This window comes from Neoluteolibacter marinus, assembly GCF_014904755.1.
In the GTDB taxonomy this organism is placed as follows: domain Bacteria; phylum Verrucomicrobiota; class Verrucomicrobiia; order Verrucomicrobiales; family Akkermansiaceae; genus Haloferula; species Haloferula marina.
This window is the reverse complement of sequence record NZ_JACZFQ010000009.1, coordinates 1-57,671: the sequence shown is the minus strand read 5'-3', so window position 1 is coordinate 57,671 and position 57,671 is coordinate 1. Positions and strand designations below refer to the sequence as shown.

43 protein-coding genes are annotated in these 57,671 nt (G+C 64.8%); 17 read left to right on the top strand and 26 right to left on the bottom strand.

What is annotated here, in order from left to right:
- Positions 1-19: 19 nt before the first annotated feature.
- The 7 genes from IG178_RS02370 to IG178_RS02340 form a co-directional block, all read right to left on the bottom strand.
- Positions 20-1,900, bottom strand: coding sequence for a formylglycine-generating enzyme family protein (locus tag IG178_RS02370; RefSeq protein ID WP_193210893.1), 1,881 nt, complete (start codon positions 1,898-1,900; stop codon positions 20-22).
- Positions 1,901-2,172: 272 nt separating this feature from the next.
- Entirely contained in the window at positions 2,173-3,534 is a 1,362-nt protein-coding gene (locus IG178_RS02365; RefSeq protein WP_193210892.1) for an efflux transporter outer membrane subunit, read from the bottom strand.
- Between the two features lie 95 nt (positions 3,535-3,629).
- Complete coding sequence (locus IG178_RS02360; protein WP_193210891.1) at positions 3,630-7,001, bottom strand: efflux RND transporter permease subunit; 3,372 nt, start codon at positions 6,999-7,001, stop codon at positions 3,630-3,632.
- Between the two features lie 4 nt (positions 7,002-7,005).
- Entirely contained in the window at positions 7,006-8,238 is a 1,233-nt protein-coding gene (locus IG178_RS02355; protein ID WP_193210890.1) for an efflux RND transporter periplasmic adaptor subunit, read from the bottom strand.
- A 45-nt stretch (positions 8,239-8,283) separates the two neighbouring features.
- Entirely contained in the window at positions 8,284-8,916 is a 633-nt protein-coding gene (locus IG178_RS02350) for a TetR/AcrR family transcriptional regulator (protein ID WP_193210889.1), read from the bottom strand.
- A 183-nt stretch (positions 8,917-9,099) separates the two neighbouring features.
- A complete protein-coding gene (locus IG178_RS02345) occupies positions 9,100-9,879 on the bottom strand; it encodes a hypothetical protein (RefSeq protein WP_193210888.1) in 780 nt (259 codons plus the stop codon).
- A 7-nt stretch (positions 9,880-9,886) separates the two neighbouring features.
- Positions 9,887-13,498: a hypothetical protein gene (locus tag IG178_RS02340; RefSeq protein ID WP_193210887.1), complete on the bottom strand. Its 3,612-nt coding sequence runs from the start codon at positions 13,496-13,498 to the stop codon at positions 9,887-9,889.
- 250 nt (positions 13,499-13,748) lie between these two features.
- On the opposite strand from IG178_RS02340, the gene IG178_RS26090 reads away from it, so the two are divergent.
- The 3 genes from IG178_RS26090 to IG178_RS02325 all read left to right on the top strand — a co-directional run bounded on the left by IG178_RS26090 (position 13,749) and on the right by IG178_RS02325 (position 18,776).
- Entirely contained in the window at positions 13,749-14,813 is a 1,065-nt protein-coding gene (locus tag IG178_RS26090) for a substrate-binding domain-containing protein (protein ID WP_193210886.1), read from the top strand.
- A 483-nt stretch (positions 14,814-15,296) separates the two neighbouring features.
- Positions 15,297-18,155: a site-2 protease family protein gene (locus tag IG178_RS02330; protein WP_193210885.1), complete on the top strand. Its 2,859-nt coding sequence runs from the start codon at positions 15,297-15,299 to the stop codon at positions 18,153-18,155.
- Between the two features lie 150 nt (positions 18,156-18,305).
- Positions 18,306-18,776, top strand: a complete 471-nt coding sequence (locus tag IG178_RS02325) for a hypothetical protein (RefSeq protein WP_193210884.1) — start codon at positions 18,306-18,308, stop codon at positions 18,774-18,776.
- 39 nt (positions 18,777-18,815) lie between these two features.
- On the opposite strand, the gene IG178_RS02320 is transcribed toward IG178_RS02325, so the two are convergent.
- From IG178_RS02320 to IG178_RS26085, 4 genes are read right to left on the bottom strand one after another with little or no spacing between them, the layout of a single operon-like run.
- Positions 18,816-20,036, bottom strand: a complete 1,221-nt coding sequence (locus tag IG178_RS02320; RefSeq protein ID WP_193210883.1) for a glutamate ligase domain-containing protein — start codon at positions 20,034-20,036, stop codon at positions 18,816-18,818.
- 16 nt (positions 20,037-20,052) lie between these two features.
- Positions 20,053-20,880: an acetyl-CoA carboxylase, carboxyltransferase subunit beta gene (gene accD, locus IG178_RS02315; RefSeq protein WP_193210919.1), complete on the bottom strand. Its 828-nt coding sequence runs from the start codon at positions 20,878-20,880 to the stop codon at positions 20,053-20,055.
- A gap of 31 nt (positions 20,881-20,911) precedes the next feature.
- A complete protein-coding gene (locus IG178_RS02310) occupies positions 20,912-21,670 on the bottom strand; it encodes a ComF family protein (RefSeq protein WP_193210882.1) in 759 nt (252 codons plus the stop codon).
- Positions 21,671-21,675: 5 nt separating this feature from the next.
- Complete coding sequence (locus IG178_RS26085; protein WP_193210881.1) at positions 21,676-22,761, bottom strand: CPBP family glutamic-type intramembrane protease; 1,086 nt, start codon at positions 22,759-22,761, stop codon at positions 21,676-21,678.
- Between the two features lie 96 nt (positions 22,762-22,857).
- Between IG178_RS26085 and IG178_RS02300 the strand changes: the two genes are divergently transcribed.
- Positions 22,858-23,106 carry a hypothetical protein gene (locus tag IG178_RS02300; protein ID WP_193210880.1) on the top strand — a complete coding sequence of 83 codons (249 nt, stop codon included), beginning with the start codon at positions 22,858-22,860 and terminating at the stop codon, positions 23,104-23,106.
- Positions 23,107-23,139: 33 nt separating this feature from the next.
- Here IG178_RS02300 and IG178_RS02295 read toward each other — a convergent pair whose 3' ends face one another.
- Positions 23,140-23,964 carry a patatin-like phospholipase family protein gene (locus IG178_RS02295; RefSeq protein ID WP_193210879.1) on the bottom strand — a complete coding sequence of 275 codons (825 nt, stop codon included), beginning with the start codon at positions 23,962-23,964 and terminating at the stop codon, positions 23,140-23,142.
- Between the two features lie 90 nt (positions 23,965-24,054).
- On the opposite strand from IG178_RS02295, the gene IG178_RS02290 reads away from it, so the two are divergent.
- The 6 genes from IG178_RS02290 (at position 24,055) to IG178_RS02265 (ending at position 28,477) form a co-directional block, all read left to right on the top strand.
- Positions 24,055-24,417, top strand: a complete 363-nt coding sequence (locus tag IG178_RS02290; RefSeq protein ID WP_193210918.1) for a HesB/IscA family protein — start codon at positions 24,055-24,057, stop codon at positions 24,415-24,417.
- A 3-nt stretch (positions 24,418-24,420) separates the two neighbouring features.
- Positions 24,421-24,954 carry a J domain-containing protein gene (locus IG178_RS02285; protein ID WP_193210878.1) on the top strand — a complete coding sequence of 178 codons (534 nt, stop codon included), beginning with the start codon at positions 24,421-24,423 and terminating at the stop codon, positions 24,952-24,954.
- Positions 24,955-25,049: 95 nt separating this feature from the next.
- The gene (gene rpmB / locus IG178_RS02280) at positions 25,050-25,313 is read left to right on the top strand and encodes a 50S ribosomal protein L28 (RefSeq protein ID WP_193210877.1); all 264 of its coding nucleotides are present in this window, start codon (positions 25,050-25,052) and stop codon (positions 25,311-25,313) included.
- Between the two features lie 174 nt (positions 25,314-25,487).
- Positions 25,488-25,835: an aspartate 1-decarboxylase gene (locus tag IG178_RS02275; protein ID WP_193210917.1), complete on the top strand. Its 348-nt coding sequence runs from the start codon at positions 25,488-25,490 to the stop codon at positions 25,833-25,835.
- Between the two features lie 167 nt (positions 25,836-26,002).
- Positions 26,003-26,311, top strand: coding sequence for a helix-turn-helix domain-containing protein (locus IG178_RS02270; RefSeq protein ID WP_193210876.1), 309 nt, complete (start codon positions 26,003-26,005; stop codon positions 26,309-26,311).
- 162 nt (positions 26,312-26,473) lie between these two features.
- Positions 26,474-28,477 carry a hypothetical protein gene (locus IG178_RS02265; protein ID WP_193210875.1) on the top strand — a complete coding sequence of 668 codons (2,004 nt, stop codon included), beginning with the start codon at positions 26,474-26,476 and terminating at the stop codon, positions 28,475-28,477.
- Here the strand turns inward: IG178_RS02265 and IG178_RS02260 are convergent.
- Genes IG178_RS02260 through rpe form a run of 3 tightly spaced genes read right to left on the bottom strand, consistent with a single transcriptional unit; the run spans position 28,474 to position 30,974 of the window.
- Positions 28,474-29,316, bottom strand: coding sequence for a peptidylprolyl isomerase (locus tag IG178_RS02260; protein ID WP_193210874.1), 843 nt, complete (start codon positions 29,314-29,316; stop codon positions 28,474-28,476). The genes IG178_RS02265 and IG178_RS02260 overlap by 4 nt on opposite strands.
- A 1-nt stretch (position 29,317) precedes the next feature.
- The gene (locus tag IG178_RS02255) at positions 29,318-30,259 is read right to left on the bottom strand and encodes a hypothetical protein (RefSeq protein WP_193210873.1); all 942 of its coding nucleotides are present in this window, start codon (positions 30,257-30,259) and stop codon (positions 29,318-29,320) included.
- Between the two features lie 46 nt (positions 30,260-30,305).
- Positions 30,306-30,974 (bottom strand): ribulose-phosphate 3-epimerase, encoded by a 669-nt coding sequence (gene rpe, locus IG178_RS02250; protein ID WP_343225914.1) that lies wholly within the window; start codon positions 30,972-30,974, stop codon positions 30,306-30,308.
- A gap of 22 nt (positions 30,975-30,996) precedes the next feature.
- Here rpe and IG178_RS26080 point away from each other — a divergent pair, with 22 nt between their 5' ends.
- Together IG178_RS26080 and tadA are read left to right on the top strand one after the other, a co-directional pair.
- Positions 30,997-31,449, top strand: coding sequence for a hypothetical protein (locus tag IG178_RS26080; RefSeq protein WP_226894645.1), 453 nt, complete (start codon positions 30,997-30,999; stop codon positions 31,447-31,449).
- A 75-nt stretch (positions 31,450-31,524) separates the two neighbouring features.
- Positions 31,525-32,046 carry a tRNA adenosine(34) deaminase TadA gene (tadA, locus tag IG178_RS02240; RefSeq protein WP_343225913.1) on the top strand — a complete coding sequence of 174 codons (522 nt, stop codon included), beginning with the start codon at positions 31,525-31,527 and terminating at the stop codon, positions 32,044-32,046.
- Between the two features lie 32 nt (positions 32,047-32,078).
- On the opposite strand, the gene IG178_RS02235 is transcribed toward tadA, so the two are convergent.
- The 4 genes from IG178_RS02235 to IG178_RS02220 are packed head-to-tail and all read right to left on the bottom strand — an operon-like array spanning position 32,079 to position 37,883.
- Complete coding sequence (locus IG178_RS02235) at positions 32,079-34,043, bottom strand: hypothetical protein (RefSeq protein WP_193210870.1); 1,965 nt, start codon at positions 34,041-34,043, stop codon at positions 32,079-32,081.
- Entirely contained in the window at positions 34,040-36,592 is a 2,553-nt protein-coding gene (locus IG178_RS02230; protein WP_193210869.1) for a hypothetical protein, read from the bottom strand. Before IG178_RS02230 ends, IG178_RS02235 begins: the two co-directional genes overlap by 4 nt.
- Positions 36,593-36,597: 5 nt before the next feature.
- Positions 36,598-37,512 (bottom strand): ABC transporter ATP-binding protein, encoded by a 915-nt coding sequence (locus IG178_RS02225; RefSeq protein WP_193210868.1) that lies wholly within the window; start codon positions 37,510-37,512, stop codon positions 36,598-36,600.
- Positions 37,509-37,883 (bottom strand): GntR family transcriptional regulator, encoded by a 375-nt coding sequence (locus IG178_RS02220; protein WP_193210867.1) that lies wholly within the window; start codon positions 37,881-37,883, stop codon positions 37,509-37,511. The genes IG178_RS02225 and IG178_RS02220 overlap by 4 nt, the downstream gene beginning before the upstream one ends.
- A gap of 161 nt (positions 37,884-38,044) precedes the next feature.
- Between IG178_RS02220 and holA the strand changes: the two genes are divergently transcribed.
- Positions 38,045-39,148, top strand: coding sequence for a DNA polymerase III subunit delta (gene holA / locus IG178_RS02215; protein ID WP_193210866.1), 1,104 nt, complete (start codon positions 38,045-38,047; stop codon positions 39,146-39,148).
- Between the two features lie 81 nt (positions 39,149-39,229).
- Here the strand turns inward: holA and gloA2 are convergent, their stop codons facing one another.
- The 4 genes from gloA2 to IG178_RS02195 all read right to left on the bottom strand — a co-directional run bounded on the left by gloA2 (position 39,230) and on the right by IG178_RS02195 (position 43,763).
- The gene (gloA2, locus tag IG178_RS02210; protein ID WP_193210865.1) at positions 39,230-39,634 is read right to left on the bottom strand and encodes an SMU1112c/YaeR family gloxylase I-like metalloprotein; all 405 of its coding nucleotides are present in this window, start codon (positions 39,632-39,634) and stop codon (positions 39,230-39,232) included.
- Complete coding sequence (locus IG178_RS02205) at positions 39,631-41,106, bottom strand: hypothetical protein (protein ID WP_193210864.1); 1,476 nt, start codon at positions 41,104-41,106, stop codon at positions 39,631-39,633. Before IG178_RS02205 ends, gloA2 begins: the two co-directional genes overlap by 4 nt.
- A gap of 162 nt (positions 41,107-41,268) precedes the next feature.
- Entirely contained in the window at positions 41,269-41,655 is a 387-nt protein-coding gene (locus IG178_RS02200) for a hypothetical protein (protein WP_193210863.1), read from the bottom strand.
- Positions 41,656-41,765: 110 nt separating this feature from the next.
- A complete protein-coding gene (locus IG178_RS02195) occupies positions 41,766-43,763 on the bottom strand; it encodes a hypothetical protein (protein ID WP_193210862.1) in 1,998 nt (665 codons plus the stop codon).
- Positions 43,764-44,102: 339 nt separating this feature from the next.
- Here IG178_RS02195 and dnaE point away from each other — a divergent pair, with 339 nt between their 5' ends.
- Positions 44,103-47,570: a DNA polymerase III subunit alpha gene (dnaE, locus tag IG178_RS02190; RefSeq protein WP_193210861.1), complete on the top strand. Its 3,468-nt coding sequence runs from the start codon at positions 44,103-44,105 to the stop codon at positions 47,568-47,570.
- A 100-nt stretch (positions 47,571-47,670) separates the two neighbouring features.
- Here dnaE and IG178_RS02185 read toward each other — a convergent pair whose 3' ends face one another.
- The gene (locus tag IG178_RS02185) at positions 47,671-50,691 is read right to left on the bottom strand and encodes a DUF7133 domain-containing protein (RefSeq protein WP_193210860.1); all 3,021 of its coding nucleotides are present in this window, start codon (positions 50,689-50,691) and stop codon (positions 47,671-47,673) included.
- A gap of 116 nt (positions 50,692-50,807) precedes the next feature.
- Here IG178_RS02185 and IG178_RS02180 point away from each other — a divergent pair, with 116 nt between their 5' ends.
- The 3 genes from IG178_RS02180 to IG178_RS02170 are packed head-to-tail and all read left to right on the top strand — an operon-like array spanning position 50,808 to position 54,261.
- Complete coding sequence (locus IG178_RS02180) at positions 50,808-51,722, top strand: sugar phosphate nucleotidyltransferase (RefSeq protein WP_193210859.1); 915 nt, start codon at positions 50,808-50,810, stop codon at positions 51,720-51,722.
- Between the two features lie 48 nt (positions 51,723-51,770).
- Complete coding sequence (locus IG178_RS02175; RefSeq protein WP_193210858.1) at positions 51,771-52,997, top strand: hypothetical protein; 1,227 nt, start codon at positions 51,771-51,773, stop codon at positions 52,995-52,997.
- On the top strand, positions 52,984-54,261 hold the full coding sequence (locus IG178_RS02170; RefSeq protein WP_193210857.1) for a hypothetical protein: 1,278 nt from the start codon (positions 52,984-52,986) through the stop codon (positions 54,259-54,261). The genes IG178_RS02175 and IG178_RS02170 overlap by 14 nt, the downstream gene beginning before the upstream one ends.
- A gap of 37 nt (positions 54,262-54,298) precedes the next feature.
- Here IG178_RS02170 and IG178_RS02165 read toward each other — a convergent pair whose 3' ends face one another.
- Both IG178_RS02165 and IG178_RS02160 read right to left on the bottom strand, forming a co-directional pair.
- Positions 54,299-57,202: an FG-GAP repeat domain-containing protein gene (locus IG178_RS02165; protein WP_193210856.1), complete on the bottom strand. Its 2,904-nt coding sequence runs from the start codon at positions 57,200-57,202 to the stop codon at positions 54,299-54,301.
- Positions 57,199-57,597, bottom strand: a complete 399-nt coding sequence (locus tag IG178_RS02160; protein WP_193210855.1) for a hypothetical protein — start codon at positions 57,595-57,597, stop codon at positions 57,199-57,201. Before IG178_RS02160 ends, IG178_RS02165 begins: the two co-directional genes overlap by 4 nt.
- Between the last annotated feature and the right edge of the window lie 74 nt (positions 57,598-57,671).

Here is a 57,671-nt window from a genome sequence, read left to right as displayed (position 1 = left end):
GAAGTGGTGGGATGGCGGCCTACTCGGCGGCAGTGCGGGCGATGCGGAAGCCGAAATCATAGCCCCCCTGTAGGAATGGCACATAGCGCTCCCGGGTCCCCGAGCGCAACCACCTGCCGGTATTCAACCACGAGCCGCCGCGAATCGCGCGATAAGTGCCCCGCGGGTGTCCGCGAGGATCCACCAAAAGGTCGCCGGTGAACTGGGTGATCAAGTCGGCGTTGAAAGGGTCCCAGCACCATTCGGCGACGTTGCCGTGCATGTCGTGCAGGCCGAAGGCGTTGGCGAGCTTTTGCCCGACCGGCCGGGTGGCGGCCCCGTTGCGCCAGTACCACGCGACCTCATTCACGTTCGGATCGAGGGGATTTGCATTGGGGTCGTCGAAGTTCTTGTCGTAGACGAAGGAAAGGTTCTTGCCGTTGTTGAGGGCCGTCACCGTGCCAGCCCGGCAGGCGAATTCCCATTCGGCCTCGGTCGGCAGGCGGTAACCGTCGGCTTCCCAGTCGCAGATGATCGCCGAAATATCGTTGTCGAGGTCTTCCAACTCTTGTTCTCGGAATACTTGCACCGCAAAGCCGTTGGCCTCGTTGAGCCGGACACGATAGCAGGGTTCCAAGCCATCCATCTCGCTCTTGGCATTGAGCCAGCGGATGGTGTGGTACCAACTCACCCCGGAGACCGGTTGGGACCCGACCGGCTGGCCGTCTCCTCCCGGTTCCGACGGTGCCTGGTCGCTGGCACTTCCACCCTCTTCAACCGGAAGGTAGCGGCCGCCGCATTGCCCCATCTCCACCTGGGTCGGCACCTCGTCGATCGTGATCGTCTTGTAGCCCAGCGTCGGATACCCGTTCACCCGTGCCCAGTCGCGGACGGCGTTCCATTCCGCATAGGTGGTCTCGAACTGCTTGATGAAAAAGCCCCGGGTCAGGATCACCTCGTGGCGCTTGTCCTCGAGTCCGGAGTGCCCCAGCTCGTTGAGCGGACTACCTTGGGTGAAGATCGCTGCAGGTATGTAGGAGTAGCCCGCCGGCGGGGTGACCTGCGCGGGATAGGAGGCGAGAAAAAAGCCCTTGTCCTTTGCCGGCAGGAAGTAGTCCACCTCGACCGAGTTCGAATCGAGGCTACCGGGCACCACTTGCGAGCGGAACCCCCGTCCGTTCCAGCGGATGAGATCAACGCTGTTCTGGACGGCGAATAGATTCGGAACGCCGAGATTGTGGCGGACCCGGAACCGCGTCTCACCGCCCTCCATGACCGGAACGAGAAGACCCGCCGGCACCGGATCGAGCGGCGAGATTCCCATCATCCAGCAGGTGTCGAGCCGTTGCCCGTTGGGAGCCATGGTCCCATCTCCGGTGATGCCGTAGGCGGACTTGAAAGCGTCGAACGACTGCGCCGCGGCGGCGAGCGGCTGGAAGTGAACCTCCGCGACCCGGCCGGCATCCTCGCCATCGTAAGCGGCCGTGGTTTTCTGGTAAGTCCAGCGGACCCTGTGCTCGCCGTGAGGGATGACCACCTCCATCGGGATCCAAACTTCACCCGTGCCGGAGATCCCGCCGACATTCACCGTGGCACCGATCTGGGTGACGTCGCAGGTCAACCATCCGTCGTTTTCCAACGAGGAAATGAACCACTGGAAAGTCAAGATCCCCGGTCCGTTCAAGGTCAGCTCCGCGGTCGAGGTCGCACCGGCCACGAAGGGGGAACCGCTCAGGATGCAGTTCGCACCGTCCGGACCTTCCTCGTCGAGAGGATACCAGGGGTCGGTCGGAGTGATGGTCTCGCTCTCGATCGGTCCGGCGGTGCCGGCGAAGTCCCCGAGCTCGTTGGCCCGGAGGATGCCAACTGCCAGCAGGGAGAAAAGCAGGACGGCGGGACGTGATGGGAAACTGAAATGCATGGGGATCGTTCGGGATTCGAAGGAGCGCCGTGACGGGGGAAATCCGGCCTATAGCCCGTACAGCCTTCGATCGCGAACTGAATCCGAGGGACTTAAGTAGATGTCCGCAATCGCCGCTGCCGGTCGCGGAAGGAACGATCCACGACTCGCGTCGGGGCACGTCCACTTCCCGCCCGGAACATAGCGGCGGGCGTGCCGGTGTCATCCCCACCCGGCCGGCAAAATCTGTCCATGCGCCCTGCGCAGATCCCGGAACAATCGCCCCAGGAACCTCACCGCTGCCAGCCACCGCCCAGCGCCTGGATCAGGCGGGTCGCCGCCAGCGCGCGGGACAGGTTGATGGCGAGCTCCGCACGCTCCTCGGCCAGCGCGGTCCGTTCGGCATCGACCACCTCGAAGTAGTCGGTCACCCCGGCGGTGTAGCGCTTGCGGGTCAGGCGGGCGGTGGTCGCCGCCGCTTTCGCCCCGCGGCTGCGCGATCCCGCCGCAGCCGCCAGCTGACGGCTGTCGACCAGCGAATCCTCGGTCTCGCGGATCGCTTCCAGAAGCTTGCCCCGGTAGATCCCGAGCGCCTCGCGGTAGGCCGCCTCGGCACGCTTCTTGTCGGAGAAACCGCGCCCGCCCTGGAACAAGGGCAACGACAGTTCCGGTCCCAGCGTCCACAGCTTGGAACCCGAATCGAAGAGATCGGAAGTGCTCAGCGAGCGGAATCCCCCGCTGCCGGTGAGGCTGAGCTTCGGCAGGTAGGAAGCGATCGCCAGGCCGATCGTTTCGCTGGCCGCCGCCAGCTGGCGCTCGGCGGCCGCCAGGTCGGGCCGGCGCCGGAGCAGGTCGGAAGGCACCGCCGGCGGCGCGGCGGGGATGGCCGGCAAGGCCCCGTTGGCACTGACGCGGAATCCGGAGGCACTGCGGCCGGTGAGCACCGCCAGGGCGTTCTCGAACTTGCCGCGGCGGGCCCGCAGATCGGCGAGCTCGGCTTGCACCGACTCGTCCTCGGTGACCGACCTCTCGTAGTCGATCCGGCTGCTGGCACCGCGATCGAAGCGCGTTTTCATCAGCCGCCGGGCCTCGGACCGCAGCTCGCCGGTGCGGGTCAGCAGCGCGATCTCGGCATCGGCAAAGCGCAGCGAGACATAAGCCCGGGCGATCTCGCCGTGTACCGACAGGATCACGCCCTGATACTCGTAGCCGGCCGCCTCCATGCGCGCGCTCGCCGCGCCATAGTTGCGCCGGACCCGGCCCCACAAGTCGATCTCCCACGACAGGTTCAGCGCCGTACGGTAGTCCTCGTAGGCCCCGGCGGAAAAGTTCGTGTTGCCGCTGTCCTGCTGGCGGCGCGCGTAGGCGTCACCGGTCACCGCGGGATAGGCATCGGCCGCGGCCAGCCCGAGGGCGGCGCGGGCCTCGTCGTAGCGGGCCAGCGCGCTGCGCACCCCCTGCCCCTTGGTGTCGGCATCGCGGATCAGGCGGTTCAGTTCCGGCTCGTTGAAAAGCGTCCACCACGACCCCTCCGGCGGCGGCGCGGTGAAGCCCGCGTTCTTGAACGAGACCTCGAGTTCCTCCGCCGGCATCTCGTAGTCGGGACCAACCGCACAGCCTGCGAGCAACAGGGTCGCGAGACCGCAGGGCAACATTGCCTTCAGGCTCCGGAAGATTCTCGTTGGATCAGGGCGACGGGCCATCGTGGATTCGGAAGGTCGGGAACGCATGGTCGGAAGGGAGCTGACGATCACGCCGTGACCGGCTCGGCGGCTGGCTCGGCATCGGGATTCTTGAGCGCGAAGATCACGCTCAGCACCGCGGGGACAAGAAATACGGTGAACACCGTACTGACGGAGAGACCGCCGACCACGACCGCACCAAGACCGCGATACAGCTCGGAGCCCGCGCCGGGCATCAGCACCAGCGGCAGCATCCCGCCGACCGAGGTCAGGGTCGACATGAGGATCGGACGCACCCGGCTGCGGACGCTTTCCACCACCGCTTGCAGGGGATCCATCTTCTCCTCATTCATGAAATTCAGCGCCTGGTGTACGATCAGGATCGCGTTGTTCACCACCACCCCGGCGAGGATCACGAAACCGAGGATGGTCAGCATGTCGAGGTTCTGCACCGGCATGTGGCGGTCCAGCTGGCTCCACTTGTGGACCATCGCCAGACCGAGGAAGCCGCCGAAGGTCGCCAGCGGCACGCTGAGCATGATGACCAGCGGGTAGCTCCAGCTTTGGAAAAGCACCACCATCAGCAGGTAGATCACCACGAAGGCGAGGAACAGGCTGCTGCCGACGGTGCCGACCAGCGTGCCGTCGCCCAACAGCGAGTCCTTGATCTCCGCCAGCTTGCCGGCGGAGCCCGACAGGCTGACATCGACCCCCGGAGGAATCGCGCCACTGGCCTTCATCCCCTCGACCAGTCCGTTGACGTTCTCGATCACGGTCTCGAGCGGCTCGCCCGGCGGCGGGGTGAGTTCCAGCGTCACCGCGCGCTGGCGGTCGACGTGACGGATCTGGTCGGGACCCTGGACGCGATCGAGGCGGGCGATCGAGCGCAGGTCGACGATCTCCCCGCCCGGCGTCGCAACCGGCAGGTCGAGCAGCTTGTCGAGCGGCTGCTGGCCCTCCTCGCCCTTGGTCAGGATCTTGATGTCCTTGAGTTCGCCATTCTGCTCGTAGTCGCGGAACAGCACGATGCCATCGCCGCCGGCCTGCACCGCGAGCCCGAGGTCGGAGCGGGTCATGTCGAGTTCGCGCAACCGCGTGTCGTCCGGGACGATCCGCATTTCATCGAGCGGAGATGAAAAATTCGGCGGTGCCGGCGTGATGTTCGCCTGGGGTCCGGGCATGCCCATCAGTGCCCCCATCATCGCGCCCGCCGCTCCGGAGACGGCGTCGAGATCCCGCCCGCGGAAATCGATCTGCACGGCGGAACCGGTCGCCCCGCCGACCCGGAACAGCGGCATCTGGAAGGCCATCGCGAAGGTGTCCGGGGTGGCGGCACCGGAGGTCGCCGCGTTGAACGCCGGGATCAGGTCGGCGACCCTCGACTTGTCCGCCGAGATCCCGCCGTGGAAGACCCGCCCTTCGAAGGAGACCAGGAAGTAGTTCTCCAGCGACGGCGGCACCACCGACTCTCCCGAACCGTCGCCAAGCGGCACCGGCTGACGCTTGTCCTCCACCACCATCTCGCCGCCGGAGAGCCGCGTTTCGATGCCATACTTGTCCGGGGTCGCCTCCCACAGCGGCTCGATGTTTTCCTCGATCCGTTCGCCCATCTTCGACAGCGACTCGAGATTGTAGCCCGGCGGGGGAAAGAGCAGGCCGAAGACGAGGTTGCGGTTGCCCTTTGGCAGGTAGTCCAGCGGAGGCAGCAGCACCCGGGTGCCGATGATGGTCACAGCGGTGAACACCCCGATCACCGTGAGCCGCCGCGGCCAGGTCGCGGTCAGGAAACTCACCGCGTTCGCCGCCAGGTCGGGCAACTTCACGAACAGGATCGCGAACGGCTTGAATGGCCAGCCGAGGATCTTGAAGAAGGCCGAGCCGAAGACCTTGTCGAACAACGAGGGCTCGTCGCTGGTCTTGTGGGCGGTCAGCCATTTCCCCGAGGCCACCGGGATCACGGTGAGGCTGACCAGGAACGACAGGCTCACCGCCGCCATCAGCGCCAGCGCGATGTCGCGGAACAGCTGCCCCGCCTGCTCCTCGATCAGCAGGATCGGCGCGAAAACGACAACCGTCGTGAGCGTCGAGGCGAGCACCGCGCCGCCGACCTCGACCGTTCCGTCGCGGGCCGCTTGCACCGGCTTCTTGCCCATCTCGAGGTGGCGGAAGATGTTCTCGATCACTACGATCGCGTTGTCGACCACCATGCCAACGGCGAAGGCCAGGCCTGCCAGCGAGATGATGTTGATCGATCGTCCCAGCATCACCAGCACCGAGAAGGAGGCGATGGTCGAAACCGGGATCGCGATCGCGATGATCCCCACGGCCCGGAGACTGCGCAGGAAGAACAGCAACGTGATGGTCGCGAGGATGCCGCCGAGGACGAGGTTCGAGCGGACCAGCTGGAACGCGTCCTCGACGTAGGTGGACGCGTCGTAGGTCTGGACCAGCTCGAGGGTGCCATCGAGCCCGAGCTGGCGTGCCTTCTCGTCGAGCAAGCCTCCCGGCTTGTTGAGTTCGGCGATCTCGGCCTTCAGCAGGCTCATCGTTTCCAGCAGGTTGGCACCGCGCTGGAGCTGGAAGTTGAAGAAGGCGGCGCGGTGCCCGCGCGAGCGAACCCAGGACGTCGGTTCCTTCCAGTCGTTGCGGATCTCCGCGACATCGCGCAGATAGACCGGCCCCGCCTCGTCGCGGAAGATGATCATCTCGCCCGCCGACTCGGGCGTGTCGAAGCGGCCCGTCGCACGGATCCGGAAGTCGCGTTTGCCCTGCTCGATCTTGCCGCCCGAGAAGTTGGCGTTGGCGGCGTTGATGCCTTCACGCAGCTGCGAGTAGGTGACCCCGCGCTGGGCCAGCGCCACCGGGTCCACGATGATCTGCAGTTCCGACGCCGTCGCGCCGCGCACCCCGACCTCGCTCATTCCCGGGATCCGTTCGAACCGCGGCTTGATGCTCCGGTCCATGAAGTCGAACAGCCGGCTCGGGTCGTAAGCCGGGTCGGTCGAGAACAAACCCGTCCATGAGATGTAGTCCGCCGATTCCGGGTCGATGTCCTCGACCACCGGCCGCAGCACGCCGTCGGGATAGCCCGGCACCTCGTCCAGCTTCTGCAGCACGTCCTCCTTCGCCTTGGCGATGTCGGTGCCGGTCTCGAACTCCAGCCGGATCGTTCCCTGGCCGGCGGCGCTGGTGCTGATCATTGACTTCAGGCCGGTGACCTCGCCGAGCACCTTCTCCTGTTCCTCGACGATGTCGGACTCGATTTCGTCCGAAGAAGCGTTCTCCCAGTTGGTGACGACGGCGATGACCACCGACGAGACCTCCGGCGTCATCTGCACCGGCACCCGGGTGATCGCGAGGATGCCGACAAATACGGCAAGCATCGTACCGACCGCGATGGTGATCGGCTGGCGGAGCAGGGATTCGATGATTCCTTTCATGGTCTCAGCGGGAGCCTGCGGTTTCGGGGCTGGATTCGGCCCGGGTCTCCTCCCAGGGCCGCGGGTCGAGAGGCGTGCCCGGGAACAGACGCTCGTTGCCCTCGACGATCACCTGGTCACCTGCCTCCAGTTCCCCGGCCGCGAGCACGGACTCACCGTCGCGCTCAAACAAAACCTCGACAGTCACCCGCTTTGCCATCGGCGGACCTTCCGGTGCGGGGGCTGGAACGAACACAAAGGTCCCCGAAAAGCTGCTCAGGACCGCGTCGGCGGATACGACCAGATGTTCGGTCGGTTTACCCAGCGGGACGCGCGCTTCGACCGACGATCCCGGGGTCAGCTGGTTGTCCGGGTCGGGAATGTGGGCGATCAGGTTGAACAGGCGCGAGCGGCCCTCGACGTCGGGCACCAGCGACAACTTGTCGGCCCGGATCGGTTCGGCCCGCCCGGGCAGCCGCAGTTCGACGGCATCCGGCGCCGCCGCTTTCAGCCCCGCGATGTGGCGTTCGGGAATCTGCAGCCAGGCCTCGATTTCACCGGTGGAAAGCAGGGTGACCACCGCGGCGCCCTCGGTGACCCACTCGCCGACTTCGGTGTGGCGGGCCACCACCCTGCCGGCAAACGGCGCCTTCACCTCGAGATCGGCGCGCCGGACCTCGATCAGGTCGAAGCGCTTCTGCGCCGCCTCGATCGCCTCGCGCGCCGCATTCTCACGGGCCGCGGCGACCTTGAGTTCGCGATCGCTGTCGAGGAACTCGCGTTCCGAAACCGCCCGCTCCTCCCACAGGCCGCGCATCATCTCCTCGTCCTTGATCGCCCGGTCGTGTTCGGCCTCCCGCTGTGCCAATTCCGCCCTCGCCGCGGTCAACGACGCCTGCGCCTCCTGCAGTTGTGCCTCGAGCCGTCGCCCGTCGAGTTTCGCAAGGACGGCGCCTTCCTCGACGCGATCCCCTTCGTCGACCAGCAGACTCTCGACCGCGGCCGCCTCGCGGGCGGCGACATCCGCGCGGCGGACCGCACGCAGGGTGCCGGTCACCGACAACGACTCGACGGTCTCCTTCCGGACCGCGGGTTTCACGATCACCGTGCTCGGTGGACGCCCGCCCGCGGCGGGTCCGGCGGCCGACTCCGGCTTGGCGTCGCGCAAGGTGCGCCAGCCGAACCAGCTGGTCACGCCGAGGACGACGACCACACCGGCCCAGGCGAGGCTTTGGGAAGAACTGTTGGAGGAACTCATGATTCTGAAAAATGACCGATTGGTAAAACTCGTGGCTTGGGCGACTCAGGCCTTGTCCAGGACCCCGCTCAGGTCCGGGTGCAATTCCGCGCCGATCACCCGGCCGAAGGCATCGGAGAAATGGCGCACCCGCTCCGGATCGTTGTGGATGCGCGCCTGCGTCGAGCTGCCTTCGATCATGGAAAACAAACACGCCGCCGTTTCTGCCGGGTTGGATATCGTGAGATCACCCCGGGCATTGCCCTCGTGCAGGGTCGCCTCGAGATAACCCTGATAGGTGTCGAGGATCTCGCTCACCTTGGCCGCCAGCTCCGGCTCGCCGGACGCGGTTTCGGCCCCGAGGTTGAAATACGGGCATCCCAGCACGCGCCCCTTTTCCCGCAGGCACTCGATCGAGCGGAGATACCAGAACTCCATCAGCCGCTCGAAGCGCTTCAACGGCGGAAGCGCGGGGGAAAAGATCTCGTCGAGCGCCGGCCGGCTGTGGTTCTCCCAGAGATGGTCCAGCGCCGCCACGGCCAGCGCCGACTTGGATTTGAAGAAGTGATAAAAACTCCCCTTGCGCACGTCGGCCCGCTCGCAGATCGAGTCCACCGAGACCGCGCCATAGCTGCGCTCCCAGATCGCATCGACCATGGTTTCCAGCAATCGCGTACGCGCGCTACTCGGGGGAGGCATGCGGAACGGCTAATTGACCGTTTGGTCAAGTCAAACGGAAATCGTCCGCCGGAGCGCCGTTGAAGGCCTCCCGGCCGCCCCTGATGCCCTCAGCTTCAGGCGGATCGGCGATGCACAAAAAAGCGCCCCGACCGGGGATCGGAGCGCCATGGGCGAGATTGGGATTGAAGGCGCGCGCAGCGGTCAGGACTCCGCGGCGGACCGGATGACGGTCACCTTGAGCGGCTGCCGGGGTTGGATCCCGTCCGCCCGGCCGATGACCACGAAGGTCCGTTCGCCCGCTTCTTGTTCCAGGCTCATCGAGGACACCCGCTTCAACTTTCCTCCGGCCACCGGCATGCCGATCTGGAATGACACCGGCTTGCCCCCCGCAAGGTTGCGGACCAGCGGTTTGCCCGGCACGAGCGCGATCTTGTCCTCCCCGTAAACGATCGCCAGCGGACCCGGTGCCACGTTGAGGACGGTCGCCTTGCCAGGCTGATCGCCTTCCGGCACCACCGATGCCTTCGCCCGGGACCAAGACTTCGCCTCGGGATCCCGGAACAAAACGACCAGGAAGTCACCGCTCTCCGGCGGCTTCACCTTCACCCACGGGGTTCCGCCCGCCGCCGCGTCGCGGATGACCAGGTCCTCCGCCCCCTCTTCGAAGACGACCGGCGCGGATACGCGACCGAGCTGCAGCGAACTCGAACCGAGCTCGGACTCCCCGTCATCGGCAAGGGAGAGACTGATCTTGGACGGCGGGATGCTGCCGGCCGGCGGCGGCAGTTCACGCCGCACGCCGTTTTCCACCACCTGGCGGAATGGCGGAAGATCGCCGACCGCGAGGAAGCGGACCGTGCGCTTGTTCTTCGACGACGATGCCGTGACGGCAGCTTCCCCCTCGTCTCGGGCGAGGGCTTTCGACGCGGGTGATCCGAAGACCAACACGGTCACCAGCAGATAGTGGAGCAAGAGATTCATGATTCAGTCAGACTTCTTCAGGACGCAACCAGCGGAACGAAACGACATCGAAGCGGCGGCCGAAATCGGACGGGTCGCCGGCCCTCGCGGAATTGATCGAGCTGGAGTCCGGATCGAGGGGAACCGGCGTCCGCTGCACCACGACCTCGCACCAGGCGCGGGCGAGCACCTTGCCACCCGGATCGGTGGACTCGCCATAACCCCGGACGACAAAGCTGTCGGAGCGAGCGGACAGCGCCGGACCCAGGACTTGCAGGACGTCACCCTGGGTCAGGTAACCGGGAGCCCCCCAGGCCTTCGACGCCGGCTTCAAGGTCTGTTCCAGCCGCGTCGCGTCCTTGATGTTGTCGGGATGCTTGTAGTCGCCGATCGACTGGCTGTTGTCCAAGGGATACTCCTCGTTGAAGGCGGTGTTGATGCCGGCATGGTCGATCGCCGCCTGAAGCGCGCCGGCCCGGCCGGTCGGGTCGTTGCGCAGGCGGCGGTTCACGAAGTCCGCCATCGAAAGGAAGGGCCCCCGAAGCTTCACCTGGTCGACGATCGCCTCCGCCAAGCGCCCGATTTCGTCGTCACTCAAGGCACGGATCCCGGCCCAGGCCGCATCGCCGTCCGCGCTGTCGCCTTCCTTGAAGGTTTCGCCCGCGGGATTGAGGACCCGTCCGAACGGGCTGGCGTCCCCGCCGAGGTCACGGGTCGCCGCCAACATCGCCTTCCAGGCCTCGACCCGGGTCGAGTTCACGTTGAAAGCGCCGTCCACCATCAGGTGGGAGGCCGACTTGTGGAAATCCTCGAGTGCCCCCGCATCTTCCGGAGCGGCCACGCCCGCCGCCAGCTTGATGCGGCCGTTGGGCAGCGGGTGGCCCACCGGATCGGCGAGGAATGCGCGCTTTGCGGCGGAGTCGCCGCTGGAGAGATAGAACCGGTCCCACAGGCCACGGTTGACCTCGAAGGAGAGATCATAGACGACATTGTCGCTGTCGGGCACGCCTTGGAGCAGGGCACGGCCCGTCTCGGCCCATTCGTCCCGGCCCTTGCCGCGTTCCGAGTCCTTCGCCCAGCCGATCGCGTTGCGGTGGAAGCCGCCGAGCTTGGCTTCGCTCGAAGAGCCGCTCGGTGGCACCGTGCCGTCCAGGCTTTCGAGGCCGAGACGCGGGTCGGCGAGCGAATTGCCCACCGCGAACGACGGGTGCCAGACGAACTCGGAAAGCTTGGCATGCTGCAACTGGCCGAGTGACACCACGCCGGTTTCGTCGCGCGGGAGTTCGAAGACCACGTAGCGGTCCTGCCCTTCTTGCGGCGGGCCGAAGGGATTGCCGTGATAGCGGCCATTGCGATAAACCGGGACCTGCCCGCTCCAGCTGACCGCCTGGTCGTAGAGGTCGCGGGTGTAGGCGCCGAAGAACCAGGGGCCGCCGCCGGATCCCGCGCTCGGCAAGCTGCCACCGAGGTTTTCCCAAGGCGAGCGCATGGCATACCCGGCACGGGGATTCCAGTTCGCGAGCAATGCCTCCTCGAAGAACTGCGGCGAGCTGACCAGGGCCCCCGCGTTCATGCGGTTCGAGAGATGTTCGTCGAACCAGCGCATGCGGATGCCGTCACGGGTCCTCACGTCCGGTTCAACCCGCGGATTGGGGCTCTCCTTGCCGAGCAGCTCGACGGTCATCTTGTTGTTGACGTTCCAGGCGATGCGCGGTTCGCGGCCGGCACCGTATTGCAAGGACCCGGACAGGTAGGAAAGCTGGGGCAATGCATCGAAGCTCTCGAAGGTCACCGGCCCGGATCCGGCGAGCGATTTCATCACCACGCGCGTGTCATCGCTCTGGTTCTCGATGCCATTGCGGCCGCCCGTCGACCACAGCTGGGTCGCATCGAACCAGAAGCGGATCGGCCGGCTCTTCATCCCGCCGCTGATCTCCGCCGCCGAAATGTAGTAGTTCCGCGAGGCATCGGGAGCGACCTCGCAGCTCAGCTGGTTCTTCGACAGGTCGTAGGCACCCGGCCGGTAAACACTAAGTCCATCGTACTCGGCCAACCTGGCGGCGGAGAAGACCAAACACTCGCCGGGTTCGAAGGTCGTCTTCGGGATCGAGTAATAATAGGAGCCGATGTAGGGATCCTGATAGCCTTCGGTCTGGGTGATGCCCGCGCCACCGAATGCAGTGCTGCGCCCTCCTTCGAAAAACAGCCACTGGCTCTTCTTGGTGACTCCCGTTTCCTTGCCTTCGGCGTTGTAGACGACGTCGTCGGTCCAGACCTCCTGGCGGCCGTTGCCCTGGATCATCACGATGGCCGGCTGCATCTCCAGCTCGACGTTGTAGGGATTCCAGAGAACCACCCGCGGATAGTTGTGCTGCCGCATCTGGAAGATCGGCACCTCGCCGCCGCCGTTGGCCTTTTCGGTGCGGTCCTGGAAGACGCTGATCTGCATCATGCTGCTCGCCTCGACCAGCACCGGCTGCAGGCCGGACTTCACCGCCCCCTTGATCTGCACCGGCGCCTCGTTGCACAGCGCGTATTCCTCGCTCTGCTGACCGCCCGACGAATCGCTCGGCGGAACCACGGTCGCGACCTTCTTGCCGGAGAAGGCCACCTCGGACCGCGCCCAGTCGCGCAAGGCCCCGAAGCGGGGTGCGGAGACGCTGTAGCGGGAATCGGCCGCATCCGCGAAAATCGGATCCTCATCGCTCAGGCCCGGAGCCTCGCCCTCCGGCGCCACGCTGCCGTCGCTCCCGAAGAACGCGGTCAGGTCTTTCTTCAGGCCGCCGGCGTCGGGATCCGCCAGCACGCCCGCTGAATCGACCGTGTAGTCGTGGAAGCGGGACCGGGCCCAGTCGGGGGTGGTCCCGAGCGCCACCGTGCCGCCCGAGGCGAGTTTGGGGATGGCGTCATCCTCCAGGTCGGCGCCACCCGCCATGACGACCGCATCAGCGTGCTGCGAAGTCATCCCCCGAAAGTAGCCGCCGTTGGCGGGAGACAAGGGGCTCGGTTCTTTCGTGGCATGCGCGTCGACAACGCCCAGATTGGCCCGTTGCCCCAGGTCGCCGGTCCACCAGGCCAGCTTGCCACGGACGGCTTCGTCGTCTCCCAGTTCAACCAAGGGCACACGAACCAGAGCGTCGTCCTCGTCGCCGGCGGAAGCTTTCCCCACCAGTTCGACCGACGCTTCGCTGGCGTCACGCGGATCACCCTCTCCGCTGACCAGCCACGCCGCGACCCGCTCCCCGGCATCCCAGGACTCCTCGTTGCGGCCATCGATCAGGCTGCCCGTGTCAGGATCACGCTGCCACATCGAAGAACCGTCGCTGCGCCGGGTGGACCAGACACCGGTCCAATGTGGCTGCACCGCGTCGGACAGCAAATCGGCCGGTGCCGAAACCCGCTGGTCGGGCCCAAGCTCCATCTGCAGCTGGTTGATTGCCATCATCACGGCCAGCCGGGCATTGGCACGCGCCTGGGCCAGATCCTGGCCCCGGGTCGAGCTTCTGAGCTCGATCGACGACAAGGCGAGCAGGCCGACGGCCACGATGATGAGCAGGGTCATCAGCATCAGCGAGGCCACGAGCGCAAAGCCACGCTTGCCGGGGTTTCCCCGATGTCCGGAACGGCGGCAGGTCTTCATGATCATAGTCAGGGCGGGAAGGTCAGGAGGCGCGATGGCCGCCAGGCGGCCACGTAGCACGGTGGCTTCGTGAGGGTAAATCGGTGTATTCACGAAAGGCATACAGAGCGCTTATCTCAGCCATTGGCCGATACCTCTCGAGTGCCTGACACTGTAGCGATTGACGCGCCACGGTCAGCCGTTTGGCTTGGACAAAATCTGTCCAGATGAGCTATTCAGACGCATGGATCCGGTGCAACGAGTCACCCAAGTGGACCGAACCGAAAGCGCCCTGCTCTCGGGCCTCGAGAAGGGCCTGTGGACCGACACGCTGCCGGGTGTCCGGATCTTGTGCAGCTCGCTGCAGGTAAGCCCCCCCACTTTGCAGGCCGCCACCGCCCGGCTGCTCGAGCGCGGGATCCTCGTCTACCATGGACCCCGCCGGCGTCTGGGCATCGCTCCCGGCCTGGTCGAGTCCACGTCGATCGCCCCGGAACCCACGGCCCGGGCCTTGCGGGTGGTCTGCCTCACCAACGACACCTTGCCGGAAATGTCCCACACCCGGCTGGAAATCCTTTCGCGGCTGCGGATGGAAAACCGCCACTGGGATTTCCGCCATCACGTCATCCCGATCAAGGACGCCAAGAAGCCGCGGCTCCAATGGGACCGGCTCGCGGATACCGAGGAACCCGATGCCCTGGTGATCTTCGGAGGGATGCCCGCCATCGCCCGCTGGAGCATCCGCCGCAAGCTGCGGACGGTTTTCATCGGCGGCGAACCCGGCGCCCACCCCATCCCCACCATCGGGATGAACCCGATCCGCCCGATCATTGATTCAATCAACGAGTTTGCCAGCTACGGGCACCAGCACATTTGCATGCCCATGTTCGGACTCTTCCCGCGCCTCGAAAAGGGCATCCGCGATGCCTTCCGTGATGCCTTCCTCGGATTGGGGATCCCGTTTGACGAATCCTGGAACACCCCTTCCGCACCCCAACACGACCCGGACGTCATCCTCAATGTCCTCACCAGGATCTCACGCGTCCGCGTCCCCACGGCAATCATCGCGATGTCGTGGGTCGAATTCGTGGCGATCCAATCCTTTCTCAGTGAGCGTCGTCTCTCCATTCCCCATGACGTTTCAGCGATCGTTTTGGCAGGCAGCGAGTCCCTCGAATGGTTCAGGCCGAGGCTGACCCATTTCGACTATTCGGTCGGCCGCATCACCCGCAACGTCCGCATCTGGATCGACCGCAATTTCCCCTTCAACCGGGACGCTTTGGCCGTGCCAGCGCAAATCGTCCGCGGCGACAGCGTCGGCGCCCCGCGCTCTTGAACCATCCCTTGGCCGACCGGGAGACTGGAGTCGAGGGCCGCGAAGCGAAGGCTCACGGCCAATCTCCCCCGGGTTCGGGTCTCTCCGAGCGAGTCGGCCGGCACACATCAAGCAGGAGAAATCCAATGGTCCCCGTCTCTGGGAGAAGCCCCGGGTTGGATCCCACCCCGGGTTTCTGACCAGTCAACGGGCCAACCCGGGCACCTACTGGAATCGAAATCGAGTGGGATCAAAATCGGACTCCGACAGCCAAACCTAAAGAATTCTTAAATTTTAAATATAATTCACAACATCGCTTCAAATCATTGTCTTTCTGATGAAAGTTAATGGATCACGACCGCTTTCACTCCGGTATCCTCGCGACTTCCGGGAGTGATCGAGGAGCCAAAACCACCCTGCTATTCTAAGCATTCCTGATTGAGCACATCGAAAGAAAGTAAAACTATCTTGATTTTCCAAAAAATCAGCAGCTAATGGCGCCGGATGCTCCCTGCATTTCCAGAGGTCACCATCGGTTTCGCCCTGCTGGCACTTGTCTTTGCGACGGGCTTGCCGCTGCTGTGCGCGCTGATCGCGGTCGCCAACGTCAAGAAGTACCGGGTCAGCGCCAAGATTTGCGATCCGACCATGGTGCCAAACGATGTGCGCCGTCGGATTGCCCCGTGGCTGAACCGGTTGGGTCATTTCGGCTTCCGCCAATTGCAAACGGCCCGGCTGGCAAGTGCCGGCTACGCGGAATCCTTCCGATGGGTGCTTCTCAATGCCGAGGAAAAGACCTACGCCACCTTGGAATGGACGGTCCCGGTGTCGGGTGCCGGTCCGCGGGTTTCCCTCTCCCTTTTCACACCACTTCGAAGCGGCACCTTGATGGTGACCCTGGACCGGCGGGTAACCCATCATCCACCGGCATGGTGGGACGACGTGCAGAAGCATTTCGGCACGGTCACCGCACAGTGGAAGCACCACTACTCGAGGATTCGCGGTGACAAGGATCGGGTCCTGCCCGAGCTGGACAAGTTCACGGCCATGTTGGCGGCCGACGAAGAAGCCCGCCACGAAGCTCTGGTGAAAGGGGGAGAGTTCGTCCCCACCCGCCAGGACCCCGATGTCCTGCGCCTCCGCTACTCCCGCCTGGTTTCCCGGGTGCTTCCGGTCCTCGGCGACTTTTTCAAGGGCCGCTATTTCCGGTCCACCACGAGGCGGGATGTCGCCGCACCGGCCAAGGCCAAAACCGAGGAAACGGAACGGATCGGTGGGGCCGTCGGCCTCTCCCTGAACCAGGCCGTGGAGCAGGACTTGAGCCGCTACCGGGCGCTCATTGCCGTGCGTTCCAGCCCCCTCGACCACTTGCGTCGCATTCTCCTTCTTGCCGGGACCATCGCCTTCTTCATCCTTCTCTTCGGACGCGACCAGCCGCTCCAGACGGCGGTCACGGTGATCTTCCTCGCCGCGCTGCATGAAGCCGGACACTGGCTGCCGATGCGCATTTTCGGCTTCCGGGGGATCCCGCCCATCTTCATTCCATTCACCGGCGCCACGGAAAGGGGCCGCAAGCTGCACGCACCGGCCTGGCAACAACTGGTCGTTCTCCTTGGCGGGCCGATCCCCGGCCTGGTCGCGGGACTGGCCATGTTGGCTCATGGTTACTTCTATCCGGACACCCCGCTGTGGATGATCGATGCTGCCGGCATGGCGGTTGCATTGAACGCCCTGCATCTGCTGCCGGTGCTGCCGATGGACGGGGGTAAGATCGTCGATCTCCTCGTCTTCCGCGACCTTCCCCTGCTCCGCCCCTTCTTTACGGTCACCGCCTCACTGTCCGCCTTTGCCGCGGCCCTCGTGCTGAAGTCCAAGGTCCTGCGTTACATCGCCATGGCCATGTTCGGCGGCGTTCTCTGGGATGTCCGCACCATCCAAGTGGTTCGCGGGGCCCGGCGGCTGCCTTGGGCCGGCGAGGTCAACGACGAGAGCGAGGCCCTGCGCCGCATTTTCCGCGGACTCCGCGAGGAAGGCCAAGGCGCCTTCATCGGCAGCGAGAACTGGCATCGGAAGATCGAAGCGCTGCTGCAGGAAGTCATGCGCAAGCGCCCGCGCCTGGCCACGCGTTTCGCCGGCGGCAGCCTGCTGGCGATCTCCGGAGCCGTCCCCGCCCTGCTCCTCGCGGGCGTCTTGCTTGGCCCCGTGCTGGGAGATGCCGGCCGCGTGGTGCGAACCGCCGCCCATGTGACCGAATTCCGCACGGCGTTTCCAAAGGAGACCCGCACGGTCTCCCAAGAGGACAAGATCGCCCTGACGGATCTGGCGGCAGAAACCGAGTCTTCGCCTGAAGGAACGCCCTTGAGCGTGCTGGATAAACCACGCAAGGCCGCCGACCTCGTCTTGCCCGTCATCGGCGGTCGCCTCGACCATCTCGACTGGACCAAGGCGAACATCGCTTCGCGGACCAACGTGATCGGCGCCCAGGTGCTCCCGATCTGGGTCGAGGCGCAATGCCTGCAAATGGAACAGGCCGGCGCGGCCGGGGATCATGCCGAGGCTCACCGGCGAGCAGGAAAGATGCTAGAGATCCTGTCCGCGGTCGAACCGGCAACCAGCATCGAACGCCGCGAACACCTGTCGGCCGTGGAGCTCCGGGTGCTCGCCATGATCGAACGCGAAGCCGCCGCCGGCCGGCTGGGGGCAGGCGACCTCGCCGCCTTCGACGACCTGATTTCCGCCCGCAACCAGGCACCCAACCCGGAGGTCGAGAATCTCCTTCTGGTCGCGGCATGGGCAGAACGAACCCGCGTCGCGGCGATCTCCGATGCCGCGGCCCAAGCCTCCCTCGATCCCCGCTTCTGGCGCGACCTCTATCCCCGTATCCGCACGGTCCGCCAGTTGCTGACCGAACAAAACACCCGCCTGATGCCTGCTTGTGTCGCCTTGACCCGCTATTGGAGTTCGACACGCCGGGTCGGCGAGATCCCGCCCTCGATCGGTTCCTCGGTCGCGGTGGCACCCGGCGAGGCCAACCTCATCCTCGATTTCTGCGAAGAGCACCGGCGGCTCGCATGGCGCCGGCTTTCGACCCTGTCCGCCCTGCGCATGGAAACCTTCCGCCAGAAGAAAGGCACCTTCCCGACCATGTGGAAACACAGCGTTCCTGGTGGTGCGTCCATCGAACTGGTTGCCAAGCCCGGCCCGCTCCTGCGCCTCACCGATCGTCGTGACCAGATGGAGCGCCGCATTCCGGTGTGGCTCACCCCCCCGACCTTGCCGAAGCCCCATCTCGGCCCGGCGCTTGACTATGACTGCCCGCTGTTCGGCTCGCCCGACCTGCCGGCGCTCTCCGCTTCCAACTGATCCGCCGGACCGCGGAGGAAGTTGACCAGGAGCACCCAAAGACCCGCAACCAGCTGGAAGGGAGCCACTTGCGCAATGTAAACTTTTGCATTGCCCTCGCCGGCCGAAGGGACTAACAGCAGCCTGCTGATTTCATCAGTTCCCCCTCAAATGAAAGCACTCGTATTGCACGCCGTTGCGCTGTTCTGCGCATTCGTTCCGCTTCATCAAGCCGAAGCCGCTCCGAAGCCCCCTCCCGTGTTCGGTGGCTGGTCCCCCGGCAAGACCTTCACCTACACGGTGACCAGCGTGATTTCGTCCGGATCCGTGGGCACCCAGATCATCAATCCCGCCCCCATCCCGAAGGGCGTCCCGGTTTATACCGTGGGGCAACAAGTGACCTTCACGATCGGCAAAAAGGGCGAACTCATCGCTCCGGGAATGAAGATCGCATTCCAGGGCGACGGCGGATCCGCCAACATCTACCTGAACAAGCCGAAGAAGGGCGCCCAGCCGTTCGCCGCGAACGTCTTCAAGAACTTCACAACGGGGGAACCCACCTCGGTGGCCCTGAGCTTCTTCACCTTCAAACTGAAGAAGCGGGTGCCCAACGTGAACACCGTCTATTACACCCTTAACTGAATCCGTCCGACGCCGTGAAGGAGGGCCCGCCGCCCTCCTTCATTGTGTACTGGAGCGGAATTCAGCTCCCTCCAGCCTGGCCTTCGCCTCGCCGACGAGGAACAGAGAACCGGCAATCAGCAGCAGCCCCTCTCCCCCGATCGCGGCTTCAAAGGCCTCGTCGAACGAGCCGTGGCACGAATGCGGCGGGGCACCTTTCGGCAATTGGGCCGCCAGCTCTCCGGCACTCACCGCCCTCGGGGTATCGACCGGACAGAAAAAGATCTTATCGGCCAACGGCGACAAGCAGGCAAGGATACCCGCCACGTCCTTGCCCCCCACGGCACTGAAAACCAGGGACGCCTTGCGGTCACCGAATTGCTCGCGCCAGGTTTCAGCCAGCACCGCGGCACCCTGCGCGTTGTGGGCACCGTCGAGCACGATCTCATGGCCCCGGAAGCCGATCCGTTCGAAGCGTCCCGGCCAGCGCACCGTCGACAACCCGTGCATCACCACCTCGTAGTCGAGCCGTAGCCCCGCGGCATGCGCGCACTCCACCGCCAGCGCGGCGTTCCAGCGCTGATGGGGCCCGGGGAGTGCGACCGGGTAGCCCACGAGCGGGGCGTCGATGAACATCAGGGGACAACGGCGCTCGTTGGCTTCCATCTCCAGCACCCGCTGGACCCCGGGTTCCTGGGGCGCGGAAAAGGCCGGCTTCCCTTCGACCAGGATCCCCGCCTTCTCCATTGCGATTTTTTCCAAGGTGTCACCCAGCCACTGCATGTGGTCCAGCCCGACGGGGGTGATCGCACAAACATCCGCGGGAACCGCCGTGGTGGCATCAAAGCGCCCGCCCATGCCCGTCTCCAGGACGATCAGGTCGCACGCACTGTCGCGGAACCAGCGCATCGCCAGCCCCAGCGTGATCTCGAAAAACGTCGGATGCGGGTCGAGACGGCCGCAGAGCTCGCGGAGTTCGGTCAGCATCGCCGCACATGCCTCCCGCGGGATTTCCTCGCCCGAAACGCGGATGCGCTCCCGGTAGTCGACCAGATGGGGCGAGGTGAACAAACCGCAGCGCGTCCCGGAAGCACGCGCCAGCGAATCGATCATCGCGCAAGTACTACCCTTGCCGTTGGTTCCGGCGACATGGATGACCTTCACCCCGTGCGCGGGATAGGCCAGGAACTCCTTCAGCAAGCGCGCCGGTCCCTCCAGGCCCAGCTTGATGCCGAACAACTGGGTCGAGAACAACCACTCGATGGACTCGGGATAAGTCACGGGGCAAGCCGTCGGCTCACGGCATCATGAAGCCCAGCAGCTGCGCCAGCTTCTCGCGCAGCTTGTCGCGCGGCACGATCGCGTCCACCAGCCCGTGATCGAGCATGAACTCGGCGGTTTGGAAGCCCTGCGGCAGGTTCTGGTGGGTCGTCTCCTTCACCACCCGCGGACCGGCGAAGCCGATCATGCACTTCGGTTCGGCCAGGTTGACGTCGCCGATGGTGGCGAACGAAGCCGTCACGCCGCCGGTGGTGGGATGGGTCATGACCGAAATGTAGGGCAGCTTTGCTTCCGACAAGCGCGCCAGCGCGCCGCAAGTCTTGGCCATCTGCATCAGCGAGAGCATGCCTTCCTGCATCCGGGCGCCGGACGATGCCGAAATGATGATCACGCCCCGCTTCTCGGCGACCGCCAGTTCGACCGCGCGGGTGATCTTTTCGCCGACCACCGAGCCCATCGAACCCGCGAAGAACTTGAAATCCATCACCGCGACCATCGCCGGCTGGCTGCCGATGGAAACCCGGCCGGTCACCACGGCGTCGTCCAGCCCGGTCTTCTCGCGCATCCCGGCGATCTTCTCCGGGTAGTTCTGGAAGCCGAGCGGGTTGGCCGAGACGAGTCCCTTCTCGGTCTCCTCGAAGCTACCCGGGTCCGCGATCAACGCGATCCGCTCGCGCGAATCCATCAGGAAGTGGTTCCCGCAATGGTGGCAGGTTTGGAAATGCTGCTTGAGTTCCAGCTGGTGGAGCATGGCCCCGCATTCGGGACACTTGGTCCACAGGCCCTCCGGCATGTCTTCACGACGCTTGTTTCGGCGGAGGGTTGGCTTGTCGAAAATGCCCATGGTGTCGGCGAGAAAACTCGTGGCGGCGAGGCTAGCCACGCATCACGGTGACGACAACCACCTTTTGAACCCCTCCCCGCCTCAGCGCCCGGGCACACTCGTCGCTGGTCGCCCCGGTGGTGAAGACGTCATCCACCAGCACCACCCCGGGAGGCTTCCCGCCGGCGAGTTTCGCACCTTCCTTCGACAGCGCGAACGCGCCTTTCAGGTTCTTCAGCCGCTGGGCGCGGTTCAGCCGGGTCTGGTTGCCGGTGCTGCGCACCCGCGTCAGCGCATGGCAGACGGGCAGCCCGGTTCCGCGGGCCATCGGCCGGGCGATCTCGGCGGCCTGATTGAAATGCCGCCACAATTCCCGAGTCCGATGGAGCGGCACCGGCACCAAGGACCAGCCGCCGGCAAGTGCCGGTTCCAGCCGGGGATCGTCCTCAAAGGCCCGGACCGCGACCCTGCCGAGTTCCGGGGCCAACTCGATCCGCCGGCTGTATTTCAACCCGTGGATCATTTCCAGGATCGCGGGATGGCAGGGAACCGCCGGCCGCGCGAAATCGAAGGCGAACGTCAGGTTGCGGCAATTCGGACACTCGGCACCGGCCCCAGCCTGGCCATCGAATTCCTCGCCGCAGCGACGGCAGAATGGTTCCTTCAACCCGGGCACCTCGGCCACGCAGCCTTCGCAAAGCGACCGGTCTCCCGTCAATCCCCCGCCACACACCTGGCAAATGCCGGGATAAAGCAAATCCAGCACCTCCGCCCACACCCCCTTGACTCGCTTTGCGGGGTCCAGGCTCATGGGCATCAAGAACGGTAATCCGCCGCGGGCTCGACCGGGCGGGTCATCAAATGCACCAGCACCCCCGTCGCCACCACCACCGACAGCGGCAGCAGTCCTTCCAACAAGCTCAACCCCACCAGCCACCGCACCACCTCCGGCAAACCCGCCACCGGCCAAGTCGCGGCCTTGAAGATGCCGATCCCGAATACCCACCCGGCATGCAGCCCGACCGGTAGCCACAGCGACGCGGTGCGGTAGCGGGCATAGGCGAGGACCACCCCGACCATCGCCAGGATGGAGAATCGCGAGACCATTGACAGCGGATCGGCAAAGCGGCTGAAGATCTGCCCCAGCAGGATGAACCCCGCGTTGGCTGCCTCCGGATCCGGCACCCTGGCCAGCGGCGGCGGCGAGAGGAAATGCACGAACGCGAACAGGAACGACAGCGACGCGATCGCCGGCGCCGGCTTCATCGCCCGCAGGAAGATCCCCAGCAGCACACCGCGGAACAACAACTCCTCGATCACCGCCACGATCAACGCACCCGGCAGGGCGCCTTTGACCGCCTTGCCCCAGTCGATCGCCTGCGGAAACCGGTTCAAAGCCCCCTTGGTCGATGCGGCGGCATCCTTCCACATGAAGCACCCCGCCTGCAGCATCAGCCATCCCGATAGCAGCAACAAGCCGGCCGCAATCACAAATCCGGTTCCCGCCTGCCACCATCCTTGCGGGTTCCGCTTCAACGGCTGGCCCGAATTCAAAATCACCACGCTGTCCGGCAGCCGCAGCGACCATGGCGTGTCGCGGAAGCTTCCCGGCCCCCGCCCCAGCCGCAGCCAGCCCATCAGCGGGAAGAGCAGCACCAAGGCCGAAAGCATCAGCGCCCGGTTGAAAAACGTGGGAAAGTCCGCCCGGCCGGCCGCCTTGGCCACAAAATTGATCGCGCCGTTGGACTGCCGCCCCTCGACCACTTCCGACAGCCCCTTCCCAATCTGGTAAAGCCATGGCGCCAGCAGCGCTCCCAGTGCAAGGGACGCCGCAACGTATGCGAAAATCTTGATCACATCACTTTGCAAGGCGCGGCGCACGGCCATGAAACTGCGGATCACCGGGAAGGGTGCCAAGTTCCAATTCCGCGGGCGCGAGGCTCCACGGGCCCCGATTGGCGCTTGGCAGCAGCGGGTGCTTGGGGCATTGCTCCCGCCATGGAGACCCACGAGTGGCGTGAACGGACGGAGGAAGGCTTGCGCTTTTGGCAGGCGACGCGGCACGCCGGCAAGTGGAAGCTCCAGACCTCCCTCCAGACCGACCCCGAATGGGAAATCCTCGATCCCGCGCCGCGCGAGGTTTGGGAAAAACTCCGCGACGTTCTCTGGCGGAAATACCAGCGGCGGCGCTGCCCCTGGGAGTGGATCGAAGCGATCGACAAGATGCTCGCCGAAGACGGCAACTAGCCGGCCCTGTCGGATCGGCGCACGCGTTGCACCCTACCAAGCCACCGCCCTGCCGGACTCGTATCCGCGGTCATAGCAAAGTGGCGCCCGGCCCTGGCGGAACAAGCCGGGAACCGGCGTGCGGGTGTCGACCTCCACCAGGCGCTTGCCCTTCACCTGCGCCAGCTCGCGCCGATGACGGTGAAGCTCTTCACAAACCGTCGCATGGGCCGAGCCAATCGAGGTGGCGATGGTTTCCCAGGATACCGCGGGCCCGGTGCCATCCTCGTGACGGATGCGATGGACGATGATCGTGTCGACGTCCGGGTCATCGAGCCATTGCTCGAAGGGAGCTTCGCAGGCGACCCCGCCGTCGATGTAGCGGCGCCCGTCGACCCGCTGGATTCCGATCAACCCCGGAACCGCACAACTGGCGACGATCAGTTCGGCCAAGGGACCGGAGTTCAGCACCTCGGTGCGGTGGAGGTCGGCATCGGTGACCGCGATCTCCATGGTGGGTGACGCCAGGTTGCCCACATCCTCCACGCGGAGCAGTCCTCGCAGGTGCTTGACCGCACGCTTGCCCGAAAAGATCCCCGATGCCCACAGGACCGAGAGGACTCCGGGGAGACGCAGGAAGGCGGCCCAATCGGCGAAGGACCAGCGCAGCGCCGAATCGAGCACCGCCTCTTTCAAAGCCTCGCCGCGCAGGCCGGCCGCATGGAGAGACCCGGCCAAGGCTCCGGCGGAGGAACCCGACACTTTCGCGGGGTGCAGGCCGGCAGCCGCGAGACCGTTGAGGAAGCCGGCATGGGCGTAGTATCCCAACAAGGATGATCCAAGGGCGACGGCGAGTCCGGGTGTGGGTTCCTGCGGCATGGGCGGCGCGCGGAAGGTAGTGAAGCCGGTCGCCTTGGCCAGTTTTCAGTTTTCAGCGGGGCCCGGCGCGGCGAGGATGCCGGCGTGACGATGCCTGCGGCAGTGAATTTCAAGATCGGCAACGAAAAGCTCGTGCGCGTGCTGGACGCGGCATCCGCCCACCTGCGCGGACTGCTTGAGAAGCAAGGACGCCCCGAGGGTGCCCTGCGGATCGCGGTGATCGGCGGCGGCTGTAGCGGCCTCCAGTACAAGATGGATCTGGTCGACGGCCCCCGCGACCGCGACATCCTGGTGCCCAGCAACGGCGTGAACGTGGTGATCGACCCGAAGAGCGCGCTTTTTGTCAGCGGCAGCGAACTCGATTGGTCCGACGACCTCCAGCAGGGCGGCTTCAAGGTGAGCAACCCGAACGCCGTGGTGACCTGCTCCTGCGGGGAAAGCTTCGCGGCTTGAGCCATGGATCCGTTCGAGCGACTGGGGCTGGAGCGGCGGCTGGCGCTTTCCGAAGAGGAACTGCGCGAAGCCTTCCGGACCGCGGGAAAACAAGGCCACCCCGATGCCGGCGGCAGCGGCGAGGATTTCGCCCTGTTGCAGCAAGCCTATCGTCAGCTTTCGAGGCCTTCCGGACGCCTCCGCGCCTGGCTTTCCGCCCGCGGTATCCCCGGGGAGGACCGCGGAGCGATTTCACCGCGCCTGCTCGATCTTTTCGGCACGGTTGGCGCGGTGCTGCAACGGGCCGACGCCGTCGCCAAAAAGCGCGGGGAGAGCCACAGCGCCCTGGCCAAGGCCATGCTCGAACCCGAGGTGCAGGAGACCCGCGAGGCCCTCGAGGCGTGCCTCGGGGAGGTCGCCGCGGCGCTCCAGGACGAAGAGACCGCCTTTCCCGAAATCGAGGCCGGCGACGGGGATCCCTGGCTCACGGTGCGCAATCTGGCCTTCCTGGAGAAGTGGCAGGGCGAGCTGAAGGCCCGATTTTCGGCACTTTGGTGAGAAAGGTTGCGGAATTCGCCAAGATTCGCCTTGACGGTTCGCCGCGCGCCACCATTCTCTCCGCCCCGCGAAAGCAACCCTTTCCCTTTTTCATCATGGCCCGCGTCTGCAGCATCCGAGGAAGCCGAGTCCGTTCCGGCGGTAAGATCAACCGTTCCGGTCTCGCCAAGAAAAAAGGCGGTATCGGCCGTCACGTCACCAAGGTGGTGAAGCGCAAGGTCGCGCCCAACCTCCACTCCAAGCGTATCTGGGTTCCTGAGCTCGGCCGCTGGGTGCGCCTGACCCTGAGCGCCAAGGCGATCAAGACGATCAACAAGAACGGTGCCTATGTCACCCTCAAGGAAGCCGGGCTGCTGTAAGCCGGCGCTTCCCCATAACTGATTTCATGATGAAACGGCCCGGAGAATTCTCCGGGCCGTTTCTTATTGTCTCCGGGTTCCTGGCCCGTTGCGGACCGCAGGCACCGCGGATCACACCTCGATCGACCTTGCCGCTTGACGCACGCGGCGGCGCCCGGTTTCTTCCCGCCCGCCATGCTCCACCAGGTGCTCAAATCCAAGCTTCACCGGGCAATGATCACGGCTGCCGACGTCGAATACGAAGGCAGCATCGAGATCCCCACCGACCTCATGGACACCGTTGGCCTCTGGGCCGGCGAGAAGGTCCTGGTTGCCTCCATTACCACCGGCAACCGTCTCGAGACCTATGTCCAGCCGGGTCCGGCCGGCACCGGTCACATCATCATCAACGGCGGCGCAGCCCACCGGATCAAAAAAGGAGAACGCGTCGCCATCATGGCTTTCGGCCTCTCTAACACGCCTGTATTGCCCAAGAAGGTCGTTCTCGACGAAAATAACGCGATCATTCGCGAAGGAAAATAGCGCAAGATCGGGTAAGAAACCGTTTCAAACACGGCATTTCCTGACAACCGCCGCCGCCTCTTCAATTTGCTTAAATTTTTTTACTTGCGAAAAGTTAAGCAATTTTTTGAATAACAGACTTTTTTACAGTCGCGCGTGGGGCTTATTGCTGCTAGAATCGCGTCGCTATGGCAACCACCACGAAACGCACCCGGTTTTCACGCCGGCTTCCAGATCACGTCACGGATGAACTCTGCAACGTCCTCGCGGAAGACAAGGTGTTTGGCTTCAATGACCTGTTCGAGCGGGTGTTCGAGAACCTCAAGGTACGCAACGCCGTCAGCGGCGGGGAAGAGATGCTTCGTTTGCGGGCCTATGAAAAGCTCCAGAACCTCGTGACCCGCGGCCTCGTCGAGAAGATCGGCAAGGAGTACAAGGGCACCAAGCGCGTCCACGAGGCGTCGAGCGAGTTTCTCGCCCAACAGCAGGAAGATTGAGCCAACCGGGTGATCCAGATCACCCATTGCCTCCCCTTTGAAATGAACCCGCGCCGGACTTCCGGCGCGGGTTTTTCTTATCTTGGAGTTAGGTTTCGAAATTTCGGAATCCAGTTATGACACGACCGGATTGATTCACCGGCGCTTCCGGTCAATCTCGCGATGTTGAACGATCACCACGCCGAAGATCCGCTGGTCGAAGCCTTGATGAAGCCGCTGGGCCACAAGCCGGCCTACGAATTCATCGCCCTCCAGATGACCGGCCACGCGCGGCAACAGCTGCCGCACGGCTTCGACTCGGCCTGCCAGGAGACGGCGGATCACCTGCGTTCCAAGCATTGCCCGGGACGATGGAAATCGCGGAGCATCCGGCTCCTCACCCTCTTCGCGCTGGTGACTGGAATCGCCTACTTTCTGCCGGGTCGACCACTCCAGGAGCTCCGGCTGCTCCTGATGGCGCAGGAACACCAGCTTCCGCAGATTCTCACCAACACACTTCGTGGCGACGAGCGGGTACGTCGCGAGCGCATCCTGTCGCGGATCCCTGCATCCGACGCCCGCATCCTTTTCGGAGATCCCGACGCGGAAAGCCCCGATCTGAAGTGGCAGGCTCTGGCAGAGGAGGAACCGAACGATCCCGGACGCTATGCCGACCACGCGCTCCACGTCCTCGCCACCACCCTGCAGCTCCCCCCCGACTTCACGGAGCACGCGGAACGGATCGATCCCGGCAACGGCTACTACCACTTCGTCCAGGGTATCACCGAATTGGAGCGGGCCTCCCGCTATCTTGCTCTCGCCAATTCCGCCATGGACCAGGCACTCCGTGCGTCCCGCCTGGAAGATCCCACGAGAATCACTTGGCAGGAACGCCTCGAGCTGCTTCCCGATGAAGAGCTCTGGGCAGACATCAAGGTCAACGCGCGCTTCCTGGGAGAAGATGCACCGGGACGATCGACAAACATGGCATGGCAAATCGTGCTGCTCCAGCTGGCGGAAGAGGCGCAGTCCAGCGGGGATTCCACTGCGACGGCGAAGTACACGACCCTATGGATTACCACTCTTGCTCATGGCCTGAAACACGCGCGCACCGCGAAGGACCTCCTGGAAATGGCCACGATGACCCATCTCGTCGTTTCCAGTACTCCTGTCGGCCGATCCAATCCCTTGCTGGCCACCCCGGCCTTCAAGGACACTTCAGCATTAGCGGAAAGGTGTGATCGACAGGCCACCCACATGGTCGGTGGCCTACCTCCGGAAAGCTACTTTGCCACCAAGGCGTCCGTGATCGGGAACAGGTCGCGGGTCACCGCTGACTTGACCAGACCCGGGATCGCCGCGGAATGGGCGATGCATGAACGCCTCATCGGCTGGGGCGGTGTGCTCCTTGCGACGCTGCTTTTCGCGATCTACCTGATGGTTCGAAACGCCCACCGCGGCCAATCCCGGCTGGTCGACCGGATCGGCCAGATCCTTCATCCCGCCGACCACGCCTTGCTGCTTGCCGTCCCGCTGGGACTCCCCTTCGGACTCTACCTGGCAGCTACCCGATGGCCCGGACACGAATGGTCGCAGACGCCACTCTCCCAGCCGCAAGATCCCCGATTCGGACTGCTGGCCATCCTCCAGTTCTCCTGCCTGATCGCCGTTCCCCTGCTTGCGCTCGAAACCGCCCGCTGGCGGCTGGCCCGGCGCGGCAGCGCCTTGGGAATGGCGGGACGGGGAATCCATCTGGGAATGATTCCCCTCGCCATGGTCCTCGGCTCCTTGGTGGGAGCGGCGATCTTTTCGCGGATCGACCCTCCACTACTCGGCCAGAGACTGCCGATGCTCGGCATCGCCGGCGGCGCCGCGGCCGGGTTCCTCTGGCTGATCGCCCTGGTGGTCTGGCACTTCGCGGCACCGGCCGAAAGCTTCACCGAACGCCTGGTGCGCTTGCGGGCGATCCGCTGGCCGATGCTCCTCGGCATGTTCATCATCACCGGCGGCATGTTCGCCGTGCGCTGCCACGAAGTTCAGCTGGTGAAGCTCAACCGCTACGAAAAATCGCCACGGACCCACGGAGGCCACCTGACCCTGGCGGACCAGCAGTTCTTCGAGGAATGGCAGCCTCTCCTCCTCGAGGCGATCCTGAGGGTGGAGCGGGAAATGCCGAATTCACCCTAACGCTCGATCTGCGCCGTGGCCCTGAGCTTTGCCGCCAGCTCCCTGAGGACCCCGACTTTGCGTCCCCGCTCGACTTCTTCCCGGACAACGTCGCGAACTTCCTCGAAGGGCTGAACGACGGCCGGCCGGACTTCCACCGCCTTCACCAGATGGAGCGCCTGTTCATAGTGGAACACCGGGCCCACTTCCCCTTCCTCCAGGGAAAACAACATCACTTCAAAGGGATTGAAGACGCGTTCGTGCTCGATCCATCCCAGTTCGATGTCCCCGCCCCGCTTCTGGGTGTGGGCCTTGGCGAGTTCCGCGAAATCCTCGCCAGCAAGAGCCTGACGGCGCAGGTCGAGCATGGCCGAGTAGTCCTCCCACGGATCCACGCTCTCGGGAAAGCGGACCAGATGAAGCACCTTCGCCGCGGGCGGCTGCCGGAACCGCGCGGCATTCTCCGCATGCCACCTGCGGAGTTCCGGTTCCCCCGCCTCCGGCAAATCACGCCACAAGCCTTCCGTGAAAGCCTCCATCCTCAATTGCGAGATGGTTTCGGCACGCAGCGACTCCCGCTCGGCGTCGAGCAGATCCCACGAGGCGCCATGCTCCCGCCACTGGCGCAGCGTCGCCTCGAATGCGCTCCGCACCTCGTCGGCCGGCGGCTCCGGCACCCGCTTTTCCGCTTCCTGGGCAAGGAGAATGCCGTCGATCACTTCTTCCTCCGCCCGTTGCCGGAACTCTTCGTCGCGCTCACAGCACGAGATCTCGCTGAGGATTTCCGCCTCGGCCTTGATCCGCGTGAACGCCTCTTCGATCAGTCCGGCATCCACGGCCTCGCCATTGACTCGCAGCATCTCAACGAGGGGGCATGGACGGCGGGGCGTGCTGCTCCATCAAGGTCGAACGCGCGGCAAGGGTCGCCCGGTACTGGGCCAGCTGCCCGGGGGTGAGGATCGGCGTCAGCTGGTTGATCTTCCAGTTCATCACGCTCCGCTGGGCCTCGATCAGCCGCTGGTGGACCTGCTGCGGGTTGTCCATGCCCTCGGGATCCATCATGACATCGCCCATTTGCTCCATCACTTCGGAGTGCGCGCCGCCGATGATCCCGAACGACTCGTTGAGGAGCGCCCAACCTTCCGGCCGCTTTGAAGCCGCGTCGGCGCTGCCCGCCAGCAAAACCTCATAGGCACGGTCGCGCTGCTCGGGCGAGAGGTCGATTTGACCGATCAAATCCGCCAAGTCGCGCTGGGCGCGCGCCTCGATATCGTTCTCCTTCTCGCGCTCCTTGAAGGCGTGGTAGGCGTCGAACTGCTCCTGATCGAGGATCTTCTCCAGCTCGCCCTCGAAGCGCCGCTCCGCCTGGGTCGCCAGGCCCAGCACTTCGGCCGGCGGTTTGCCGCCACCGTTCAACTGGCGGAATCCGTCGCGCCGGTTCGCCAGCATCACCTTGACCATGTCCCGCTGCTCCGGGCTCAGGCCGAGCGCTTCGGCCAAACGCGTCAGCCGGGCGTTCTCCGCCCGCTCGGTGGCATCGCCGAAGCTGTTCTCGAACTTTATCTGCGCCGACACCGTCTTCGGGTCCGCTTCCGCCTCGCCGCCACCCCGGGCCTTGAGGATCAGCGGCCGCTCGTCCCGCTCGCGCAGCTTCCCCCCCACGGCGACGGGGCGCTTGCCCGGAATGCCCCCCGCCCCGGCGACGTCCTGAGGCGTCGGATCCGCGGCCCCGGGCTTGAGGATCCAACCGGCGGCGAAACCCACCAGGGCGGTCGCGGTGGCAATGAGATGGGACGATTTCATGAAACGGACATGGAAAGAGCGCCGCCGGCCGGCATTTTCGTCGGTATCAGGCCTCGCGGATCGCCCGCACCGCAGCCGCCATGTCCGGCGCCCGGTACGTGGAGGAACCCGCGACCATCACATTGGCCCCGGCTTGCGCACACTTCGCCGCGGTGACCGCGTCGATGCCGCCGTCGACCTCGATGTGGTAGTGCAACTCGTGCTTTTCGCGCCAAGCAGCCGCCGCCGCGATTTTCGGCAGCACCTCTTCCATGAACGGCTGGCCGCCGAATCCCGGCACCACCGTCATGCACAGCAGCAGGTCGATCTGGTCCAAGTACGGTTGGGCCGCCTCCACGGGCGTCGCCGGGTTGATCGCCAGCCCCGCCTTGCAGCCCGACTCGCGGATCCGGTGCAGGGTCTCCGCGACATCGTGCCCGGCTTCCACGTGCACCGTGATCAGGTCCGCCCCCGCGGCGACGAAGCGCGGCAGGTAGTGGTCCGGCCTCGAAATCATCAGGTGGACGTCGAGGAAAATGTCGTTGGTTTCATGTACCGCCTGAATCACCGCGGGGCCGAAGGAAATGTTGTCGACGAAGTGCCCGTCCATCACGTCGAGGTGAAGCCAGTCGGCGCCCGCCTTGATGGTGCGGGTCACTTCCTCGCGGATGCGGGAAAAATCGGCGGCAAGCAGGGACGGAGCGATGACACGGTCACGGAAAGTCGGCGGGATCACGCGGCGGAGCGTGAAGTTCCGAGTGAAAAGTGCCAAGTGCCAAGAAAGGCAGGGATGGCGCGGCAGCGATTTGCTTCTGGAATCGGCCCCACCCGCCGAACCAGATTTCCGAAGAATGAACCTTCGTTCGGAAATTCGGCAAAACCTCCAGCTCTTCTCGGCGATCACGCTCGGAATCGGATTCATGGTGTGCTCCGCCGGAGTTTTCGGTATCTGGCTTCAAGGGGAGTTCTATTCCATCGGTTGGAGATCCGCGACGGAGGGTGAAGTCGCCATGGCCATCATTTTGCCGGGTTTTGTGACCACCGCGGGGTGCCTGCTTGTGGCACCGGTGATTCTCTGCAGTCCGATCACCGCCAATTGGAGCACCCGGCGCCGGGCCATCGTCTATCTCGCATTCGCCGGGCTACTTCTCGGCGCCTGTGCTGTTGCGGGACTCGTTTCCGCCGCGAAGATCGGCAAGTTCCTCTTCTAATTCGGGGACAGCCGTCGAATTCCTCAGTTCATTTGCCACTTGGAACTTCCCTGCTTTGGGCTTCAGCCTTCCCCCGTGGACCCGATCATCGACCTCGCCAGCGACGACCATTTCATGACCCAGGCCCTGCGCGAGGCCCGGCGTGCTTACGCTGCCACCGAGGTGCCGATCGGGGCCGTGATCGTCAAGGAAGGCAAGATCATCGCCCGCGCCTGGAATCAGGTCGAAACCCTGCGCGACGCCACCGCCCACGCCGAGATGCTCGCCCTCACCGCCGCGCAGACCGCGCTCGGCGACTGGCGGCTGGAGAAGTGCACGCTCTACGTCACCAAGGAACCCTGCCCGATGTGCGCCGGCGCCATCGTCCATTGCCGACCCGAGCGGGTGGTCTTCGGCTGCCCCGACCCCAAGGGCGGCGCCGCCGGCGGCTGGATCAATCTGCTGGACGCCAATCCGCCGCTGAACCACCGCTGCGAGGTCACCGCCGGGGTCCTCGGAGACGAGTGCCTGGGAATGATCCAGAGCTTCTTCCGCGAGGCCCGCGAGCGGAAGAAGAACGGCGAGCCCAAGCCGCGGATCCACGACGGGGAAACCTGACTCAACGCCGCCGGAACCGACGGATCAACGGCTCACGGTTTGGTCCGCCAGGTCCGTGTGCTGGAATCGTATTCCAAGTTTTCCAGGTTCGCCCGGAGGAAGCCAAGCGGGTCCGCCGCGGCCTCGGGAATGAGCGCAACCACCGGTTCCGGTGACCGTCCGTCGCGACTCGCCAGTGCCCGGACGAGAATCTCCAGCCCGCTCCGGTCTCCCAACTCGGCCGCCCATGCGGCGACCATCCCCGCGCTTCCGGATCCATACTTCCGCCGCTTCCACATCTCGGCAACGAAGCCTTCCCAATCAAAACCCGGATACTCGCGCAGCAGCGGGCCAATCCGCTCCACGTCGCCACCGAGCCGCGTCGCGATCCTTCCCAAGTCGCCGGCGAGGTCCGGATCCTGCTCCCGCGCCAGCAGCTCGATCGCCTCCGGCGGGAGGGACTGCCCGCGCTGAAGACGTCCCCTAAGCGCCGGCAGCGCTTGCTTCGTCCAGCCTTTCGCGATGAAGACCTCGGTAAGACGCGGTTCCACTGCCAGCCGTTTCTCCAGCTCCGGAAGATCCTCGTCGCCGGCATGCTTGAGCAGGACGGGACGCACGATGGCATCCCACTGGCCCCAGGACCATGCGGGCCAGCGGAGCACCTGAGGCACCAGACGACGACCCTTGGTGAGAAGGTCCCGGATGAAGGGGGCGTCCTGTTTCTCTCCCTGCCAGCTCAGCCGCAGAAGGGACATGCAGGCATCGACCTGCACCTCCAGGCCCGCCTCCTCCTCGGTCGGAATGTCGGGGGTGATCAGGAAGGTTCCATCCTGGTTGCTCAAGAATGCCTCGAAACTCCCGGGCCTGCGATCCTGCCTGTCATTCCGGTCGATGCGGGTCCGGTTCCAGCGGACCGGAGTCGCGATGTCCGGCGCTTCCAGGACGTCGAGCTGTCCGAAAACCCACAGCTCCGCCCCGTCCATGACCTCCGACCGCGACCGCCGGTTCGCTGGCAGGATCAGGGGCGAAAGGAATCGCACGGTCACCACCACCTCGTCCAAGGGCGCCAAGGCGAGGTCGGCGGAACTCAGGACCAGGGTGCCATCGACCGCGGACGCGAACGGACCGCCACCATACCGGACGAGCAGGCAGGACCGGCGCAATGCCTCCTGGATCCCACGGATTTGTCCGGGCGAGCCACGCACGCTGAACCGCAGCTCGAGGTCCGACAGCTTCCAGGTGATCCCGCGGATTCGCCACTCGAGCCCGTCCCCGGAGCGCTCCGTTTGACCTTCTTCCAGTATCACCTTCCGCACCAACCGGACCGCGGGGCTCGCTTCAACTTCAAGATACGAGGAATTGGATCGTGCGGCGATGACCGTCGGGGAACCGGGCAGCGCCCGAAACACGGGTGCCGTGATCTCGGTGGCGGATAGCTGCACTTCGCGCTCACCGTTCATCACGCGGTACTGCAGCGCTGCACCGGGCGCCCCGACCCACGCCCCGGCCAACTTCACGAGCAATAGCAAGCTTCCGCCCCATACCAGTGCCCGCACCACCTTGCGCGATCCGGACCTCCGTGAAACCATCGCGGCGATCTGGAGAAAGGCCGCCAGAAAAACCAGACGCTGGACCACCGGAAGCGCCTCGTGGCTCAACCAATGCCCGATGCCCGCGGCGTTCGACGGTGCCCAGAACGACACCACGAAACCCCGGGCCAGCAACGGCGGCACCAGGGCCAGTGCAACCAATGCAATCCGCGACTTTGTAGCCTCGCCGCGGGCCAGCGGACGGACCTCCTTTCCTCCCAAGGTGCCGAACACCTCGTCGGCGAGCGAGATTCTCAGGACGACCCACAGCGCCGCGATCACCTCGATGCGGGCCGCACCCGCCAGCAGGTCGATCGGGGAATTGCGCAGGGTAAGAAGGTCGCAGGTAAACGTGATCCCCCACCACAGCACCAGCTCGACGCGGAAGCGCCGGAAGTAGGTGGCGAATAAATGTCGGAATGGATTCATGGCGATTCAGCTTCGATCTCGGGGTTCTTGAGCCGCCACTGCGCGGCGAGCGGGTCGTATTCGAAATCTTCCGCGGAATGACGCTCGTGGAACTCTTTCCACTTGTCCTTGTCATCCCCGAGCCCGGCCGGCTCCCCGATCGCTTCCGCCATTTCCCGCAGGTGCTGTCCCCATCCGAAAGGTTTCCGGGGGATCCTCCACAGTTCCCACAGCCGGGCGAATGCCGGTTGGATCCCGTGGACGGCAGGAGCCATGAGTTTACGACGCAAGTAGTAGCTGTCGTGGCCGTCGCCCGCTTTCCGGGCGACGAGGTCGGCGGCGATTGCCTCCATCGCCGGGTCGAGCAAGGGCCCGATCCCGGGGAGTTCACGGATGGAGTAGTAAGCGCCCGGCTCGTAGGCCGCCGCGAGCGACCCGACCAACTTCGGGTAGGTCGCCGGATCTTCGTAGCGGCACACCGCCGCCGCCCATTTGTCGTCGCAGCCGTCCATCGCGGGGAAGCGCTTCATCACTTCCGGGCGCGCTTTCTCCAGCCAGCCCCGCGCCATGATGACGTCGAGGAAAGGCCCGCCCTTTCCAAACGCCTCGATCAGGTCGTCCCGCCGGTTTTCGGGAAGCCAGTCCTTGATGGCTCTCGGAAGGGGCCCCCACGGATCATCCGGGCAATTCAGGAACAATTCGGGAAACCTCGGCACCAAGGGTCCGAGGGCTTGGATCGGCCAGTCCCCGCGATCGTGATAGATCATCAGATGCTGCAACCAGAGCGACGCTTCTTCCAACGTGCAGGTTTCCGGATCCGGCATCGCCAGCGGGCAGTTGATCTCGTTGTTCCGCGGTCCCGGCGGGGCTCCTTGGATCACCTCGAAGGGACGGCTGTCCTTGCGAACCACCGGAACCGTGGCGGGCCCTTCGGAACGCACCCGCGCGCGCACCTTGCCGAGCACACGGGGTTCGAAGACGAGGAACTTCGCCCCTGTCAAGTCGGGCGGCGGGGGAAGCGGAAGGACCCGCTCTTTCCCGTCCTCGAACACGCGTTGCTCCTGCGGGGCGCGGGAAAACACGGAACGACCGGCCGACACCTCGGCGAGCAGGCTCCGGCTCTCCACCCTTCCCTGTCCACCGATTTCATAAGTCCGGTCTTCGGAAGGGAGATAGAGTAGCACCCGCAGGGTCTGCAATGGATCCACCGGCGAAAGCCCCGGAGATTCCGGATATCGCAGCCAATCAAGCACCAGTTGCGGGTACGGCGTCGCTTCGAACTTCGCTCGAGCCTGCATCCCTGTCTCCCGGAATGCCGTCTCCTCCCCGAGGGACAGCTCGAAGATTTTCTCATACCGGCACACCACGCCGAAGAGCCGGGCATCGACCTCGACCCTCCCGTCATCTTCCGCCATCACATCGGGATCGAACACCCCGAGATAGAGGGACCCCGGCCGGCTCATTGGCATGAACTCGTTGGGATCCGGAATCTCCTTCGATTCCGGAAGAGGCACGAAGTTGGCCATGCCCCCCGATACGGCCGGGGGTACCATGCTGCCGCGTCCCATCGGTTCACGACGCCACTTGAAATGGGGAATTTCCCGCCCTCCCCGCGTGCGCAGCGGGTATCCCTTCTCGAGCATCCACCACACGTGCAATCCATCCTCGGTTCCCGAGGTCTTCAGGCCCAGATAGGCATCGTAAGGGCGAAAGTTCGACCCGTCTCCCAGCTCCACCCGGATCTTGCCCTTCCAATCCGCCAGCGATTGCAAGGGATGGGAGCCGAGCGGCGGCTGCGCCGGCTTCACCAGATTCGGCAATACCGCCAGGACCAGGCACCCCAGGGCAATCCGCCAGGTTCCTTGGCGCCGACGGAAAACCATCAACAGCACGCCGATCGCGATCACGCACAGTCCCAAGGGCCACCAGTTGCTGAAGTCGCTCCCCCACACGTCGCTGCGAAGCGCGGATCGCCAGTTGGTCCCGACGAAGGCCGAACGTCCCGGACCAAATGCCCGGGCGATTCCGCCGAGCGCTCCCAACGCGGCCACTGCCGCCAGCCATGCCCAGAATCCGCCACAGAGCCGGCCGAAAAGCATCGAGAGCAGGTGAAGGAGGAAAATCACGGAACCGGACCGGACCGCCAGGGCCACCATCGGACCACTCCCGAGGTCCTGCCGTAGCGCCACGGCTTCCACGATCAGCAACTGCGGCAGGACCAGGAACACGATCAGCGCCATCCCCTTCGCCATCACGGAGGCGCCCCGGGCCAGCGGCCGGGTCCGGCTCCAGGCGATCCCGCCGAATCCCAGCATCGCGGCGATCGCCACGAGATAGGATTGCAGCAAGCCCGGTCCGAACGGAATCCCACCTGTCAGAAGGTAGAGGGTTTTCCGCCACCGGGGCGAAAACCATGCGCTTTGGATCCATCCCCCGGTGAAACGATGAATTTCGGTGTCGCCCGTTTCGAACCTGAAGGCCGGGACCGCCATCACCACCATCGCCAGCCAACCCGTTACGATGAAGGGCCACAGCCGCCGCCAGTCGGTCTTGATCAGATGCAGGATCATGGCCGTCAGGGTTGGGTCGCCGCGAGCCGGCGGGCGGCGGTCAGGGTGATGAAGATTTCCCGCAGGGTGACCGGATGGATGTCGGGATCGGAACTTCCCGGAAACATACGGCGCACCGAATCCAGCAGCCGGGCTTGATCGTGGCGGGTGTCGGTGAATCGTAGGACCCTCCCCGCGGTGTCGGCACCGATCCACTCGGAGGGCAGCTCAGGCACGGAGCCGTAACCTTCCGGCAGTATCACTTCGACCCGGCGGTGCCTGGCCAGCAAGACGTCGGCACTTTCATCGAGTGTCACCTGGCCGTGATCGAGAAAGACAAAGTGATCCGCCAGCCGCGCCGTCTCCTCGAGGTCGTGGGACGAAATCACCACGGTGAAACCCTCGCCGTCCGCGAGTTCCAGCAGCCCCTGAATGAACTCGTCGCGCACGAGCGGATCGAGTCCGGAGAAGGGCTCGTCGAGCACCAGCAGCTCCGGCCGGTAGGCCAGCACCGAGGCGAGCGCCGCTTTCATCCGCTGGCCCCGTGAGAGCGCCCGCAGCCTGCGCTCGCCGGGCAGGGCGAAGCGCTTTCGCAGGGATTGCTCCAGCTCCGGGTCCCACGTCGGATAGAGCGGCCGGCACCACGCGAGGAAGCGGTCGACCGTCATCCACAGCGGCAGCTCCATGCCGTCCGCCACGTAGCCGATGCGCCGCAACTCGGACGGCCCGAGTTTGCGGGAGTCGGCCCCGAGCGTCCGCACCTCGCCCGACGACGGGCGCAGTAAGTTGAGCGCGATCTTCAGCGCGGTCGACTTACCGGCGCCGTTCGGGCCCAGCAGCGCCGCCACGGATCCCGCCGGCACCCGGAAAGACGCGTTGTGAAGGGCGACATTGCGCAGGAAGCGCCGGTTCACCTGGTTGAATTCGAGGGCGATGCTCATGGTTGTTCGAGGTTGCGTCGGAGGGCTTCGAGGGTTTCCCCGGCGCTGAGCCCGAGCAGCGACGCCTGCCGGATCAGATCGCGGCAGGCGGGGGAAAGTTGGTCGATCAACTGGTCGCGCGTTGCACCGGCAGGCTTCGTCACCACCATCCCGGCGCCAGGCCGGGAGGCGAGGAATCCGGCGTCCCGCAGTTCCAGCACCGCCTTGTGCGCGGTGGTCGGCGAGATCTTCAGCGCCTGCGCCAGTACCCGCACCGACGGGAACTTCTCACCCACACCCAGCTCGCCGGTCAAAACCGCCCGCTGGACGGATTTCACGAGCTGGTCGGAAACCGGCAGGCCATCGAGAAGTTGGAATCGGAAGGGAAGCACGATCGTTTCGACTGTAACATTACGATTGTTACAGTTAGGAGCCGGATGCAAGCCCCTTTTTGCGATCGGAAATCCCCGGCACGCCCGCGGACCTGCCCAACCCGCCCCGGGTCCGGCTCCTGAAGCTTGCCGCTCCCCCACCCCGTCGTTACACCTCGCCCGTGGCCGCCACCCCGAACATCCATGCCATCGTCGGCAGTGACGACGGACGCGTGAAAGAAGAAGCCCTGCGGCTGCACCGCGAGCTCACCGGCGGCAATGACGACGGCTTCACCCACGAGACCATCGACGGCACCGCCGACAATTCCGAAGGTGCCTTCCAGATCTGCCGCTCGGTGGTCGAGGCCCTGCAGACGATGCCCTTCTTCGGCGGCGAAAAGGTCGTCTGGCTGAAGAACGCCAGCTTCCTGCTCGACGACGTCACCGGCCGCTCCGAGCGCACCCTGTCGGGCGTCGAATCACTCACCGACTGCCTGAAGGCCGGCCTCGGCAACGGCGTGGTTTTCCTCCTCAGCGCCACCGGCATCGACAAGCGCCGCGCCTTCTGGAAGTTCCTCGACAAGAACGCCAGCGTGAAGGTCTACGACAAGATCGACACCTCGCGCGACGGCTGGCAGGAGGAGGTCGCCGGGCTGGTCCGCGGCCGGGCCAAGGACCTCGGCCTGCGCTTCGACGACGAGGCACTCGAGCTCTTCGTCATGCTCGCCGGCGAGGCGACCCGCCAGATCGGCAACGAGCTGGAAAAGATCGACCTCTACCTCGGCCCCGATCGCCGCGAGGTCACGCCCGACGACGTTCGCAAGATGGTCCCGCTCAGCCGCGCCGGGGTCGTGTTCGAGATCGGCAACGCCCTCCAGAACGGCCGCGCCTCGCGGGCCCTGGAACTGATCGACCAGCAGCTCGAGCGCGGCGAGAACGCGATCGGCCTGATGCGCGCCTCGATCATCCCGACCGTGCGCAACCTCTTCATGGCGAAGGTGCTTTCCAGCAAGAAGCTGCCCAGCCGCAATTACCGCGAATTCGCCGCCGCGCTGGATCGCCTGCCGGAGATCGAGCGGATGTGGCTGCCGCAGAAAAAGGCCGGCGGCGTCAACGTCTACCCCTTGTTCCTGTGCCTCGCCGGCGCCGCGAAGTTTTCCATGGAAGGCCTGCGCGGCGCGATGGCGTCCGCCCTCAAGGCCGACCGCTCGCTGGTCACCACCGGTCTCGACCACCGGCTGGTGCTGCACCGGCTGGTCGCCGAGATCACCGCCGCGGCGAGGTAGCGCAACGTTGCACGTTGCGACCGTGCCAAGCCGGCATCTTCAGCCGGCTTCGATCCCTCCACGGGAGACCGCCTCCCCCGTTCACAAAGAGCAACGTTGTGCGACTTCATAAAGCTCCAGCGGCAACCCGTCCGGATCGGCGAGAAAGGTGAAGCGCTTGCCGGTCCGTTCATCCACCCGCACCGGCTCCACCGCCACGCCCCGTCCGGTCAAAAAGCCCACCGCCTCATCCAGATCAGCCACCGCAAAGGCCAAGTGCCGCAACCCGCAAGCCTCTGGATACGACGCCCGCGGTGGCGCTCCGGGAAAGGAAAACAACTCGAGCTGCGTCCCGTCGGGCAAAGCCAGATCCAGCTTCCAAGAATCCCTCTCCTCCCGGTAAGTCTCCGCCACGACCTGCAGGCCGAGCACTCCGGTGTAAAACGCCTTCGACCGCTCGTAATCCGAGGCGATCACGGCAACGTGATGGATTCCGAGGCAATTCATGGTTCGATGACTTCCAAGAGTTCCTTCCTCATGATTTCGGCGGCTTCAAACTCATACCGGTTCAACGCAGGAATCCCGGGTTCGATTTTGGTCAGCGTGTTCCGTCCGGTCCAATAGCGCTCCAAGCCGTGCAGTGCCGGGACGGCCATCGCCAACATCAGCAACGCTGCCGCATGGGCAGGCAGCAGAACCCGGCAGCACGTGTGCCATCGAAGCGCCTCGCGACGCGGGCTGAGCATCATGGCCAGGGGAAGAATCAAATAATAGCTCAACCCGAGCACGACCAATACCGCCACCCCGGCCAGAAGCACGAGGTTCTCCGATTCGATCCGGATCCATTCACCGGCGATCAGCAAAAGCAGGGCCACTGCGATGCACGAGACTTCGGGCACGGTGCGCTTGTTCCACCCCATACAACCCAGCCGACGGGCCAAACGACGAGCGGCTAGCAGCAGGGGAAGGTTCAACAGCACTCCCACCACCAGACCTCCTCTCGTCACAATTCTCCCAAGGTTGAGGTCCGCTCCGAGGATCCAGATCAAGGATTGAACCAAAATCGGAAAAACCACCCCTCCCAGCAGGATCCATGCATGGTCCGATGGGCGGAGGACATTGACGAGGACTGCCGAAAGACGCCGGACCTGAACCCCGCGCGATGCTTTGAAAACCGTCTCCAAGAGGATCGCGAGAATCATCGCGGTTCCCACGACCACGGCGAGAATCCTCATGTAAAACGCGTGCATGGCCTTCCTCGCCGGTTGGAAATCCTCCCTCGTGAGCGGAGGAGGGCTCTCAATCATGCCCCTTGCCCAGAGGATTCCCTGGGCAACTTCCCAACCTTCGCGCCTCAGGCCAGCGTCCGCGGCCCATCGTTCCTGAACCTGATCCTTTCGTGACGCCAACGCCGCACTCAGCCGGAGAAATCGCACTTTCTCATCAGGGAGGTTCAAACTCCCCGCAACACTCGCCAACTCTGCCAACGCCCTTTGGGATCCCGAAAAAGGCCAGAAGAGCTCATAAGTTGAGGGGACGGATTCCCTGACTCTGCGGGTCAGAAATCTTTCCCAAGTTGCCGCAAGTTCCGCGAATCCGGCCTGATCGCCGGATGCCGCGAACTCCTGGGACCTTGCAACGACCATCCCGGCGATTTCCCGGTACATCCACCGCGAATTCTCAGGATCGCCCCGCAAGTAGGCTTCCGTGTATTCACGACCCAAAACATCTTCGCCCGGCGGTAGAACGCTCAGCCGTTGCAACAGCAGCTCGGTCTCATAGGACTCGAATTTTTCCATCCGGACACCCTCCTCAAAAAGTTTGATCGCCTCGGCAAATCTGGCGGGATCCTTGATCGTGTATTGCGGGCTTCCGCCTGCCATTTTCCGAGCCCTGTGGGGGAGATGGATTTCCTTCAGGATGTCACGGGTGATAAAGGCGGCTGCGTAGCAGCGGAACCAGCCGTTTCCCGGATCCAAGCGGTCCGCGGTCTCGAGAAAATCGGGCGGCAGTTTTCCCCTTTCGATGCAGGCCCGGGAGAACTCGGCAAAGTAGGCGGGATTGTCGGGATCGCTCTTCCAGAGCGCCTTGAAATTCTCAGGGCTCCAGGTGTTCGATGCATTGCCGAAGAGGAGAATCCGCTAGGCCGGTGAGAAGTCTCCCAAGATGCCCGCAACCCTGAGCCCGACATCGTCTTGAAATGGCAACCCTGGCAAGGCTGGACGATCGGATGACATGGAGAACAAAGCATAGCTCGCCAGACGGTAGTTCATGTAGTCCCTCGCCAAGGGGATCGAGACGAGGATCGTGACCACGGCCGTCACGGCATAGAGCACGGATTTCCATCTCCAGTTCGCGGCTTCCTTCCCTATATTCGCCGCCGCCTCGTCCAAGGAATCGCACCCGGCGGGCGGGCCCGCGGCCAGAATCGCTCCCCGCAACTCCTGCGCCGCCATCATTTCCAGTTCCGCATTGTCCCCAAGCGGGCGGACGGCGGCGGCAATGAAGCGTTCGGCGGATTCGGGCACTGCAAGCGATTGGCAGAAAACCATTGCCCTGCCAAGGATCCCGGAAAGGAGCGCCGGATTCATCCGGCTTGGACGGGCCGGCGCTCCCATACACAACGTGCAACGTTGTGCTACATCCCGAGCATCTCCCGCAGCTCCGCCCGCATCGCTTGCGCGACCTGGTACTCGTAACGGGTCCAGCCCGGTGATTCAGGGGTAATTTCCATCAAGCGGTCCTGCGCGAGCCAGTGCTTCTCCAATGCGTGATACACCGGCATCGAAGTCACCATGAGCAGCATCCCGGACACATAGGCCGGAACCAGAATGCGGGTCATCGTCAGGCGCCGCATGAGCTCTGCCTTCCGCCCGAAAACCGCCCGCATGCCGACCGCCAGCCAAGCGAGCATGAGGACTCCGAGCAAGACCGCCGCCGCCTTCGTCACCGACTCGCTGGCCTCGCCCGATTTGAAAGACATGCCGAACACCGGGATCGCCAGGGCGCCGCACACCACCGCGCCCCATCCGGCCCAAGATCGCGCTTTTCTGAAACCCAATGCATCTCCCCGCGCGCCAAGCCGCCAGCGTGCGATCAGCACCGGCATCACGATCATCAGCATGCCCATGGAACTGAACTGGCCGCCCGGCACCATGAAACCGCTGGCCGTCACGCTCCAGTCCCGTGCTCCGAAGGGTGTCAGCCGGTAAACCACCTGATAAAACGCAAACGGCAGCACGATCCCGCCGCCCATCACCCACAGCCAATCCGCGGGGCGAAATAGTGCCTCAAACCGCAGGGAAAGCCGGCGAACCAGCAGACTCGCCCGCATCCGGTAGAACGCCGCGGCGGAAGCCATGAGGCCGAGTACCAGCCAAATGAAACTCGAGAAGACACGCCCGAACAGTTCGTGATCCACCAGCCGACCCGGCCTGAGGTCCTCGTCAGTGATTATCGGGGCGCTCACGGATTGGTTCGCCACGGCCGGCAGGGCCAGCCCCGCGAAGATCCCTCCCTTCATTCGCAACGATCGGTCACCGTGACGGTCCCTTGCTTCCTTCTCCTGTGTGAGCTGCTCGTCCACGGCAGCCCACCGTGCTTGCACTTCCTCCAGCCCCAATTTCCCCGCAGCATCCGCCATGCGCTTGGCGTGGGCGTGGATGCACACCTTGAGAACCATCGGATCGACCAGCGAGCCGCTGTCCGCTTCCGACCACAGGCCAAGACAGGCCTCCCATTTCGCGGCGAGATCAACCAGGCCCTCCGCGTCTCCGTTTGCCGCCAAGGCCGCACACTCGGCGTCGACCACATCGACAATGGAGCGGAACCGGATGGTGTCCGCCGGTGATCCGGCCAGGTAGGCGATCGGCAGGATCTGGCTCACCAAGTCCGTCCGTTTGGGGAGCAGCGGGATCCGCTTGGCGATCAGGTCGTCCTGGTACGAATCGAAACGCGACTGCGACGCCGCCTTCGCCACCAATTCCAGCGCCTCGCGGTAGCGGTCTTCATCCACAAGCCGGGAACCGGGCAAGGCCCCGTTCTTCCGCTCCTTGCCGGTTAGCTTGAGCCTCGTCACCGCGTCCTTCCCGACTGCGGAAGCCGCCATCAGGGTGAACCAGGCGTTGTCAGGATCGAGCCGTTCCGCCGTTGCGAGGAAATCCGGCGGCAGTGAGTCGTGATCGATCCGATGAAGGATCGAATACTCAGCAAAGTAAGCGGGATTGTCCGGCGCGGCATCCCAGAGGACCTTCATCCGCTCCGACTTCAGGTGTTTGCTGGTATCGCCGAACAGCAGCAGGCAATCCTCCGCACTCATCCGGCGTGCGGGGAGGTCGCGGGTGTCCCCGGTGGTTCCCATTGCGATCTCGGAAAGCTTCCGTGCCACTACCGCTCCACGCCTGGCCACTTCGAGGGAAACCAGCGACATCACGAAAGTCACCGCGTAGAGCGCGATCTTCCAACCCGACCAGCGGACTCGGCCCGCACTCTCCAGCTGCCTGGCCGCCCTTTCCAAGGATTCCTCGTCGCCGGAGATCAACGCAGCCAGCTCATTCCGGGCGGCAATCTCCAGCTCCGCATTGTCCCCCAGCGGGCGGACAACGGCATCGATGAAGCGTTCGGCGGGATCAGGCACTGCAAGCGATTGGCAGAAAACCCTTGCCCTGCCAAGGATCCCGGAAGGGAGCGCCGGATTCATCCGGCTTGGACGGGCCGGCGCCATCGGCAAGAGCCGCCATCCCCTTGAGCCCTCCCGGCCGAAGCCGGGACTACATCCCACCTAGATCCGCATCCTGTGTTCGTCGTTCCGCCTGCAGGCGGGCTTGGACCGTTCAAAGCCCCAGGAATGAGACTTCCCCTGCCCTCCAAGCCGGATGAATCCGGCGCTCCCTCTTGAAGGTTCCCCCCGCTGACCCTATCAGCTCACCCGCCGTCTTGCCTCCCCCGCCGCGGCCGTCCACAGTCGCCGCGCCCGATGTCCGACTCCTTCGTCCACCTCCACCTCCACACCGAATTCTCCCTGCTCGACGGGATGGCGCGCACCAAGCAGGTCGCCGCCAAGGCCAAGGAAATGGGGATGCCGGCGGTGGCCATGACCGACCACGGCAACCTCTTCGGCGCCATCGAGTTCTACCAGAACTGCAACAAGGCCGGGGTGAAGCCGATCCTCGGCTGCGAGATCTACCTCGCGCCCGGGAAAATGGAGGACAAGAAGGAGATTCCCGGCCGCAAGCGGTCCTGCCACATGACCCTGCTGGCCGAGACCGACGAGGGCTGGTCGAACCTCCAGAAGCTGGTCTCGCTCGGCCACCTCGAGGGCTCCTACTACGGCAAGCCGCGGGTCGACCGCGACGCCCTGCGGCGCTTCGCCAAGGGCATCATCTGCCTGACCGGCTGCATCTCCGGCCCTGTCAACGAATGGCTGCTGCTCGGCGACGAGGCCAAGGCCCGCGAGACGATGGCCGAGCTGGTCGACATCTATGGCAAGGAGAACGTCTACGTCGAGATCCACGACCACGGCCTCGAGCCGCAGCGCAAGGTCACCCCCGGCCTGCTCAAGCTGGCCGCCGAGTTCGGCCTCAAGCCGGTCGCCGCCAATGACGTCCATTTCCTCAACCGCGACGACCACGAGGCGCACGACGTGATGATCTGCATCGGCACCGGCCGCCTGCTGCTCGACGAGAACCGCATGCGCTACACCCCGGAGGTCCACTTCAAGTCGCCGGAGGAAATGCGCAAGCTGTTCGCCGAGGTGCCCGGCGCCTGCGACGCCACCCTCGAGATCGCGGAGCGCTGCAACGTCACCCTCAAGCTCGACTCGACCAGCTCGGAGAAGTACCCGCAATTCGAGTCGCCCGACGGCTCGCCGCGCGAGGAATACCTGATGCGCGTCTGCCAGGAGGGCCTGGTGAAACGCTACGGCGAGGAGAAGGCCGCCCGCCCGGAGATCCAGGAGCGGCTGAAGTACGAGGTCGGCATCATCAACCAGCTCGGGTTCGCGTCGTACTTCCTGATCACCGCCGACTTCATCCAGTGGGCGCGCGACCATGACATCCCGGTCGGCCCCGGCCGCGGATCGGCGGCCGGCTCGCTGGTCGCCTACGTGATGGGCATCACCAACATCTGCCCGCTGCAGTTCGGCCTGCTCTTCGAACGTTTCCTCAACCCCGAGCGCGTCAGCCCTCCCGACGTCGACATCGACTTCTGCCAGAGCCGCCGGCCGGAGGTCATCGACTACGTCCGCCACAAGTACGGCGAGCGTAGTGTTTCCCACATCATCACCTACGGCACCCTCGGCGCGAAGAGCGTGCTGCGCGACGTCGCCCGCGTGATGGGTGTCAGCTACGGCGAGGCCGACCGCATCGCCAAGATGATCGAGGCCAAGCCGGGCGTGACCCTGAAGGGCGAGTTCGACCTCAAGCCCGAGCTGCGCGAGCTGATCGAGAGTTCCTCGACCTACCAGGAACTCTGGGACTACGCGCTCAAGCTGGAGGGACTGACCCGCAACGTCGGCATCCACGCCGCCGGGGTGGTGATCGGCGACCGCTCGCTCGACGAGCACGTCCCGCTGACCCGCGGCAACGAAGGCGAAGTCGTCACCCAGTACGACATGGGCGCCATCACCGAGGTCGGCCTGCTCAAGATGGACTTCCTCGGCCTGAAGAACCTCACGGTCATCCAGGACGCGGTGAACCACATCCGCCAGCACACCCCGGACTTCGACATCGAGGCGGTACCGCTGGTCGACCAGCCGACCTTCGACATCCTCAACCGCGGCGAGACGATGGGCGTGTTCCAGCTGGAATCCGGCGGCATGGTCGAGACCTGCAAGAAGTACCAGATCGAGAAGATCGACGACATCATCGACCTTCTCGCCCTCTACCGCCCGGGCGCCATGCAGTTCATCGACCAGATGATCGAGGTGAAGAAGGGCAAGAAGCGGGCCTTCTTCGAGCACCCGCTGCTGGAGGAGGTCTGCGGCAACACCTACGGGGTGATGATCTACCAGGAGCAGGTGCAGAACGCCGCCAAGCTCCTGGCCGGCTACACGCTCGGCGGCGCCGACCTGCTGCGCCGCGCGATGGGCAAGAAGGACCCTGCGAAGATGGCGCAGGAGCGCACCAAGTTCGTCGAGGGTGCGGCGCGGGTGAACAACATCAACGAGAAGATGGCCAACGCGATCTTCGAGAAGATCGAGATGTTCGCCGGCTACGGTTTCAACAAGTCGCACTCCGCCTGCTACGGCCACATTTCCTACTGGACCGCCTACCTGAAGGCGAACTTCCCGGTCGAGTTCATGGCCGGCCTGCTCTCGAACGAAATCAACAACACCGACAAGATCGGCGTCTTCGTCGCGGAGTGCTCGCGGATGAACATCGAGATCCTGCCGCCCGACCTCAACCAGTCGAAGTTGCGCTTCGCCCCGGAGCAACTGCCCTCCGGTGCCTTCGCCGTCCGCTACGGCCTGGCCGCGATCAAGAACGTCGGCGAGGGCGCGATGGCCCAGGCGATCGCCGAGCGCGAGAAGAACGGGCCCTTCGTCTCACTGGAGGATTTCTCCAACCGCCTCGACTCAAAGGCGGTCAACAAGCGGATCCTCGAGAACCTGGTGAAGGCCGGCGCGCTCGACTGGACCGGCGAGAGCCGGGCCTCGATGTTCCACCGCCTCGAGCAGGTCGTGGCCAGCGCCTCATCCGCCCAGCGCGACCGCGCCTCCGGCCAGGTCTCGCTCTTTGACAGCATGGAATTCGTCGCCACCGCCCCGGTGAACGCCGCCACCGCGGTCGAGATCGAGGAATGGTCCAAGGACGAACGCCTGGCGCAGGAGAAGGAGTTGCTGGGCTTCTACGTCACCGGCCATCCGCTCGACAAGTTCCGCGGCGTGCTGGATTCCGACAAGTACCTGAAGCTCGGCCTGCTCGACGAGATCGACGCCTCGAACCCGCGAGACCGTTTCCCCTTCGCCGGGATGATCCGCAGCATCGACGCCAAGATGAGCAAGAACGGCAAGCCTTTCGGCATCGTCGTCATCGAGGACTTCACCGGTTCGCGCGAGGTCATGTTGTGGGACGAGACCTTCACCGGCGCGCGCGACAAGGAGATCCTCAAGCCCGGCAACGTCATCCGCTTCAAGGCCTCGATCAAGGTCGACGACCGCACCGACTCGCGGCGCATGATGGGCTCCGAAGTCGCCGAACTGAAGTCCCGCGGCGGTGGCGCCACGGTCAAGGGTGCCATCGAGCTGACCCTGTGGACCGCCCGCCATTCCAAGGACGACCTCGCCGAGATCCGCGACGTGCTGAGCGCGAACCCCGGCAAGGTCCCGGTGTTCCTCCATTTCCAGAACAGCGCCGGCAAGCGTGCGACGCTGGAACTGGGCGAAAGCTACCGGGTCCGCCGCGGCGAGAAGCTCGAGAAGGCCCTCGGCCGCTGGATGGACTGATTCACCCGTTGCGGAACGCCTGCAGCGTTCCATTCGGGTTACTCCGAACTCCGGCGGCATCGTCACCGCCGGAGGATCGCGGTAGTTCCGACCGCTACGCTCAGCCCCCGGTCGCCTTCAGCGAGGTCAGGTACTCGATCAGCGAGGTGAAGTCCTCGACCGTCAGCCCGGCGGCGAGACCCGGCGGCATCATCGAGTTCGGCAAGTGGGTCTCTTCCTTGACGTCGGACCGTTTGACCTTGCTGGCCTGGCCGGCGATGTCGCGGATCTCGATCACCCCATCGGCCTCGCCGGTGACGAAGCCCATCTTCGAGGTGCCGTCGTTCAACTGGAGCAGCGAGGTCTGGAAGCCCTGGGCGACCACCTTGTTCGGATCGAGCACCGACTCGATCAGGTAGTCGCGGGTGAACTTGGCACCGGCCGCACCAAGGTAGGGGCCCTTCTGCTCGGCCTTCGGGTCCACGGCATGGCAGGCGATGCAACCCTGCGAGGTGTACAAGCGCTTGCCGGTCTCCACGTCACCGGTCGCCTTCATGGCGCTGGCCATCACCTCCGCCACCGGCAGTTCGGCCACTTTCTTGCCCGCCGCACCGGCGGATGCAACGGCTTCCTTCGCGGCCTTGGCGGCATTGATCAGCTCGGAGTTGTCAAAGGACATGCCGGCCTCGATCTGTTGGTCGAAGCCGCTCAGCTTGAGATCGGCGACGGCCTGGAAGAAGCCGACCTCGCGGGGGTTCTCATCCACCATCTTGCGGACACTGGCCTTCCACGGCTCCTTGGCCAAGGGACTGTTGAGCACGGTGAGCAGGGCCTTCCAGGCAATCCGGCTGACGGCGTTGCTCTGTTTGGCAGCAAGCTCGCGGAGTTGCTTCACTTCGGTCCCGCGGCCGGTCTCATTGACGAAGTCGTCGATGTGCTCGGCGACCTCGGCCGGCGCGTTCTTTTCCTCCGACCACACGGCGAGGACCGCGAGCCGGTACGGCATCGACGACTTGCCCTTGAAGCGGGACAAGGCCTTGTAGCAATCGTAGCGCTGGCCGAAGGGGCGCTTCGAGTCCTTGGCAGCATCCAGCAGGACGGTCAGCTGCTGGCGGTCGACCTCCGGCGAACCGAGGGCGGCAAGGACCGGGTCGAGGTTGGCCAACTTGAGTTCGGAAACCGGGATCCGGTTCTTGGCAAGGATCTCAAGGAAGGCCGTCTGGCGGTCCGGCGCGATCATGCCAAAGCCTTTCTCCAGCGCCTTCTTGATCTTGTCGCTGCCTTCCCAGGCGACCGGCTCGTAATAGGGCCCGCGGTCGTCCGGCCGGGTGTTCCACCACGCCTTCAGGTCCCACGGTTTTTCCTGGAAATGCAGGCGGGCAAGGGCGCCGAGGACGTCGAAGCGAAGCTCGAGGTCCGAAGACTTGCCGAACAGGGCGAGCAGCCCGTTGACCGATTCCATCGTGTGAATCCGCTCCAGGGCGCGCAGGGCGAGGGTGCGGTTGGCGGTGTCGGTGACGGCATCGAGGCAGGCGGAAACATTGCCGAGTGAAGCCAGGGTCTGCATCGCGGTGTGCTGGAGCCGCGGCGAGGCGCCGGCCTCGCGCCAGTCACCGGTCGCCGCGAAGATCTCCGTGGCCGCTTCCTTCGCCTTCAGGCGCTCGATCCCGACCAGTGCCTGGAGCACGACCCGCGGGTTCTTGTCCTTCAGCGCGCCGGTGTAGGCCTGCAGCGGCACGCCGTCGAGTTCGCTGCGCAAATCGGTCATCGCGCGCAGGGCCTGCTCGCGGATCACGTCGTCACCCGCCAGTTCGGCGAGGTGGCGGGTGCTCTCCTTGCCGTAGAGCTGCTTGAAGGTGAAAACCGCGGCGGTCCGCACGGCAACCGGCTGTTTCGCATCCTTTGCGAGGGCGAACACGCCTTCGGCGAAAACCGGCTTCTGGCCGCGCTTGAGGATCTCGCGCTGCGTTTCGAGCCGCTGGACGGCGCTGGCAGAGGCGAGCAATTTCACCAGCTCCGCATCGCCGGCCTTGGTGACATCGGCGTACTTCGCCGGAGTGCCGCCCGGGTAGATCACCTGTTGGATCATGCCGACCGGCTTGCCGGGTCCGGCGAAATTGAAGCCGCCGTCGCGCCAGTCGGCGAGGTAGAGGCGGGAGTTGCCGTCGACGTCGATGTCGATCGCCCGCGGCAGTTTCTGGAAGGTCTTCTGTTCGATCTCGAAGCTCGCCCCGGCGCGTTTCCACGGATGGTAGTGGACGTTGCCGGTGGTCCAGTCGCAGGAGAACAAGGCGTCGGTGAATTCCGCCGGGAATCCGGGTTCGCTCAGCCACAGGGCTCCGGTGCCGGAACCACCGCCATAGTCGGCCAGCGGCACGATCGCCTCGTCGGCGAAGTGCTGGTAAAGCCGCGGGTAGCCGTGGTCACCGAGCGAGGTGTAGTGGTGGAAGCGGGTGTTCCAGCCCTTGCCGTCGTTGGTGTTGTCGCGGCTGAACAGGTCGAGTTCCGGCGAGATCGCGGTGTCGCAGATGTTGCGGACCATCACCGCATACGGTTCGACCTGCGATCCATCCGGACGCACCCGCAGCACCCCGCCACCGTAGAGGGTGTAGGTCGATCCGTCGGTTCCTTTGGCCGGATTGGCACCGAAGTCGCCGACCGAGATGTAGAGCCAGCCGTCGATCCCCATCCGCACGCCGTTGGTCGTGTGGTCGGCCCCGCGCGGGTGCTCGATGCCGCCGCCCAACCCGGTGACGAGCACCTTTTTCTCGTCCGCCACGCCATCGCCATCGGTGTCGCGGAAGCTGCTGAGGTAGGGCGGATGGATCAAATAAAGCGTGTCGCCGACGAAGTGCCCGCCGCGAGGGCTGTCGACATCCGGCACGAAGTCGAGGAAATCGTCGGCCTTGCCATCGCCGTCGGTGTCGCGGCAGCGGATGATTCTTCCCATGTGCTTGCCGTGGCCCAGTGAGCCGTTGCGGTCGGAGGAAACGTAGACATCGCCGTTGGCGGCGGCGGAGACGGCGGTGGGATACTCGGCATTCGGCGGACCCGCGAATTCACGGATCACAAAGCCCTCGGGAAGCGCGAGGGCGCTGCCGGTCACGGCCAGGGGAATCAAAAACAGGTGGGCGGATTGCATCGGGGCTCGGGATACGGGTATATGGCGCGTTTTTCTCAACGATTAGTGTGTGATTCCGCGAATCTCACCACCGGAAATGCCTTGTCGCAAGGAAGCATCGGCGGCAAACGGGTTTGGTGATTTGCAAGGCCTTCCTCCCCGGCGCCGGGCTCGGCACGCGGCTGCGACCGCTGACCGACCTGCGGCCGAAACCGCTCGTTCCCCTGTTCCACCTGCCCTTGATCGAGTGGGCGATGGAGTCGTGCCGCGCCGCCGGAATCACCGCATTCGCGATCAACAAGCATCACCTGCCGGAGTGTTGGGTCACGGGAGACGGGGCGTGGGAAATCGACGGCGACGGCCTCCCCGGAGGCAACGGCCTCGCGTCGAGGCAATGCACTTGGAACGGGCTTCCGCTGCATCTTTTCCCCGAACCCGAGCTACTCGAAACCGGCGGCGGGGTGAAGAACATCGAGGCCTGGATTGGCGGCGACAGCGTGCTCGTCCACAACGGCGACATCTTCTCGACCCTGCCCCTCGACCGGCTGATCGCGGCCCACGCGGCATCGGATTGCCCCGTGACCCTCGCCCTGCGCAGCGACGGGGAGGCCCGGCACATCGCGCTCGAGGGCGATCGTGCGGTGGACATCCGCAACATGCTCGGGCGGGCCGAAGGCAGCCATCAGTTCACCGGCATCTACTGCTTCGACGCCGAACTGCTCGACCTGATTCCCGCCGGACAGAAGATTTCGGTGATCCCGGCCTTCCTCGAACTCGCCAGGCAAGGGCGGCTCGGTGCCATCGTCCTCGATGACGGTGATTGGCGCGACCTCGGCGATCCCGTGGCCTATCTCGCCGCCCACCGCGAGCTCGACCTTGCCCCGAAGATTCACCCCGCCGCGATCATCGACCCGACGGCGATCATCGAAGCCAGCGTCATCGGCCCCGGAGCCGAAGTCGGCGCCGGCGCGGTGGTGAAAGACTCCGTCGTCTGGCCCGGAGGAAAGGTCGGCGCCGGCGAGCAGCTCGTGTCGCGGATCGTGACGGCATGAAGTGATCCATTGACCGCGACCGGGGGCCTGATAGGTCATGTGACTCACGTGATAAGTCGCAACTTCATCCGGCGGAGATTCCGCCTTCTTCTCCTGGCGGTGCTGGGTGTCGCGGTGGCGACCTGGTCGGGATACCGCGCCGAACGCCGGGTCCGGGACGGAGCGGGAGCTCCGGCTGTCAGCGTGAAGCGCATGGTGAAACGTCTCGTCACGCCGGCCGCGAAGCGTGCCGGCACCGACCGGCTGGAGGAGCTGCGGCAGGCGATCGGGCGGAACTTCCCCTCCCGCCGGGAGACCGCCGCGCTGTGGTCGGTGGTGCGCGGTTTTTCGGTTGAGGAAGTGAAAGTCGCGCTCGACGCCCTGCCGGCGGAGGCCGGTCGGACGGTCAACGGGGAGATCGCCGGCATGCTCTACTACCGCTGGGCACAGCTCGACCCGGAGGCCGCGGCCACGGCGGCCGCGGCCCGAGGAAATGACGCGTATCAGGAAGTCAGCGCGGTGATTTCCGCCTGGTCGCAGTCGGATCTGGACGCCGCCATCCGTTGGGCGAAGGACAGCGGGTCCTATCTTGCCAGGAACAGCGTCGTGTGGCCCGCCGCCCGCAGGTGGGTGGCCGAGGACCCTGCCACCGCCGTGTCCCGGGCCCGGGCGGAACTTCCAGAGTCGGTGTCGATCGTTCTCCGTGAACTGTTCGCGGCGCTACCGGCCAAACCGGACTCCAGACCGGAAATCCTCGCCATCCTCAGGGACGAGATTCCGGAGGATTCCCGGGAGAGATACTTTAATTCGTTCACCATGCAGGCTTACTCGCTCGGTTATGCCCAAATGGATGACATTGCCGCCGACATGGCGGACGCCGGTTGGCCGGAGGAATCGGTGCTGAAATTCCGCGAAGCCAACAAGCGCTTCCAGCCGATGGAATGGCCTCCGCCGGTCTTGGACAGTCCGCGCCCGGAAACCCGGCCGGAAGATCGCGAGGCGGCGTACCGGAGGTGGGCGGTCAACCAGCCGGAGCAAGCGATCGAGTGGTCGGAAGCGCGGGGCGAATCCGGTTTGGTCTCCCGGACCGTCGAGGTATTCGCCGACAATCTTCTCGCGTCCAACTGGTCCCCCGGCCGGGACGATAACGGCCGGACGCTGGATGCGGTGCGGAAGCAATTCGCCGTCTGGCAGCGTCTGGACGCCGCCGCGGCTGGTGCCTGGCTGGCCGCCATGCCCGGCGAACTCAGGAATCAGGTCATCAACCCCGCCCCGGAAGACCATGCCACGCGCTAAGACGGTTTTTCTATCCTCCCTCTCCCTGGCATTGCTGGCGGGGCTTTGTTGGACAGGCCGGGAAGCCGGCAAACGCATGGCCCGCGCCGGTTGGTTCCAGAAGGAGGCGGCCGTGCGGAAGACGATCATCGCCCCGCCGGAGCAGGCCAGCCGCAAGTCCAACGACCCGCAGGCGGCGGCGAAAGCGTTGCGGCGCTTGAAGTTCCTGAGCGAGGGCTCTGCCAATCTGGATGCGGACTGGGAGGCGCGGGCCGAGATCCTCGCGATCCTCGAGAGTCTATCGGCCACGGAACTCGCGGAGATTTACGCCGCCATGGAAGAGGGACTACTGTTCCAGTCGGCATCCATTCAATATCCCCTCTCCTTCGAAGTCCTGGCGGCGTGGATGAGGCTGGACCCCGCCGCGGCGCTGACGGCCGGAGCACGGGATCCAAGACTCATCGCGCACAACGCATTCGTATCGTGGTCGATGGAGGATCCCGCCGGCGCGTTCGATTGGCTGGACAGCGGGGACTTCCCCGCCGGGCTGGCGGACGAGATGAACGCTCTCAAAAAGGACGAACTCAGGGCTGGAGCCTTGCACGCGATGCTCGGCCGCGATTTCGACCGGGCAACCGCAGAATTCCTGAAACTGGAGCCCGGCGGAGATGACTGGAACGGCCGCGATGGCGTTATCCGCCGTTGGGCCACCCGTTCCCTTTTTGATCCGGCGCAGCGCGAGCGGCTGGTCGCATTCGCGAAAAGCACCGGCCGGCCGGAGGACCACGCCGCGATGAACGACGCGCTGTTTCGCCACTGGCCGCAGGAAGACGCGCTGGGGTTGCTCACCTACCTCCAGGACCTGCGCGAATATCAGGAAAGCGCTGACATTCCCGCGGAGAAGCGCCCCGAAATGGATGCCACCGCCGTGGGTGCCGCGATCTACCGCGAATACGACCGCCCGGCGCTCGAGTGGTGGATGGAGCGCTATGCCGACAGCCCCGATGTCCCCGGCCCGCTGCAGGATTCGCTGGCAGCGTGGCAGCAGAAGTATCCGGATAAGGTCGCCCAATGGTTCGCCGAGCAGCCCCCATCCCTCCAACGCGACGCCCTGCAGGCCTCGCTGGTGCCGTCCTTCATCGCGACCGGAAAATGGGAGGACGCCGCGCGGGTGATCGGTGACATCGCCGACCCCATGATCCGTCAGTCGGCCATCGAACGTCTCGACTACGTCTGGTCCCGCAAGGCTCCCGACGCCGCCGCGGCTTGGCGGGAGGGAAGGTGATTGTGCCCCGGGACCCGCAGATTCACCTGACAAGGCATCAAGGATCCGCCGGCGGCGAGACCTCAACGTCGAAGAACTCCCTGTCCAAGGACGGCGTGACCGGAAGGCGAACCCTTTCGTAGCCGCCGGCCGACGCCTCCATTTCAATGGGTGGCATCCACGGGTTCCACTCCAAGAGATCGATGCTCCTGCGGGTCGGATAGGAAAGCCCGAACGACGCGGCATCGGTGCGGCGTTGAAAGGTGAAAACGAATCCACCGGGGGACCTTTCCATCCGCGGTCGGCCGGGATGTCCGGGGTCGGGCACCGCGGGATCCGAGCCAAAGGCGAATTCATCCCAGTTCGGGCTACCATCGAGATCCCAATCGGCCACGGGCGACGCAGAGTTTCCACGAAGTCCCCGCCCGTCCATCCACGCGGTGAAGGCCGCGGGCTCGGGGGTCCGGCTGATGCGGATCCATTCCAACCTTGGATCGGGCCCCGATGCGACGACGAGATCCGGGGTTCCATCGCCGTCCATGTCACCGAGCAGCCTCTGCCTTCTCGTCCCCCATTCGGCCGGCACAATCGGGCTCCCCGCGGGAAAGGGCTGCTGCCGTGAGAAGTCGCCGTCGCCCCGGTTCTCCCACCAGACCAGATCTCGATGACTGCTGATTCCGCCCGGTGACCCGGCGATCAAATAGTCGGCATCCCCGTCCGCATCCAGATCGGCGAAATTCCCGTCCCAGTAATTGAAATAGGCTCCCGGGACCGGAAGCGGATCGAACGTGACGCCGCTGCGGGCGAGCAGGATCTGCTCGTCCACGAGCAGATCCGGATGCCCGTCCCCGTCGAGATCCGGGGTGATTTGGAGACCGAAATACGGGAGTTTGCGAATCGCTGAGATCACGCCGCTGCCGTCGTTTTCCGCCCAGTAAGACGAATACGTTCCGAACAGATTGCCCGCGAGCAGCAGATCGGGGTCGCCGTCCCAATCGAGATCGATCAACGGCGCTCCCGTCGTCAGCCGATTGCCCAGAGGGCCGAAGGACAGGCTCGATTGATTGGTCACGGCAACCGGAGCCGCGAAGGTGTCTCCACCGCCCCGCCGGTATCTCAAGCCTTGGGATCCCACGAAACGGACGAAAGACTCGTACAGGACATCCTTGGTCCCGTCCCGGTCCCAGTCCACATGGCTTGCCAGGGCCAGCCCATCCGCGGGTTCAGACCAAAGCGGCAGAAAATGAAATCCGCCCGTGCCGTCTTGCAACATCCACTCGAAGCGGAGCGTGCCCTCGTAGCGGCTGTGGCCGCTGAATTCGAATGTCTGCACCAGGAAATCGGCTTTTCCCGGCTGGCATTGGACCAGGAATTCGTGTCCCTCCGGCGGAAATATCAGGAACTCGCCTTCCAGATCCACGGTCGCGACCACATCGATCGCGTCGCGATGGAGTGGTATCGGAACCCGCTCGAAATCCCCCGGCCCTCCCGTGTTCCTGAGCAATTCGATCCGGTCCGTGGGTCCGAAGGCCAGCCCAGCCGAACCCACCAGCAAGTCCGTGTCACCGTCCCCGTCGATGTCCGCCACGGAAAGTATCTTCGGATCGTAGGGGCTCCGGGTGATCTCGTTTCGAAGTTCGGAGAAGCCGGCCGCCGTGCCCGCGTGCCAGACCACGAGGTCGGGCGAGGAAAGGAACACGGCAGGAGCCCGAGGAACCGGCAGGAAGAGATCGGGAAACCCATCGCCGTTCATTTCCTCCACCGCCACCTGCGAGGTATCGGCATATCCCTCGATCTCCACGATTTCCACGAGCGTGACCGTCGCGCCGGATCGCGTCACCTCGTGTAGTTTCGTCACCGGATCCACGGGGGATTCGGCCGAACCGAAAGTGATCGATGCAATGAAGAGCCGGCCCGTGGCGGGTTCGCAACGCAGCGAGTGCCAGTTGACCTCACCCTCGCCAGTCCCGTTCGCCAAGGGCAGACTCGCGACTTCGGTCAACGTGGCGTCGGTCCCCGCCTCGAAAAACCGCAGCGTCGAGATGGGCTCATCGTCCACCACGTCCTCCTCGACGATCACGATTTCCGGCGGCGCAGCGTCCGACGGGTGAACACAAAACCATCGGACGAGGGGAAATCCATCAACCGACCCGGTCGGCAGCAGGGTCTCAGGTTCGGCAAAGCCGCCGGCCCCAAGATTGCGAATCCGGAGCAATTTGCCATCCGTGTAGATACTCTCGACCAGCAAGTCGGACACCCCGTCGCCGCCGAAGTCCGCCAGAGACACCTCACTCCGGGCACTCCATCGTTCGCCCCACTCGTCCTCCGGAAGCGGAACCGGTGGAGTGGTGAAGGCACCGCTTGGATCGGCCGTCATCACCCGGACCGGGCTGAGGATATCCGGCCGGTAATTCCCGTCGATGTCGGCGATCAGCGTTTCGCCAAAGCTCCAGTAGGCCTCGGACTCGAAAACCACCACCGGATCCTCGAACAAGCCGCTCCCGTCGTTGCGGGCCACCAGATAGCGCCTCAAGACCGAGCCCGTCTCGTCGTCGTAGGTATCCTGCGGCTGGTGCTGGATCCAGACGTCCAGCAAGCCATCCAGATCCCAATCGACCAACCCGACGACCTCCCAATCCGGTCCACCCCAGGTCCACTCGCGACGATCGGAAAAACTCCCCGCACCGTCGTTTTCCCACCACAGGACCCGGACGCCAAGCCGCTCGGCCACCAGCGAATCAAGATCGCCGTCGTCGTCCACGTCGGTGGCCACGGCGAATCCAATCCCGTTCGTGATGCTTTCACCGATCTCCTTTGACGGCCCGAACACCACCTGGGCCCCCGATACCTGGATCGCCACGGCGGCGGAAATCGCGTTCGCGACCCGTTGCCAATTCATGCAGGAAACCACCATGCGGGGATTCTTGTCGGGGCTGCCCGCCGCCCGACCAAGCCAATTCATCCCCGCCCCCCGTCTGTCTGAGGCAACGAGGATCCCGGCAGCAGCCACGCCCATGCCGACAGCATCAAGGTCACCGCCGCGGTGCAACCGATGATCAAGGCGGACCAGCAGACGATATCGAAACTCCCCGCGTATAGCATGGGATCGACTGAGCCGGAAAGGTGCATCGGCTGGTTCAACAGCAACACTCCCCAAATATACTTCAGCGGCGCGAGAATTCCCATGATCAGGGACAAAGACAGCCCGATCTTCGACGTCACGTGGCGGCTGTCGGGTCGTACCAGGAGCTTCCAAAACGCCACCATCCACGCGACTAGAAGGCCGTAGAAGACCAGCATTTCAGGACCATTCAACAGGGCGTGCGTGATGGTCGGACCGTGCAACAGGGGTCTCATTCAGCGATCCCGACAGATCCGGCCGTGATGGCAAGCTCCTTGAGGCAGGCTGCTCCCGGAGCCCCTGACCAAGG

Bases quoted from the DNA above. Each gene is read 5' to 3' on its own strand.
- gloA2 (WP_193210865.1), bottom strand. From the start codon at position 39,634: ATGAATTGCCTCGGAATCCATCACGTTGCCGTGATCGCCTCGGATTAC.
- IG178_RS02355 (WP_193210890.1), bottom strand. From the start codon at position 8,238: ATGAGTTCCTCCAACAGTTCTTCCCAAAGCCTCGCCTGGGCCGGTGTG.
- IG178_RS02225 (WP_193210868.1), bottom strand. From the start codon at position 37,512: ATGAGCATCGCCCTCGAATTCAACCAGGTGAACCGGCGCTTCCTGCGC.
- IG178_RS02370 (WP_193210893.1), bottom strand. From the start codon at position 1,900: ATGCATTTCAGTTTCCCATCACGTCCCGCCGTCCTGCTTTTCTCCCTG.
- IG178_RS02325 (WP_193210884.1), top strand. From the start codon at position 18,306: ATGAAAGCACTCGTATTGCACGCCGTTGCGCTGTTCTGCGCATTCGTT.
- accD (WP_193210919.1), bottom strand. From the start codon at position 20,880: ATGGGCATTTTCGACAAGCCAACCCTCCGCCGAAACAAGCGTCGTGAA.
- IG178_RS02275 (WP_193210917.1), top strand. From the start codon at position 25,488: ATGCTCCACCAGGTGCTCAAATCCAAGCTTCACCGGGCAATGATCACG.
- IG178_RS02285 (WP_193210878.1), top strand. From the start codon at position 24,421: ATGGATCCGTTCGAGCGACTGGGGCTGGAGCGGCGGCTGGCGCTTTCC.
- IG178_RS02300 (WP_193210880.1), top strand. From the start codon at position 22,858: ATGGAGACCCACGAGTGGCGTGAACGGACGGAGGAAGGCTTGCGCTTT.
- IG178_RS02270 (WP_193210876.1), top strand. From the start codon at position 26,003: ATGGCAACCACCACGAAACGCACCCGGTTTTCACGCCGGCTTCCAGAT.
- IG178_RS02340 (WP_193210887.1), bottom strand. From the start codon at position 13,498: ATGAAGACCTGCCGCCGTTCCGGACATCGGGGAAACCCCGGCAAGCGT.
- IG178_RS02185 (WP_193210860.1), bottom strand. From the start codon at position 50,691: ATGCAATCCGCCCACCTGTTTTTGATTCCCCTGGCCGTGACCGGCAGC.
- IG178_RS02230 (WP_193210869.1), bottom strand. From the start codon at position 36,592: ATGATCCTGCATCTGATCAAGACCGACTGGCGGCGGCTGTGGCCCTTC.
- dnaE (WP_193210861.1), top strand. From the start codon at position 44,103: ATGTCCGACTCCTTCGTCCACCTCCACCTCCACACCGAATTCTCCCTG.
- IG178_RS02345 (WP_193210888.1), bottom strand. From the start codon at position 9,879: ATGAATCTCTTGCTCCACTATCTGCTGGTGACCGTGTTGGTCTTCGGA.
- IG178_RS02290 (WP_193210918.1), top strand. From the start codon at position 24,055: ATGCCTGCGGCAGTGAATTTCAAGATCGGCAACGAAAAGCTCGTGCGC.
- IG178_RS02310 (WP_193210882.1), bottom strand. From the start codon at position 21,670: ATGAGCCTGGACCCCGCAAAGCGAGTCAAGGGGGTGTGGGCGGAGGTG.
- IG178_RS02170 (WP_193210857.1), top strand. From the start codon at position 52,984: ATGCCACGCGCTAAGACGGTTTTTCTATCCTCCCTCTCCCTGGCATTG.
- IG178_RS02350 (WP_193210889.1), bottom strand. From the start codon at position 8,916: ATGCCTCCCCCGAGTAGCGCGCGTACGCGATTGCTGGAAACCATGGTC.
- IG178_RS02165 (WP_193210856.1), bottom strand. From the start codon at position 57,202: ATGAATTGGCTTGGTCGGGCGGCGGGCAGCCCCGACAAGAATCCCCGC.
- IG178_RS02265 (WP_193210875.1), top strand. From the start codon at position 26,474: ATGTTGAACGATCACCACGCCGAAGATCCGCTGGTCGAAGCCTTGATG.
- rpmB (WP_193210877.1), top strand. From the start codon at position 25,050: ATGGCCCGCGTCTGCAGCATCCGAGGAAGCCGAGTCCGTTCCGGCGGT.
- IG178_RS02330 (WP_193210885.1), top strand. From the start codon at position 15,297: ATGCTCCCTGCATTTCCAGAGGTCACCATCGGTTTCGCCCTGCTGGCA.
- IG178_RS02255 (WP_193210873.1), bottom strand. From the start codon at position 30,259: ATGAAATCGTCCCATCTCATTGCCACCGCGACCGCCCTGGTGGGTTTC.
- IG178_RS02260 (WP_193210874.1), bottom strand. From the start codon at position 29,316: ATGCTGCGAGTCAATGGCGAGGCCGTGGATGCCGGACTGATCGAAGAG.
- IG178_RS02160 (WP_193210855.1), bottom strand. From the start codon at position 57,597: ATGAGACCCCTGTTGCACGGTCCGACCATCACGCACGCCCTGTTGAAT.
- IG178_RS02360 (WP_193210891.1), bottom strand. From the start codon at position 7,001: ATGAAAGGAATCATCGAATCCCTGCTCCGCCAGCCGATCACCATCGCG.
- IG178_RS02295 (WP_193210879.1), bottom strand. From the start codon at position 23,964: ATGCCGCAGGAACCCACACCCGGACTCGCCGTCGCCCTTGGATCATCC.
- IG178_RS02365 (WP_193210892.1), bottom strand. From the start codon at position 3,534: ATGTTGCCCTGCGGTCTCGCGACCCTGTTGCTCGCAGGCTGTGCGGTT.
- IG178_RS02235 (WP_193210870.1), bottom strand. From the start codon at position 34,043: ATGAATCCATTCCGACATTTATTCGCCACCTACTTCCGGCGCTTCCGC.